Raw genomic sequence first — 46,858 nt, 5'->3', positions numbered from 1 at the left:
TGATGCCTATGGGGGGCAGGGGGATGAACCCCCTGCGTTTCCCTCTAGGGGAGGGACGGAAGGGTGGCGAATCGATAATCTACTCAGATCAGTAAGAATACATAAATCATAATTGCCTAACTAGGCAGGCTTGCCAGCTAATAATTTTAGCCCGATAATACCCGCAACGATCATCACCAAGCAGGCCAGCCGCAACGGTTGAGCCGATTCGCCAAATAGCCAAATACCCAAAATTGCCGTGCCAGCCGTGCCAATCCCTGTCCAGATTGCATAGGCTGTACCTAGGGGCAAATCACGCAAGGCCATCCCCAATAGCGCCATACTCGCCGCCAGCATCACACCCGTGGCAAGGCTTGGGCCAAGCTTGGTTAACCCTTCGCTATATTTTAACCCAACCGCCCAACCAACTTCTAAAACACCTGCCACAATTAAATAGAACCAAGCCATTGTACAACTCCCAAAATTGAAATTAATCAGCGCTTGCAGCGTCGCATAGCCTGAATTAATCATCAGTTCAGCGATATGCAATGATCCTAACAAATTTGGGAACAAAATGCTGACGAAAAACGTCATTGTGCCAAACCCCGAAGAGTGTGTTTCGTCAGTCCACATTGGAGGAATACGTTATGACAATGGACGAGCTTGATCAGGCCATTTTAGAAGTTCTGCAAACCGATGCCCGCCTGCCCAATCGGGCGATTGCCAGTAAAGTTGGCAGCAGCGAGCCAACCGTGCGCCGCCGGATCGAACGATTGGTTGACGAAGGGTTAATCAAAATTGTCGCAGTCGCCTCGCCCTATGCCCTGGGCTATCAGGTGGTCGCCATCATCGGCATGCAAATCGATCGAGCCTACCAGCGCCAAATTGAACAAGCCTTATGTAATTTGCCCCATGTGCATTTTGTTGGCCTCACCTTGGGCAGCTACGATGTTGTGTTGGAAGCATGGCTACGCTCCACCGATGAATTATTAGAGCTGTTGGCCGACCATATCGCGCCCTTGCCAGGAGTCCAGCGGGTCGAGCCATGGCAAGTATTGAAGCTCAGCAAATACAATTACGATTGGGGCAATCAACCTTCGATCAGCAATTCTCACCATTGACGCAGGCTTAACTGGCGCGTACAATGGCCTAATACTGAATCACTAGCAATCGGGAGAAAGGAATATGCCAGGTCAACGCTGGCGGCTCTTGCCGTCTCTGGTATTGGGATTGGCGCTCTTGGGGCTTGCGCCAAGTGTACCAACTGCCTCGGTTAGTGCTGCCGTGCAGGCACAACAAACGACTGCATGGGAGCCATATCGCTATTTTGCGGCAACTGGCCATAACATCTCGTTCGATGTCAAACGCTTCTATGAACGCCAAGGCGATCTTGAGGTGTTTGGGTTGCCATTAACTGAAGTGATTTGGGAGAATGGGTTTCAGGTGCAATATTTCGAGCGTGCTCGCTTGGAGATTCACCCTGAAAATAAGGGCACAGATTTCTATATTTTAGCGACACGTTTGGGGGCAGTTGCCGCCGAAGGTCGCCAAAACGAAGATCCATTTGTCTGGCGCACCGGCCCGAGCTACGAAGGCGCAACCTTCTATCCTGAGTCGGGCCACTCATTAGGCAATGGCTTCCGCGATTATTGGACGAAGTATGGCGGTTTGTATACTTTTGGCTATCCGATCAGCGAAGAATTTTCGGAAGTTAACGCTGAAGATGGCCAAACCTATACTGTCCAATATTTCGAACGCGCTCGCATGGAATGGCATCCCGAGCATGCTGGCACCAAGTGGGAAATTCAATTAGGTTTGTTAGGCAAGCAATATATCAATCGCATGGGCATTGATCAAAATTTGCTCAAGCCAGCCCTCGAAGTGCAAAAGCTGGGGAGTGCCACCACCTACTATCGCGGCTCCAACGCCGAACGCATCAACAACATCAAACGCGCCGCTGATCGCTTCAAAGGAGTCACGGTAAAAGCTGGTCAGGTCTATTCGTTCAACCAAAATGTTGGCGATGTTTCCGAAGAGGCTGGCTTTACCGATGGCTATGCAATCGTCGATGGTAAGCTTGAAAAAGTTGTTGGCGGTGGTTTATGTCAAGTTTCAACCACGATGTATCGGGCGGTTTTCAATAGTGGCATGCCAATTATCGAACGCTATGGCCATAGCTACATCGTCTACTATTATGAAAATATTTTAGGCTTTGATGCCACCGTGTTTGTGCCCGATGTTGATTTCCGTTGGAAAAACGACTTAGGCACCGATATTTTCATGTGGACAGATACCGACACCAGCGCTGGGCGGGTGACCTTCTCGCTGTGGGGCTATGGCGATGGCCGTCGCGCTACCATGGAAGGCCCAACCTATTCCAACGAGCAAAAACCTGGCAAACCGGTTTGGCAATACGACAAAACTATGCGACGTGGCGCAGTTGAACAACTCGTCCATGGCCGCGCAGGCATGGATGTGACGATGTATCGCGTCATCAATAAGGCCAATGGTACATCGAATCGCGAACGCTTCTTCACTCGCTACTATCCATGGGAAGATTTCTATCTGTATGGGCCTGGAGTTAAGCCACCAGCAGGCGTAACGATCGCCCCACCGCGCTATCCATAGACCACACCCGATCAAACAGTAAATTCAACAACGAGCGTCCTTTGGGCGCTCGTTAGCATATCAAAAGGTAAATTATGTCAAATCAACTTCCGCCAACCACCCCGATTCAGCCGAGCAACCAACCACCAGCAAATCAACCGCCAGGCCAATGGTATGGGCAACAACCCTATCAAGCAACGCCTCAAGCCTATGGCAACCCAACCTATAGCGTTCCACCTCAAAGTGTAAATGCTACCAATAGCTGGCTGCGCTGGCTTGGTTTTAATGTTTTAGCCATGATTTTGAGTAGTGTGGTTTTTGCTGTGCTCTTTTTTATCTTGGCAATCTGGTTGTTTATTGATGGAAGCCAAGCTGGCGGCATCGTCGATTCGATCAATACCCAAGCAGGCGAAGTGGGCTTTACAATTGGATTATTTGCTACGATAACTGGCATTAGCGGCTTAGTCGCAGGCTGGATTCAACGGATCGGGCTGCACAACCGGGTTTCTTATGGGCCATGGATATTCAAAACTGGCTTAATGACCGCCCTAACAACCGCTGTTAGCTTGGCAATCTTCTTTTTTCTGATCAATCCTAATACCTCTGCTGATAATTACCAATTGATCAATACCTTGTTTCTCACCGCAAGTACGGCAGCCATCGCCTTGGCAACTGGGTTGGGCCAGCTTTCCGAAGTAAAAAAAGTTAGCCAACAGCCCTTTACCTGGATCATTATTTCGGTCTTAACTTGGACGAGCCTAAGTGGCTTGGCATGGGGTAGTTTTATTTTCTCATTGTAAGCAGCAAGTCACAGCTTGGCGTTAGTGCTACAATCTTTAGCATCTATTTGCCAACTCAGCACTGAGCGTTCTTATAATGCCCAGTGGTCTTATCAGGAGCTAGGTTTATGCCAGAACCAATTCAACCAACCACACCATTGACCCCACCAGCAAATCCCGAGCAACCAGTCGCAACCAACGTACTTCAGCCGCAAGTAACTCAAGTGCTGGATTCCTCGACTCAAGCGTTGCCGCCTAATCCAAGCTATGGGCAATCGCCCCAAGCCTATGGCTATCAACAGCCAACACAATACGGGCAACAACAAGGCTATGGTCAGCCTCAACCGCCCTATGGCCAACAACCAGCCTATTATCAACAACCGCCCCAAGCCTATGGCTATCAGCAACAGCCAGTGGCCTATGGCAATCCAGCCTATATGGGGCCACCGCCAATCATTAGCGATATTAATGCGCCTGATCGTGGGCTGCGCTGGGTTGGCATGAACGTACTAGGCTTTTTTGTGGCTTCAATGAGCTTCTTGAGTTTATTTTTTGGTCTAGCCATGGTTGTCGCCGCATCCTATGTCGATTCAAATTCAAACTTTGAAAATATTGAGAATATTGCCAATGCCGATATTCTCGTATTATTCGGCTATGGGGTCTGTGCAGCACTTACCGCAGCAATCGTGGCCTTAATTCAGCGCGGAGCCTTACATAATAAAGTTTCGCTCTGGCCATGGATTGGCAAAACGGCCTTGGCTGTAGGCATTTTATTACCATTAAGCACCTTTCTCAGCGGCACAGTAATTAATATGCTAGAGCCTGCCGAATCAAATGCTTGGATGTTTATCGTTTTAGCCACGCTTATTTTTGGCATAACCTCGTTTGGCACGGCCTTCGTGCAATATCTTGAGGTTAAGGAAGTCGCCAATCGTCCGATGCAATGGGTGATTACGACTGGCCTAACCTGGACAATTCTCGGTGGGTTAGTTTTAGGTGGCTTGTTTGGCTTCTTTGCGATGGCGATTGAGGGTCAGATCTAAGCCTGTTATCGTTGGCTCGCTCTAACTAACTCATTTTGATACAATGTTGATCTCACACGATTTGATCTTGATAGCATCTTGATTGGTAGTTAAGGTTTACTGGTACTTAAACCAATCAAACGGCGTACGTATAAAAATTCACGCCATTTGTTAGTCTTGAGGCCAGATCATGAGACCATTATCCAAACTTTATTGGACCTTATATCTTCGTAGTGGGTTAGGCATTGCAGCACTCTTAAGTATTAGTCAGTTTTTATTCTCGCCCCAAGGTCGTAAATTAGCCTTAAATATCGTCATCTTAACAATATTTTGGCTGATTCATCGCTGGGTTAAAACGCATCAAGCCGAGCTTGATAATGCGGTAAAACCCACTAGAGCGCAAAGCTTTGAGCAAAAATCCGATGCTGCGACAGCAACCCAGTTGCATTTCCGCGAAGTAATGTATTCCCAACAGCAACATTTAAACTAACTTCTTCAAACTAGGGTTAATTGACAAGTTCATTGGTATACCACTAACAGGCCATTAACCCTAGTTATCCAATAACACCTTCTTGGTAGCCCTAAATACAATTAGCATCAATCATAGACTGTTTGGCATACCCTCCCTTATGGGTTAGTGTTACAATTTCTATGATGATAGTGAGTAATGAGCGTTCTTCGGGCGCTCATTGCTATATTCAGGAGCAAGGTTTATGGCCGATCCAACCAAGCCACCCTATCACGATCAGCAGTCACCAACCGCCTACGCCATTCCAGGCTATGTAGTTCCAACAGCATTTGATCCTTCAATTAATCAGCCTAATCGTTGGATTAACTGGATGATGATCAATATTCTCAGTTTTATCGTGGCAATCGTTACGTTTGCTGTTTTAGTATTTATCGCTATTACAACCATAGGCAAGCTGAGCGATCTCTTAATGTCCTTATTACTTAATCTCAACACCCTTCGCATTCAAATTCTTGGATTATTAATCTTGGGATTGATCGCGGCGATAACGGGCGCAGTATCGGCACTGACCCAACGATCAGCGCTCAACTATCAAGTTCCACGTTGGCCATGGGTGATCAAAACTGCGTTAGCAGTTGGAATGCTCTTTCCAGTTAGCACAGTCTTAAGTAACCTCGTCGGAGATACTTTTTTTCTCCGCGATACATCATGGCAACGATATATCACTACAATGCTTGTAAACTTCGGGCCAACCGCTTTTGGCACAGCCTTAATCCAAGCATTCGAAGTCAAAAAAGTTGCCAATAACCCAATCGAATGGGTGTGGGTAAGAGGCTTCACTTGGACAATCCTAGGAAGCTTGGTTGTGGGAAGTATTATTAGTTTTGTTATGGGGGTAATTGGCAGTATTAGTGTGTAAAAGTAAAGGTTGCCTCAACTGCAAACCAAGCTGAGGCAACCTTAAACGATTGAGAAGAGGAAAAATCTATGCCCGATTCACCCGATCCACTGATTAACCAACCAGCAACCTCCAATTCCGCGCAAGGCTATCGCATTCAAGCAACGATCATGGCCAACCATAACCAGCCAAGCCGTTGGGTCGATTGGGTGATTATGAATGGTGTAGCTTTTGTTATTAGTTGCATCGTTTTTCCAATTCTATTGGTTGGATGTTTATTGATCTTTGCAGGATTCACAGAGTCAGCCTCAGCAACCCAAGCTCAAATTTCAGATGGTTTTGGCCTGCTATTCGTCGTTGGAATTCCAGCATTTGTAACGATGTATCTTGCAAGTTTTCTACAATGGACTACGGTCAGCGAAGGAATTAATCGTTCGACATGGGTCACCAATAGCGCAACGGTTGGGGCAATTACATTGACTGTATGGATCTATCACCTAAGCCCAATCACTGCTCAATCGATTAAAAACTACAATCAAGTTATCATTCTGACCTTTGGAATCACCTCAAGTAGTATTAGCTGGGCACAATGGCTTGAACTACGCAAAACAATCGATCAGGCATGGCAGTGGGCATTGATTAGCATCATCACGTGGACAGGCCTTGGAACATTAATTTTTGGTTTTGGCCTTAGCTATTTGGTACGACGCTAGCCCAAGGAGTAGCCGATGAGTGAAGAACCAAACCAAGCAGATCAACCTCAGCCGCCGTCTGCCAATTATGGCTATCAGCCGTATGATCAGCAGCAAACTTACCCAAGTTACAACTCCCAACCAAGCTATAGCGTGCCAGCAACGACTGATAACAATACCAATGCTCCCAATCGTTGGCGGCGCTGGGTTGGCTACAACGCTTTAGCATTTGGCCTAAGTTGTGTCATTATGCCCTTGGGCTGTTGCGTCATGTCGGTCGTCGCCAATGTGCTGCGCAGCGGTTTGCAGGAATTGGTCGATAATCCCAACTTTAATCTTGCTGGGGCAATTGGGGTTTTCGTGCTACTCAGTTTTCCGCTCTTTCTGACCATCGGCGTTGCCAGCATGATTCAACGAGCAGCCTTGTACCACCAAATGCCCACCAAATTATGGGTTTTCGGCAGTGCCCTCAGTGGCATCGCTGCAATGTTTGTGGCAATAATGTTGATGGGAATGATCGCAGCGCTATTTAATCTCGACTTCACGCCAAATGCCTATATTTTGAGCATCGTTGGCATCTTTGCTGGTACATCAACTGGCATTGGCTTTTTTCAATGGTGGCAAATTCGGCGGGTTGTAATTAATGCTTGGCACTGGCCGCTGATCTCCGGCGCAACGTGGACTGGCCTTGGCACGCTGATTCTTGGCGTAGGGATGAGCTATCTCTACAACCGCTTAGGCATTTAGCGAATGCCCAACATCGCCAAGCCCATCGGCAAATCGCGGGCGGTGCGAATGTTGGTAAGATGAATGCCCGCCCGAATCAGGCCTTCAATCAAGCTTGGGCGTAGGCCAATCAGCATGCTTTTGGCCCCGATCAATTCAATCGCTTTAACAATCGTACTAATCGCTTGGATCGCATCGGGATCGAAGGTTAATAAGCCACTGCCATCGAGCAGCACATGTTCACAGCCACGCTCGCGCAAGGTTTCAAGAATCGTATGGGTCAGGTTTTCCCAGCGCAGCCGATCAAGCACCCCAATCAAGGGCACAATCAATACATCATCGGAAAGTGGGATGCGCGGAATATCGAGTTCGCTGACTTCTAGCTCTAGCTCAGCCAAAACTTGGGCATTATCGAGCGCCAAAGCCACCGAACTGGCGACCGTGCTCAACAAGGCTTCTTCAAACTCGCCATACAAGGCAGGCTGATAGCTCTGAATATTCAACACGCCCACAAAATCAGTGCCAATCAGCAAGGGCACGCTCATCCAGGCGCGTGAACGTTTCTCTTCTTGACCAAAGCTGCGAGTGTTTTCCACGGTAAAGCGTTTGGGCAAATCTTCATGCAAATCATCAAAGCGCACCAATTGCTGGTTGGCAATAATCCAAGTTACGACCTTTGAGCGCCGATAATCCCAAGCATAGGGCACAACGTTTTCAATGCCCTCATCAATCGAGTAGATCGTTTGCATGGTGTCGGTTTTGGGCTGATATTGCTCGATAAAGCCAGCATCAAAACGCAACACGTGATGCAATTGCTCAAAAATTGTTCGACAAACATCAGCCAAATCACGCGGCAGCAAAATCGCCCGAATCAATTCATGAATCGCCAGAATCGTTTGCTCAACTGGCTGATGATGGCGGCTACTTTCATAGGCTGTCATACTCACCTCGCTCAAATTTGGCGCTTGAGATAGCGCAAACTTTGCTGCACATCACGCACAATCAGCACATTATGCTGGCTCAAAATTGGGCTAAGCACCGCGCTATTTTCGGCCTGCACGCCGCTAACAATGCAAGTTGCACCCAATAAGCGTAATGCGCCGATTAATTTATTGAATAAGCCAGTTGCTTGTGGGTCAAATGAGCGCATGCCAGTTAAATCGAGCACCACATAGCGAATCCGTTGGCGCTCAACATGGCCCAAAAGAATCGTTTGCAAAATTGCGAGGCGCTGTTGATCAACCCGCCCAATCACTGGCACAATCCATAAATGTTGATCAACCGGAATTGTGGGAGCGCTCAAGGCCAAGCGCAGCACTTCCAATTCTTCAACTCGTTGAATCTGGTTGATCGTCGTGGCCAGCATTAAACTGAGAGTTTGCAACAATTGCAGTTCGCGGTCGCCATACGCCGCCGTTTCATGATGCTGAATCGTCACCAAGCCCAACAATTGGCTGCCCAACATAATTGGCAAGCCCAGCCAACTACAACTGGCGTGGTGCAAATCGGCTCCGAGCGCATGCTCAAGGTTAATCTCGCTATGGCTATCAGTGTAGATATTTTCAAACAACAGTGGTTTGCGCTGACGCAAAATCCAAGCGCTGGGCGTATGCGGTTTAATTGTGACTGGCTCATCGGCAAAATTACCACGCCGATGGGCAATCACATACACATGGCGCAAATTCTGCTGCGCATCAAAAAAGCTGATGGTACCGTGATCGATCGGCACAACCTGCTCAAGTAATTGATAAAACGACTCGTAGACCACAAACCGATCGCGGGTACTATGGATAATACGGCCAAACTCTTGAATACACTCCAACTCGGCTCGTGCCCGCACCAACGCCTCAGTCGTCGGCATAGCTCAATCCTTCAGCCTCACGGTTCAGCCAATCTGATGCCCAGCCGCCGTCAGAACTGCCACAGCTTCGTTAAATTCAGGCTCACGAAGCAAAAGATAATCGGTATCATAGGTTGATAGCACAAAAATACTGATCTGGGCTTGAGCTAGCGGCGCTGCTAAACTGGCCAAAATCCCAACTTGGCTAAAATCTAATGTGCCTACGACCCGCAGCCCACGCCAATTGCGCTCAGCTTGGACGTTTGCGGGCACACATTTAGTTTCACACACGATCGATAATTCATCAGTGGTACGGCTGATACTCACAAATGGGCTTTGCAAGGCCCATTCCGGCCATGGCTGATCAACATTCAAACGAGCAACCGCCAACATTTCGGGATAGATGGTTAATTTCAATTGATGCATGTTACTCACGAACCCGCTGGGCTGCAAATAGCGCTCCCAACACCACAAAAAAAGCATTTGGCAGGGTAAAGCCCAAATAACGTCGCGAAGGTACTTCGCCTAGGTACAGCAACCATTGGCTTGGCTCAAGATCGTTGCTGATGCCCAGTGTCCAGAGCGCCGCGACTAGCGCTGCAATCACCACGCCTGTCCCGGCAATCCACATTAATTGGGCATTGCGACGCTCGTTGGAGATTCGGCCAACGACTTCGCCGCTCAATAGGCTAATTGCAAACACAAACCAAAAACTCCAATCACCCCAATCGCCGAGCAAACGAAACTGGCCCCAAGCAATCCCGCCAATAATTGCCACACCCAACATTCCCGCAATCGCTTTGAGATATTGCTGGCTGGTGACTTGACTGAGCAGGGTTGGGACATAATAGCCAGTGCGTCCGGCCACTGCACCAGTGCAATCGGGGCAGCGCCAGCCAACCGGCGTGCGCATGGCACAACGCCCACAAATTGGATTCAAACATTTTGAGCAGCGCAAAAGCGTCGCTTCTTTGGGGTGATTAACACAAAAAAACTCTTCTTCTACGGTTGTTTGCATAGATTTAGCCTCGTTTGATGCGTTGAGCTTCGCGCCAAGCCGCCCAACCAAAAAGCACCACCGCTGTGAAAATTCTGCGCCACCGCTCTGGATGGCGAATTAAGCGCCATAACCATTCTAGCCCAAATTTGCGCATCCATTGCGGCGCTCGTGGGCGCAATCCAGCCAGATCATCAAACGTGCCGCCAACCCCAATTCCCAGTTTAATCCCCAACCCAGCGCCATAGCGCCGAATCCAGAGGTCTTGAGCGGGAGCACCATAGGCTACCAAGACAATATCGGGCTGGCTGCGCCGAATTTCGTTGGCAATCACTGGCTGATCAGGTTCGCGCGGCGAGCCAGCCCAAGTGCCAACAATCTGGCAATTGGGATAGCGCTGTTGTAGCACTGCCGCTGCTTTGGCTGCCACCCCATCAGCCGCCCCCAGCAAAAAGATTTTCCAGCCGCGCTGGGCACTTTCAGCTGCCAAACGTTCAGTTAAATCAATGCCTGTGACTTTGGAGCGCAGCTGTTTGCCTTGCCAACGAGCCGCATGCAACAAGCCTGTGCCATCGGGAACCGCAAGACTTGTGGCGGCCAAGGTTGCGCGAAATGCCACATTATCTTGAGCCGCCATCACAAATTCAGGGTTAACCGTGGCAATTTGATGTGCTCCACCAGCGGCGAGCATGGCCGCAATCAGCTCAATCGTTTCATCCATGGTCACATCATCGACGCGCACCCGCAGAATTTCGAGCGAAGCCAGATTGGCTGGACGTTGAAAAGTCATAGTTATTGTTTTTCCTCACGTTGGCGGCCATGGCGTTCGCGCAAGGTAAACCAAACATCCTCGGGCGAAACGCCCTGATTGAGCAACAATACAAACAAGTGATAAATTAAATCGCTGGCTTCGTTGCGCAATTCGTCGGCGTTGCCATTTTTGGCGGCAATAATTACTTCAGCTGATTCTTCGCCAATTTTCTTGCCAATTTTATCGACCCCTTTTTCCAGCAAGTAGGTGGTGTAGGAGCCAATCGGGCGGGTTTGTTCGCGTTCGCGCAAAAATTCAAACAATTGGCTAACAAAGGCCAATGGCACAGCGCTACCTTCGCGTTTGGTGCCATCAAGCGTCGTATGAAAACACGAGCGTGAACCAGTATGGCAGGTTGGGCCAGTTGGCTCAGCCAAAATCAACAACGCATCATTGTCGCAATCGGTGCGAGCAGCGATAAATTTCAGCACATTGCCGCTGGTTTCGCCTTTTGTCCATAACTGTTGGCGCGAACGGCTCCAAAAGGTCACTAAGCCGCTGGTTTGGGTTTTGGCCAGCGCTTCGGCGTTCATATATCCAACCATCAATACCTCACCACTGCGGGCATGTTGCACTACAGCGGGAATCAGGCCTTGGCTATCGTAGGTTAATTCGACCATAACATCACATTCTTTCGACTAAAAAGCGACCAGCGTGGCCGACCATCGACCAACGCTGGCCAGTAGATAGATTTAGTGTTTGAAGTGGCGAGTAGCAGTGAAGATCATCGCGATGCCTGCGGCGTTAGCAGCAGCAATCACTTCATCATCACCTTGCGAGCCACCAGGCTGAACAATTGCGCTCACGCCAGCTTCAATCGCGGCCTGAATTCCATCGGCTTTGGGGAAGAAGGCATCGGAAGCTAGCACGCTACCCTTGGCCCGTTCGCCCGCCTTGCGAATCGCCGTCAATACCGAATCAACCCGTGAAGGCTGACCAGCGCCCATCCCCACCAATTCCTCGCCTTGCACCAAGACAATCGCATTCGATTTCACGCTGGCACAAGCTTTCCAAGCAAATTGCAAGGCTGCCAGTTGCTCATCGCTGGGCACAGTTTCAGTAACAACCTGCCAAGCATCCCAGCGATCATTACCAACGCGATCAACATGTTGGGCCAAAATGCCGCCGCCAATACTGCGATATTCCCAATCGTTGCTGCTTGAGCGGCTGGTATCGACGCTCAACAAGCGTAAATTGGGCTTTTCGGCCAAAATTGTCAAGGCTTCAGGGCTAAAGGATGGGGCAATAATCACTTCGTAAAAATATTTTTTCAGCACATTGGCTAAAGCCCGATCGACGGGGCGATTGACCCCGACGATGCCACCAAACGCCGAAAGCGGATCACCCGCCCGCGCCGCTTTGTGGGCCGCCACCAAATCCTCAGCCGAAGCCAGGCCACAAGGATTAGTGTGCTTGATAATCGCCACGGTTGGCTGATCAAAATTTTGAATTACTTGCAAGGTAGCATCAGCATCAAGCAAGTTGTTGTAGGAAAGCTCTTTGCCTTGATGTTGCACTGCTTTTGCCAAGGTGTTGGCGGCAGCATTGGGAGCGCGATAAAACGCCGCTGCTTGATGCGGATTCTCGCCATAACGCAGCGATTGGGCTAATTCCCAGGCCAAGGGCAATTGCTGCGGGAACGTTTCGTCGGTTAAGTAGGCGGCAATCGCGCTATCGTAGGCTGCGGTATGGGCAAAGGCTTTGGCAGCAAGTTGGCGGCGCAATTCAGGCGTAATTTGCTCAGTCCGCAAGGCTTCCAAAACCCGTGGATAATCAGCAGGATCGATCACAATCAAGACATGGGCATGATTTTTGGCCGAAGCTCGCACCATCGTTGGGCCACCAATATCAATCTGTTCAACTGCTTCTTCTAAAGTAACATCAGGTTTGGCGATGGTTTGAGCAAACGGATACAAATTGACAACTACCAAATCGATCTGGCCGATGTGGTGCTCAGCCAATTGGGCCAGATGGGCTGGCTTATCACGGCGGGCCAAAATGCCAGCATGCACACCAGGATGCAAGGTTTTGACCCGACCTTCCAAAATTTCAGGAAAGCCCGTCAAATCGCTGACACTGCGGACTGGCACACCAGCCCCAACCAACGCGGCTTTGGTACCGCCAGTTGAAAATAATTCAATGCCCAAATCGCTCAAGCCCTGAGCAAAATCCGCCAACCCCGATTTGTCTGAAACACTGACAATAGCTCGCATGAACCAAAGCTCCATTCGCGGTGTACATAGGGCTAAACAGCCCTTTGCCCAGGCGAGCGGCATCTGCGCAAATCGGCTCCCCCGTGGTTGCCCACGTTTGTGTATCGCCAGTCACCGATTCATGCGCCATTATAGCTGCGCCCCGCTTGGAGTGCAAAGACCGAAGAACATAGAGCATAGAACAATAGATGTAATGGTTCATTGCATGAACAACAGCCAAGTATGCCCTGACACCCTAGCCCCTCGCCCGCAGGCACGGCGAGGGGGAATTGCTCTTATCAATACGTACAACTTCTTCTCAATGACAATTATGCTAGAAACGCTATACTCAATGGTGATTTGAGCCTAACCAAACCACATAAATATGCTTATTGCCGATTGATGATTGCTTTAGTATCATACAAACGAACATTTGAGCGATTATTCAAAGGATTCTCAATGGCTGAATCACGCAAGGGCGCAACCAAACTAGCCAATATTCCGCCCGACATTTTACAGCAACTCAATACTGGTCAACTTGCTACTGCTAATTTAATGGAAGGCTTGGCGATCGATTTTCAGCAATTAGTGCAACATTGTTTTGCTGAATTGCCTGCCACTGCTTTGGCAAGATATGATCCAACGACGGGAGTCGTCAAGCGCATGCAAACAATGGGCCAAATTCTCAATCAACAGCTAGGCTTTGGGGCGTTCAATCGCGTAGCAACCCATCAAGCCGATACGGTGCGCGGTTGGGCCGCCTTTATGCTGGCCGATCAGGCTGATTTGAGCATTGTCGAGCGATTAAAGTTGGTACAACCCTTGGCTGATGATGCTCATTTTGGCGTGCGCGAATGGGCTTGGCTGGCATTGCGACCACAGCTTGCTGCCGATTTAGCCACGAGCCTGAGTGAATTGCAAACTTGGGTTGGTCATAGTTCGGAGAATATTCGGCGCTTTGCAATTGAGTCGTTGCGCCCGCGCGGCGTTTGGTGCAGCCATATCAATCAATTAAAACAAAACCCTAGCTTGGCGCTCGAGCTTTTAACCCCAGTGCGCTCCGATGCCAGCCGCTATGTCCAGCTTTCAGTTGCCAATTGGCTCAACGATGCCAGCAAAGCCCAGCCAAGTTGGGTTGAGCAATTAACCACGCAATGGCTGGCTGAATCGCCAAGCGCTGAAACCCGCTGGATCGTGAACCATGCCACTCGGAGTTTGCGCAAAGCCAAGGGCTAAAATTGCCAAACAGCAAACGAATCGGTAGATAGACCGATCTCACATTGGGCTATTTCGGTTAAGCTATGCGGTAGCTCGGATGTTTGTATGACATGGGATCAATGGTGGCGAGATTGACTGCCAAGCGCCATCGTGTGCTAAATGTGGGAGTACCTAATGGCCAAACGTGAATTTTCGGTTGCACATGAATATAACTACCCGCGAAGTAGCTCAATTCGCTGGATTATAGCGCATGTTTGGCGCTATTGGTTTTTAGCTTGTGTAGTATTGCTGTGTTTTCTCGGGTCATGGGTGACCTACTCGCAGGCACGGGTCGTGATCGGCGCTGTGGCGGCCATGCTAGAAGTGCCCTTCGATGCCGCTGAATTGTTACGACTTTCGCTGATTATTTTGGCCTTGTTGGTTGGCGATGGTTTTTGCTTGTGGTTTGGCAGTTTGGCGGGCGAAACAATTGCCGCCCGTTTCGAGGCCGATGCCCGCGAAGAGCTGTATATCAGTTTGCTCGGCAAAAGCCAAGCCTACCACGACCGCCAACGGGTCGGCGATTTGATGGCGCGAGCCACCGATGATACCAGCCAACTTGCCAGCATGATTGTGCCTGGTAGCACCATGATTTTCGAAAGTATTTTGGGGATTGTGGTTCCGCTAACCTATATTGGCTTTATAAAACTTGAGTTATTGTTAGTACCATTGGGCTTTGTAGCCTGTTACATTATCGCGGTACGACGCTATGTGCGGCGCTTGAATCCAGTGGTGGCTGAGCAGCGCGAACAATTTGGCAAGCTCAATGCTGGCCTCGAAGAAACCATCTCAGGAATTGAAGTGGTCAAGGCTAGTGCCCGCGAAGGCTTTGAACGCCTCAAATATCGCCGCCATGCGCGGGGCTTTCGCGATTTGTTTGTGCAGCAAGGTCGAATCGAAGCCTGTTATATTCCACTTTTGCTGTTTGGCATCACCTTTGGCCTGACCTTTTTACACACGATGATCTTATTCGATCAAAATCGGATCAGCATTGCCGATATTATTGCCGTGATGAGCTTAATCGGCTTGTTGCGCTTCCCAACCTTTATCTCGCTGTTCGCCTTTACCTTGGTGCAAACAGGGATCGCTAGCGCGGGCCGGATTTTGGGTGTAATTAAAGAGGAAACTGAGCTAGACGAAAATACCCAAGGCCATCAAGCAGCGATTAAAGGCGAATTGCGCTTTGAGAATGTGCAATTTGGCTATGAAGCTCAGCCGATTTTGCATGATGTTTCGTTCAGTGTCAAGCCTGGCCAAACCGTGGCAATTGTTGGGCAAACTGGCTCAGGCAAAAGTGCCCTAACCCAGTTGGTCAACCGCACTTACGATGTGCAATCTGGTCGGGTATTAATTGATGGAATTGACGTGCGTGAGTGGAATTTGGATACATTACGCTCACAAATCTCGAAAATTGAGCAAGATGTCTTTTTATTCTCGCGCACAATTGGCGAGAATATTGCTTTTGGTGCGCCCAGTGCCAGCCGTGAACAAATTATCGAAGCAGCTAAAGCAGCTCAAGCCCACGATTTTATCAGCTCATTCGTCAATGGCTACGATACCGAGATTGGCGAACGTGGCGTGACGCTCTCTGGTGGGCAACGCCAGCGCATCGCCTTGGCACGGGCCTTTTTGAGCAACCCACGCATCCTCATTTTGGATGATTCGACGAGTGCGATTGATAGCGCGACCGAAGATCAAATTCAACGGGCAATTCGTGAGGCTCAGCGTGGCCGCACCACCTTGCTGATTACTCACCGGCTTTCGCAAATTCGCTGGGCCGATGTGATTTTGGTGCTTGATGGTGGGCGAATCGTGGCGGCAGGTAGCCATGAACAATTGCTGCGCAGCTCAAGCCACTACCGCCGAATCTTTGCCCGTTATGAAAGCTCGCTGCCACCGATTGAAGCTGCCGTTCTGGACTAAAATACAATGCGCCACTAGCGATTGCTGGTGGCGCATCCTGATTAATTAAGCTGCAACCATGGATGCTCAGCTTGATTGGTAAAGACGGTCACAATATCACGGATCAGTTGGTGCGATTGACGATTTTTTGAGATAAAGCCATCCAGGCCTGCACGATAGAAAACCTCTTGAGCTTGGTCGTCACGACTCCAGCCAATAATTTTGGCATCATCGGCCAAGGCACGATGTTTAAAATGCTCAGAACGAATTTGCGGCATTAATTCATCGATGCTTACCCCATCGGCCAAACGTTGATCAACCAAAATCAAACGGGCATACTGCTGTGGTTGATATTCAAGCCATTGCAAAAGCTGAAAACTCGTACTACAAATCGCGATTGTCGTCGATAAATTGAACTGCGTCAGTAATTGTTCAGCGCCGCGAAACTGAGTCTTTGCCATAATTTGCAAAACACGGGTACTCTCCACCAGACACACATTGGCCAGCATGCCAGACTCCTTGCTCCATGCCAAGAAATATTCTATACCTAGAATATTGATATAGCTCATTGGCTCAAATTAGGCCTTTGAGTGTAGTAATCGGCGATAAAACGCTTGTTTGATTAATTATGTGATTGATGTTTGAATTGTAGAAGTTGCTGGTTGGTAGCGACGATGCTCTCGTTGCATTTGATTATAGCATAGCCTGATTGGTATGAATGTGACTTTTGCTGCCTAATTTGGCGTAAAAATGCCGCAACAACCATGATTACTGAGTTGAGTAGCAAATTTTGGTTGTACAATCGTTATTTGCGCATGCTTCAATCTAATTTTGATATTTATTAATCTATTTAATGACTATTAAATGAATATATCTGCATATTACACTTATAGAATATTGATTAATAAGTTTGGCCTAACTGTGCTACATAGCTGCCCGTAGGTTTTTTGTTCCCTCACCCCCAGCCCCTCTCCCACTGCGGCAGGCGAGGGGAGTTCAAATCGGCATGGTGGGATGATTTCCCCATCGCTCGCTGGGCGGGTGAGGGCATGCTAATCGATGGTACATTCAACCCAACCATTAGCTCGGAGCCCAAGTCAAAAAGCCAATTTGCTTAAATTCTGTTAATTAAACCTCTTGACAAATGTTTAAAAATCGGTTAAAGTCTTTGTAATTCCAATGAAATTAGTTAGTGATTTCTAAGTTGGCTAGCAGTTTGGAACGTTCGCGTCGGATGATCTCTAGTAACCACGAAGGAGTGACGATTATGAATTTGATCCATCGTCGGTTTCGGTTTCTAGCCTTTATCTTAATTCCCGTTCTTGTTATGTTGATGGCATTGAGCCAACAAAAGGTTCAGGCAGCCGCACCTGCATGGGATGGTAACTATCATGCCTATGCGATTGGGGCACGAGTAAGCTATGCTGGTGGCGAATATGAATGTATTCAACCGCATACTTCATTGCCAAATTGGAATCCAGTTGATGTTCCAGCCTTGTGGCGAGCGGTTTCACCAAGCAATCCAACCGCGACTTCAATTCCAGCCACCGCAACTCCACGCCCTGCAACATCAACGCCTCTGCCACCAACGGCAACGCCACGACCTGGCACGGCCACGCCAACGCCAAATAATCCAACCGCAACCCCACGCCCAGCAACTGCAACCCCAGTCTTGCCAACTGCAACCACCACACCTGGCGGTGGCAAACGCATCATCGGCTACTTCGCTGAATGGGGCGTCTACGGTCGCAACTATCACGTTCGCAATATCAAAACCAGTGGCTCAGCTGCTAAGTTGACCCACATCAACTATGCCTTTGGCAATGTTGTCAATAGCCGCTGCCAATTGGGCGACACCTACGCCGATTATGATCGGGCTTATAGCGCTGCTGAAAGCGTCGATGGCGTAGCTGATACTTGGGATACTGGCGTATTGCGCGGTAGCTTTGGCCAATTGCGCAAACTCAAAGCCGAATTCCCCCACTTGAAAGTGTTGATTTCATTGGGTGGTTGGACGTGGTCGGCAGGTTTCTCGGATGCTGCCTTGCCAGCTAACCGCGCAGCCTTCGTCAAATCATGTGTTGACCTGTTCATCAAAGACCCACGCTGGGCTGGCGTATTCGATGGCATCGATATCGACTGGGAATACCCCGCAGCTTGTGGTAACACCTGTAACTATCGCCCTGAAGATACCCAAAACTTCACCGCCTTGTTGAGCGAATTCCGCAGCCAATTGAACGCAGTTCGCCCAGGCTTGTTGTTGACGATTGCTGCCCCAGCCGACCCAGCCAAGATCGCCAAGATTCAGGTTGGTCAAATTCACCAATATCTCGATTTCATCAACATCATGACCTACGACTTGCACGGCGCTTGGGAAGCTAACACCAACTTCCAATCAAACTTATATTCAATCGCTGGCGATCCCGGCCCAGTCTACTCGGTTGATATTGCTGTCAACGCTTGGTTGAATGGTGGAACTCCAGCCGATAAAGTTGTGGTTGGTGTACCATTCTATGGTCGCGGCTGGAAAGATGTACCAAGCACCAACAATGGCTTGTTCCAACCTGGCTCAGCTGCTCCAGCAACTTACGAAGCTGGCATCGAAGATTACAAAGTGTTGAAAACCAAAGGCTTGACCCGCTACTCAAATAGCGCTGCTGGCGCTGCTTGGCTCTACGGCAACGGCCAATTCTGGACCTATGATGACCCAGCCATTATGAAAGTCAAGACTGACTATGTAAAAGCCAAAGGTCTTGGCGGCACGATGTTCTGGGAATTGAGCGGCGACACCACGAATGGCGAATTGATCAACGCCCTTTACCAAGGTCGCTAGATTCAAACTCATATCGGTGAGGCTAAATGGCGCGAGCAGTGGTGCTCGCGTCATTTGGTTTTTAGCACAATACATTGAATCAAGAGAACTTACATATTCATATTAAAGCCCTGATTTTGAATATACCATCATATTATGGGTCTCCCAAATCGACCTTTAGGGGGTGCAGGGGGATGAAAACACCCTGCGTTTCCCTCCAGCGGAGGGACGGAAGGGAGGAGATCTATAAAATCAATAAACTCTCCATAAATTATCCACATTGATCAATGCCTTGAGCGAGAGTGCTATACTGAGCATATTCTATTTGGTGGAGGTTGTAGCATGAGTGGCGTGCGAATTCGACGTTTGGCTAGCGCTGCCCGCCCGCAAGGGATGGATTATGTGGTGTTGATGCCTGGGGCTAACTTACAATATTTTACGGGCTTGACCTTGCATTTAAGTGAGCGTTTGGCCTTGGCGTTGATCGCTGCTGATGGTCAGAGCATCAATATTGTGCTGCCAGCCTTGGAGCAACCGCGTGCTTTAGCCGAATATAGCGGCGAAGTGGCGGTACGTTGGTTTCCATGGAGCGATGATGAAGGCCCAATGAATGCTTTGCGCAATGCAGCGGCAGGCCTGATTGGTCGCACAGTTGGCGTGGAATATACGACGATGCGGGTGCTAGAATTACGCGCTTTAGAAGAAGTTGCGGGCGTACATAGCATCGATGCCAGCGCCGCGATCGCCAGTTTGCGCATGCAAAAGGGCGCTGATGAAATTGCCCTGATGCGCGAAGCTGTGCGCATTGTTGAGGCTGGGCTTAAAACCGCAATTGAGGCGCTTCATCCAGGCCGAACCGAGCGCGAAATTGCCCGCATTTGGGAAGAAGCGATGCAACTTGAGGGTGGCGAAGGCCCATCATTTGCGACGATTGTGGCGAGTGGCCCAAATAGTGCTAATCCACACCATACGACGGGCGAGCGCCAAATCCAAACTGGCGATTTGGTAATTTTGGATGGTGGGGCGTTGTATCGCGGCTATTGCTCGGATATTACCCGCACTGTTTGCGTTGGCGAGCCAAACGAGCAACAACGGATGCTCTATGAAACCGTTTTGGCGGCCAATCGCGCTGCCTGTGCCGGAGCCAAACCAGGCATGAGCGGCGCACAGGTTGATCGGCTCGCACGGCAAGTGGTTGAGGATGCCGAATTAGGCCGTTACTTCATCCATCGCACAGGCCATGGCTTGGGTATGGAAATTCACGAGCCGCCCTATATCGCTAGCACCAACACCGTTGCCCTGCCAATTGGCACGGTTTTTACGGTTGAGCCAGGCACCTATGTTGCTGGAATTGGTGGCGTGCGGATTGAAGATGATGTGCTGTTGACCCCCACTGGCGCTGAATGTTTGACCAACTTTCCACGGGAGTTGATTGTCAAATGATCGTGCTGGCCCAAACTATCGCCCAAGATCCACCGTTGTGGGCGATGATTCTCGCGCTTGGCGTGGGCAATATTGTTGGAATTATTGGCATTTGGTGGTGGCGGCGACGCTCTGCCACCAGAAAGTAGGCTTATGCAACAACGTCGTGCTTCATTTTGGACATTAAGTTTGTTGGTGATTGGGTCGTTGGCGCTGCATGGCTGGACGATCGGCACGCTGTTTCAGGTGCGTTCGACCGCCAACCAACAACTCAGTCAATTGCAAATAGCGCTTGATGAAGCACGACGTGAACCCTTGGTCTATCAAGTACCGATTAACCAAACCGTGCCGATCAAGCTCGATGTGCCAATCAATCAATCGCTGAATATTCCAATCAATACCTCGGTGCAAATCAAGGATACCTTGCAATTGCCCGTCGATACTGGTTTTGGCTCATTGACAATTCCAGTGCCAATCGATGTTACGATTCCGGTTTCGACCAATGTGCCAATCAATTTCAACCAAACTGTGGCAATTTCCACCAGCGTGGCAGTCGATTTGAATGTGCCAATTACGCTTGATTTGAACCAACCACCCTTCAATGGATACCTTGATCGCTTGCAAAAAGCGCTAGCCGATGTAGCCGAGCAACTGAATTAACCATATATAACAACCAAAATAGCCCCAGATAGCAACAAGCATAGCATAATCAAAACACTCTTTGTAAAGCCGCAGAAACCAAAAGGCCTAGCTCTAAAAATCGATATTGAACACTATAGTCTGTAGATCTATAGTCTATATAGCAACCATGTTTCCGATTTCACTTTGTTGGACGACGATCATGAAGTTGCAGCATGCGTTTGCAGTGGTTTTGAAGGATCTTCGGGTTAGCCTTGGTATCTCGCAAGAAGAACTTGGCTTTAAAGCAAACTATCATCGAACGTACATTAGTCAGCTTGAACGGGGCTTAAAAATTCCGACTTTAACAACGGTTTTTGAATTAGCCCATGTACTCAAGATTACACCTGCAGAATTTATTGAACGTGTCCAACAAGCATTTGAAAAAGCTCTATCAGAGGAATGGACACGATGAAAATAATTCATGAAGAACGACTCATAGATGCAGGCAATTTCTCCTTAACAACCGATTGGAACACCATTTATGCTGATATTATCGAAGCCATTGCCACCATCCGTTGGCCGACTAATGGTGCTGTTTTCTCATTGAATCCTATTGATAAAGGAAATGGAGTCAAACCAATTAAAACCGCCTGTATGGATCATTTGGCAAAAAAGGGTTGGCTACTGGAACATTCAATTGATATTGCCACAGCTAAGAAACCTGGTCCAATGGATGCATCATATAAAACTCCCAATTCATAACTTTTCTGTTTGGAATGGGAAACAGGAAATATCTCCTCAACCCATCGGACATTAAATAAGCTAGCACTTGGGATGCTAAAAGAAACAATTATCGGTGGGGTACTAATCCTTCCTACTCGTAGCATGTATAAATACTTAACTGATCGAATTGGGAACTATACAGAAATTGAACCCTATTTTGATCTTTGGCGATCACTTCAGATTAGAAATGGTATATTAATGGTTATCGCGATTGAGCACGATAGTTTAGATCATACTGTTCCACTCATTCCAAAAGGAACAGATGGTCGGGCTTTGCGGTAGAATAAAAAAGAATGTTCTGATTTGACTAGGATAGGATTTGTATATGCCCGATCATCCATCAAAACTATTCGATATTCAGCAGAGTTTGGAATATCATCATAGATATAGTACAGATTTAGGAAGTCTCTATCAAGGAGATTGCCTTAATTTTCTTCAAGCCATACCCTCGGAATCGATCGATATGGTGTTTGCTGATCCGCCATTTAATCTTGGTAAAAACTATGGTAAGGGAATTAATGATCAACTTTTAGACGCTGAATATCTTGAATGGTCTTATAGCTGGATTAGCGAACTTATTCGAATTATCAAACCAGGAGGAGCAATTCTTCTGTTTAATCTACCTAAATGGTTAATTAGCTATGGTTCATATCTTAATCAAGCAGGAATGATGTTCAGGCACTGGATCGCATGCAGAATGCCAAAGGCCTTTCCGCGTGGCAAGAAGCTTTCGCCTGCTCACTATGGTTTGCTTTACTACACAAAAGGCGAACCCTCAACCTTCAATAAAGTCTATATTCCTATTCCAGTATGTAGACATTGTGGTAAGGAAATTCGCGATTATGGGGGGCATCGTAAGAAATTGAATCCTCAAGGCTTAAATCTGATGGATATATTTGACATGCCAGAAGAGGTTTGGTGTGATGAAAGCCTTGAAGCACATTCAACCAACCAGTTATGGACTCCTGCCGAAGATTTATGGGATGATATTCCAACAGTCCGACATAGTAAGCATAAAACACGAGGAGCCAATGAATTAGCTCCAATTATGCTAGAGCGTTTAATTGCATTAACCACTAACCCTCATGACCTGATTCTCGATCCGTTTGGTGGATCTGGAACGACTTATTATGCTGCTGAGAAATTACAGCGTCGTTGGATAGGTATCGAGATTGGCGAAATAGATCCTGCGATTCAGCGACTCCAAAATTTGCACCAAGGCCAAGTTGCTCTATGGGAATCGGCCCGAGGGATCGTTTAATAATGCATTATCTGGCGTGTGTGGTCTATTGCGCAACCTTGGCGCTGGGCGCAAGTGTCCAATATTTGCACCTGCGCTTGGGGCAGTGGCGTTGGCTGCATCATGCGCTGTTTTTCGCAACATGGCTTAGCACAGCCACAGCCCTAACTTGGCGTTGGTGGAATGGCGTTGAGCAGTGGTGGTTGGTCAGCTTAATCATCCCAATTTTGGCGCTGTTTCCCTTGCAGCGAGCTAGCACCCGTCGGCATCGTTGGCTGGGTGTTAGCGGCTTGGTAGTTTGGGCGTTCATTTTAGCCTTGAGCGCTTAATGCAAAATCCGCGATAAGAATAACTTGGTGCGTTCATGTTGGGGTGCACCAAACACTTGGTCGGGCGTGCCTTGCTCGACAATCGTGCCGCCATCCATAAAGACCACTTGATGCGCCGCTTTGCGAGCAAAGCCCATTTCGTGCGAAACTACAACCATGGTCATACCTTCGCTGGCCAGCGTCAACATTACGTCAAGCACCTCGTTGATCATCTCAGGATCAAGCGCCGAGGTCGGTTCATCGAACAAAATCACTTTGGGTTGCATTGCCAACGAGCGGGCAATTGCGACGCGCTGTTGTTGGCCACCTGAAAGTTTAGGTGGATATTTATTGGCCTGCTCAGGGATGCCAACTTTTTCGAGCAAACTACGGGCGATTTTTTCGCTTTCACTGCGTGAACTTTTGCGCACTTTTTGCTGAGCCAAACAGATATTTTCGAGCACCGTCAGATGCGGAAATAGCTCGAAACGCTGAAAAACCATGCCAACTTCAGCACGAATTGCATTTAATTCGCGTTCTTTGGGCGTAACATGCTTGCCATCGATCATAATTTCGCCTGCATCGGGCACTTCGAGATGATTGATACAGCGTAACAAGGTTGATTTGCCAGAGCCAGAAGGCCCAACAATCATCAACACTTCACCGCGATCAACCGTCAGACTGACCTCATCCAAGGCGCGAAAATCGCCAAAAAACTTGCTGACCTTGTTAATGCTAATCATTGGTTGATTGGAATTGGCAAGTTTAGTGGACATTGCTGCTCATCTTTCGTTGCAACCATTGCAGCAGCAATGACAGCACTAAAGTCATGGTCAAATAGAAGGCGGTCAGAATAAAATAGGTTTCTTCATATTTAAACGACGAGCTAACCGAAAGCCGTGAAACTTGGGTAATTTCGCGCACACCCAATACCGATACCAACGATGAATCTTTGAGAATCGCGATCAGATCGTTGCCTAAGGCTGGCAGCACATTGCGAAATGCTTGCGGCAAAATCACATAGCGCATCGCTTGCCCATGGGTCATGCCTAATGATCGTGCGGCTTCCATCTGGCCACGACTGATCGATTCGATCCCAGCGCGGAAGATTTCGGCAATATAGGCCGCGTAAATTAACACCAGTGCAATAATCGCACGGGCAGTTAACGAAACAGTCAGTTTCTGGCCGTTTATCGTGATCCAATCGGATAACGCTGGCACAATTGCAAATGAGATGGTAAAAATCAGCACCAAAATTGGCACGCCACGAATAAACTCAATATAGCCAATTGAGAGATTGCGCAAGATTAAGTTGCGTGAAACGCGCCCCAACCCCAGCACCAAACCTAAAATTAATGCACAAATAAATGAAATACCTGTGACCATCAAGGTTGTGCCAAGTCCGGTCAGAATCGTCTCGAAAATGCGGGTATATTCCGGGTCGCTGATAATCCGAAAGCCCATAAAGGCGATGATCAGGCCAATTGCGACCAGCCACCATGGGATTGTGCGCCAATCAAGACGTTTATTGGTTGGGGGTTGCAGCGAGGTTGAAGGCGGAAGGTCGGCAGCCATGGGAACTCCTTGTGATGCCTAAGGAGAGGATGGAATAAACCCAGTGGTGTAGCGCCTCAATGCACCACACCACTGAATTGATGAGCTTATTCGGGCAATTTGAAATCAGGGCCGAAATATTTCTTTTCAAGCTCAGCTAGCTTGCCATTTTCGCGCAGCGCCTTGAGGGCGGCATTCACTGGCTCAACCAAATCGCTGTTCTTTGGAAAAATAAAGCCCAATTGATCGCTCTTGATTGGGTCGCCAACCAGCTTCAATTGGTCGCTGTTGTTGCCAACATAGCCTTGGCCAGCGGTTTCGTCCATAATCACCGCGTCAACGTCGCCGTTGATCAAGGCGGCTACCGCAAATGGGAAGGTTTCAAAACCTTGGATGCGGGCTTCATCGAGCAAACCTTTGGCGGTTTCGTAGTTGCTGGTGCCAGTTTGCGTGCCTAAGCGGAATTCAGTTTTGGCGAATTCGTCCATGCTGGTGAAACGAGTTTCATCGTTGCGCACCAACAGGCGTTGGCTAATTTGAATATAGCCATCGGAGAAAGCCACTTGCTCAGCTCGTTCAGGCGTGATCGTGATCCCATCGGCAGCAGCGTCGAATTGACCATTGCCAACCGCTTGGATCATGCCTTCCCATGAGGTTTCTTTGAAAACTGGTTTACAGTTCAACTCAGCACAAATCGCTGTCCAAGCATCGTAATCCCAGCCTTCGCCTTTGCCCGTTTGCGGGTTGATGTAGTTGAATGGTGGGTACAAGTTTTCGACGGCGATGCTGACTTCACGGCCAGCAAGATCGATCTTGCCAGCGACGGGAGCGGTGGTCGAAGCGGTTGTTGGAGCAGTTGTTGGAGTTGCTGACTCTGCGCCACATGCGCCCAGCACAACCAACAGTAAGCTCAACAGAGCCACAACATTGAGGCGTTTCATCTGCAGTTCCTCCTGATATAGAGTTGGTATTATACCGTCAATCGCACGGTTGTTTTGCAAAATCTTGGCCTAAAATCAAAAATTGCTAGGGCTTATTGCGATCAATGCAATTAACGCAGCGGCGCAGAGTAAATCAACATACTCTGCGCCGCTACGTTAATCGTTATAGTGTTTATTTCCCTCACCCCCAGCCCCTCTCCCACTGCGGCGGGAGAAGGGAGAATCGCTGATGGTTCCCCGGCGGACTAGGAGGCTAGGGGGTGAGGGTACGCATTTACATTACATCCTAATGGCTAGCAGTTGCCGCCGCTCCGGCAGTTCCACCGCGACCGGCCCACTTGAGCGGCCAACCAGGCAGGAATAAGCCAAGGAAGAGTGCTACCATTGCTACATAGAAGGTGAAGTGATAGGTTTTTTCAAAGCCAGCAACTTGTTCAGCACAAGCCAATTGAATGCTGCTCCGAACTTGATCTTGCATCACAGCTGGTGCTTGCTCCATGCCTGCTGGCAAATTCTTGGATGGGTCAACGCCTGGGGTTTCGCACAGGCCAAATGCGGCAGTTGCAACTCCAGCTTGGGCATTCTCGGCGGCACGAGCCTGCGATTGCTCTTGAAATTCTTTGGTTGCGACTGAGGTTGTGCTGGCGAGAATCGTCGCCAACACGGCCACGCCAATCGATTGAATCACTTGGCGCGTAGCATTGATCAAAGCCGAACCACGTGGCACTTTGGGCAAATCAACATCCGATAGTGCTGTGACGAAGGTGGTTTGCACGGTCATGCCCAGCGCCAAGCCACGTAAGGCCAGCAAGAACATAATCCAGCCAATTGAGGTATCGGCTTGCAATTTCGAGAGTTGCCAGGTGTTGAGAATCAAAATCGCATAGCCAGTCACAATCAACGGGCGCGGGCCGATTTTGTCGTATAAACGCCCAGCCGTTGGAGTAGCAAAGCCAGCAGCAATCGCCAAGGGCAGCAAGATAAAGCCAGTTTCTAAAGCGGTGCGCCCACGTAGCACCTGCAAATACAAGGGCAACAAAAATTCGGCCCCGAACAATGCCAAGACGCTAACCCAGCCCACCAAATTGGCCATAGTAAAGGTTGGTTTTTTGAATAAGCGCAAATCGAGTAGGGGTTCTTTGGCCACGAATAATTCAATCAAACCAAAGAGGAGCAAGCTAATGCCACCGATGATAAACCACATCGTGACGCTGCCCGATTCCCAGCCCTGTTCGGCGGCAATCGTGGCGGCATACAGCACCGAGCCAAATCCAACCGTGGAGGTGATCAAGCCTAGCACATCAAGTTTGGGTTTGCCCGTTGGTGGGGTTGGCTTGAGCCAGCGAATCGCCAAACTTACACCCAGCACGCCAATTGGCACATTGATAAAGAAAATCCAGCGCCAAAGATCGTTATCGACCAACAAGCCACCGAGAATTGGCCCTAAAGCAGGCCCAAGCACCATGGCAATCCCAAACACCCCAAGGGCTTTGCCACGCTCATTGGGAGGGAAAGCTCCATAGATGAAGGCCGTGCCAAGTGGAGTTGATAAACCACCACCAAGCCCCTGAATTGCCCGCGCCACGACCAACGTTTCAATTGTTGGTGCGACCCCACACAAAAACGAGCCAAGTACAAAGATTGAAAGACCGATCACATAAGTGCGCTTGAGGCCAAAGCGATCAGCCATATAGCCCGAAATTGGCGTGCTAATCCCCAACATCAAGACATAAATGCTCAAAATCCATTGGGCTTCGTTGATCGTCGCCCCCAGATCTTGTTGCACCGTGCGAAATGCCACGTTTACGACAGTCGTATCCAGAATCACCATGAAGATCCCGAATATAACCGAAATTAATACCTTCCATTTGTAGGCTAAACCGCCTTTTGGTGATTGCTCTGAATCTTGCGCTGTCGCCGCCATGAAATACCCTCGCAACTAGCATGTCCAATTTATTCCACATCAAAAAGCAGCAGTTTCTGGTTGCTTCCAGCCCATGCAAACTACTGCTGATAGATTGCAACTATTTGCTTAGTTAATCTAACTAATTAAATGGTACGCCGAAAAATTTGTTTGTCAAGCAGGCAATTGGGGCTCGGTTGTTGGGGATCGGAGATCGGGAGCTACTATGCGCCGATCAGACTGGATTTTCCTCATTTTGCAATTTAGCTTTATAATCAAGGCGTGGCCAATGCAGAAGTAGGGCTGAATTGGTCTTGTCGTTTTCATTTTTGCGGGAGGTCAAAGATGCCCTTCTATCACAAACTTGGCAACATTCCACACAAGCGCCATACCCAATTTCGCAAGCCCGACGGGTCGCTGTATTCGGAACAGTTGATGGGAACCAAGGGATTTAGCGGGGTCGAAGCCTTGCTCTATCACCATTATCCGCCAACTGCAATTCTCAAAGTGGAAGATCTTGGTTCAACCGCGATTGAACTTGAACCTGATGGAGCACTTCGCCATCGCCATCTCAAAACCTTTGCCCATCAGCCAGGCGGCGATCCCATCGGTGGGCGACGTATGTTGTTGGTCAACAATGACGTGCGCATGGGAATTGTCCACCCCACCGAACCCCAAACCTATTTCTATCGCAACGGCGAAGGCGATGAAATGTTGTTCATTCACGAAGGTGAGGGAGTGCTCGAAACCATTTTTGGCAATATTCCCTATCGTCGTGGCGATTACTTGGTGATTCCGATTGGCACAACCTATCGGGTCAATACCAATGGCACGCCCACCAAAATGTTGGTGCTCGAAACCATGGGCGAAATCACCACGCCCAATCGTTATCGCAATGAACATGGCCAATTGCTTGAGCACGCCCCCTTCTGCGAACGCGATATTCGGGTGCCGCTGGAGCTTACCCCTCACGACGAAAAAGGTGAATTTGCCGTCCATGTGCGGGCGCATGGCCGCATGACCAAACATGTGCTCAATCATCATCCCTTTGATGTAGTGGGCTGGGATGGCTATCTCTATCCATTTGCCTTCAACATCGAAGATTTCGAGCCAATTACGGGGCGGGTACACCAACCGCCACCAGTTCATCAAACCTTCAGCGGGCCAAATTTTGTGGTCTGCTCGTTCGTGCCACGGCTGTTCGATTATCATCCTGAGGCAATTCCCGCACCCTATAATCACTCAAATGTCGAAAGTGATGAGGTGTTGTATTATGTCGAGGGCAACTTTATGTCACGGCGTGGGGTTGATCTTGGTTCGATCACCTTGCATCCATCGGGCATGCCGCACGGGCCGCACCCTGGCACGGTCGAGGGTTCAATTGGCAAAGCGGCCACTGAAGAATTAGCGGTAATGGTCGATACCTTCAAGCCGCTCTACCTCACCAAAGCTGCCTTGAACCTTGAAGAACCCAACTACACCTATTCATGGGTCAACCACTAAAACCCACGACGGCCAAGCAGTGCATTGCTTGGCCGTTTTGTTACCCCCTACCTCAGGTTAGCACCCCAACTCCATCCAGTAACCCTATTTTGGCAAGGCCTCGCTCGTAGTACAATTTGGCTTCGCAACGCCAAACCAACCATAGCGTTGGTAGCGCTCCCATTTTTGTTCGCACAATGTGCGGAATATATTCGATTTCGGTGCTGCACGTGGCCTTTGCTCGCATGATTGACAAGCATTCGACAACTCGCTACAATAGCACCACTAGGCAGTGGTGACACCAATGCACGATGAATCTTTGATTGATCAACTGAGCGATTTAGGCTTAAGTCGCTACGAGGCAACCGCCTATTTGGGGCTACTCGGTCGGCAATCGTTTTCGGCAGCCCAATTAGCAACCCATACCAGCATTCCGCGCCAGCGAATCTACGATGTGTTGCAGTCGTTGGCAAGCAAAGGCTTGGCTCATGAACGGATGGGGCCACGACGTACCTTTGTAGCAGTCGCGCCTGAGCAAGCCTTGCCAGCACTCTTAGCCGAACGGCGCAGTGTGATGGAACGCGAATTAGCCGAGGCCCAAAGCATTGCCCAAGGCTTGGTTGCCACGATGCAGCCGATCTATACCGAAGGCAGCAACGAAGATAATCCCTTGGATTACATCGATGTTTTGCTCGACCCACGCCAGATTAGCGCTCGGGCTTGGACATTGGCCCAACAAGCTGAACATGAAATTTTAGCCTGTTTCAAACGCCCATTAGTTTCGAGCCTTGAGGAAAATGTGGCTGAAGTTCGCGAACCACGCTCGCGCGGCGTGCAGTATCGAGCTTTATATGAACTCAGCGCCTTGGAAGATGCTCAATTGCGGCCAGTGTTGGCGCAGTTTCGCAGTTTAGGCCAAGAGTTGCGTTTTGTGCCACAATTGCCAATCAAAATGAATTTATTTGATGGTCGGGTGGCCTTGCTTTCATTGCAAGATCCCATCACGGGGCGGCCTTCAATTACCGCGTTATGTATGAATCATCCATCGCTAGCGCAAACCTTACGGGTCGCGTTCGAGGCATTCTGGGCGCAAGCTCAGCCCTATAGCGATTAATCGTTGCGGCGTTTCATCAAAAGGAGGCTATCAATGACGATGGCAGAACAAGAAACCACGAATGCCCATGATCCTTTAGCATTACGTGGCATCGATTATGTCGAAATGTATGTTGGTAATGCCCGCCAAGCAGCTCATTACTATCGGACGGCCTTTGGTTTTACGCCAGTCGCTTATGCTGGCTTGGAAACAGGCACGCGCGACCGCGTTTCGTTTGTGATGCAACAGCGCAACATCCGCTTGGTTCTGACTGGGGCACTCAATCCTGATTCGCCAATTGCTGAGCATGTTAAATTGCATGGTGATGGGGTTAAGGATATTGCGCTCGAAGTTGAAAACGCCACTGCTGCGTTCGAAGCAGCACTTGCCCGCGGCGCAACCGCAGTGCTTGAGCCAACCGTGCTGGAAAGCAAATGGGGCAAAGTGGTTAAAGCGACCATTCGTACCTATGGTCATACGGTGCATACGTTTGTTGAGCGCGATGGCTATACTGGTACGTTTATGCCAGGCTACAACAAGGTTAAAAATCCGGCCAAAGCTGAGCCAACTGGTTTAGCCGCGGTTGATCATATTGTGGGTAACGTTGAGCTAGGCAAAATGGATGAATGGGTCAATTTCTATGCCCGCATCCTTGGGTTTAGCCAACTCCAACAATTTACCGACGACGATATTTCAACCGAATATAGCGCCTTGATGTCGAAAGTCGTGCAAAATGGCACAGGCCGGATCAAATTCCCAATTAATGAGCCAGCCGAAGGTCGCAAAAAATCACAAATCGATGAATATCTCGATTATTACCGTGGCCCCGGTGCTCAACACATCGCCTTGATCACGCCTGACATTATCAAAACTGTGCAGCAGCTGCGTGATAATGGCGTGGAATTTTTGCGCACGCCGGATACATATTACTCGGCCTTGGCCGGTCGGGTTGGCCATATCGACGAGGACTACAATACCCTGCAACAATTGGGTATTTTAGTCGATCGTGACGATGAAGGCTATCTCTTGCAAATCTTCACCAAACCAGTTGGCGATCGACCAACCGTGTTCTACGAGATTATTCAACGCAAGGGCAGCCGTGGCTTTGGTGCTGGAAATTTCAAAGCCCTATTTGAAGCGATTGAGCGCGAACAAGCCAAACGTGGCAATTTGTAATTAATCGCCAATACTAAGCCCGCAGTGCTGCCCCTACTCGGCACTACGGGCTTAGTATTGTTATTTAATCAGCTTAATTGTAAGAATTCCTAGCTGTTTTTTGATTCCATCGATGCTACGCTACATTTGTTGCGATTGTGTGAATGTTCGATCCAGTTTGATAGCTATCGAGCAAATACATTTAACCAAACTAGCAAGGTGGAATCATATGCCTCGACATGGTGATCAACCAACCACTCGCGAGTTAGAAATTGCTGAGTTGAGCATTAATGGCTATAGTTGCGACGAAATTGCCCTGCAATTAAGCCTTAGTCCAGCAACAATCCGCACATATTTACGCAATATTTACGCAAAAATGGATGTTTCAAATATTCGCGCATTGACAGTAAAGCTGTATAAACTTGAACGACGTTCAGAGTTTACCTGGAAAGTTCCCGATTAATCTTGGCATCAAACCCTGATCAGCGAGCAGCTTAAGCTTCAACCCTGCACCCATCCAGTAGCCGCAAGCTTGAAGCTCAAGCAAATTAAGCCCACTACATTAACCCAAACTCACGCGCCAAGCTTTGATCAAGTTGGGCATCGCCATAAGCAGGAATATACAAAGTGGCATAGGCCGAAACCTGTTGTTCGGCCAAATCTTTGAGTAAAACGCGCTGGATGGTTGGTTCTTCGATTGGCAAAATCGCTGCTTGGTAGATCGTCACCTCATGCCGAGCAGGATAAAATGCTTGTAAATGCGCGACCAAACGGGCTAAGCCAGCCCGCGAATCAAGCTGATCATGCACCACCTTGAAATAGCCAATCACCCCAATTTGCCATAAAACCAAGGGCGTGCTGGGGTCAAAGCGCCGTGGGCGCACCAAAAAATCGCTGGCCTCGTAGCTTTGATAGCCATGCAAGCCCGGGTCAATGGCCAAATCGGCAAACAAACAGGCCTCAGCTGAAATGCCAGGTAATATGTTGACCCGCAAGCCTTCGCGCTGCCCACGCTGTACCAAATCGCTGGTGGGCGTGACAAATACACTAGGATGACCATAAAATGCCACACAAACCCGCAATCCCTGACGCACTGCGGCCCAAATATGCTCGACCATGGCTGCATAAACCTGCTCACGCGGCTGATCGGCTTGGTAAAAATGGGCTAACGATTCGGCCTGTGGATTCAGTTTGTGAATCCATTCATCGGCCAGCGGGTGCATCACCAAGTAAAAGGTTTGGTCGGCTTTGCTGATCCACGCATGGGCTTCATTAGTTAAATGCGCGATCATGGTGATGCCTGTGCCAACAATTGTCAGCGAGCCTTGTTTCACTGCTGACACCATACTACGTTGGTTGCTCATCAAAGGCTATTTCAAATAATGGTGGCTGATCATCTTTTTGGCGATGATAGACAAAATTCGTTAATTTTGTATGAACTGGGCGAGTTCTACCAACCAAAATATAATTATTGGCCGGAATATGTAATTCAATTGGAATATTGGCACAATTGTAGGTTGGTTGTTCGATTTGGTTTTTGCTGCGAATATAAAAGACCTGAGGAACGTCATCAGGGTCGTTTGGGTCAACATAGCAAACATGTAAATCGAAGTAGGGATTACCGCTATCATCTTCGATCATATAGCTATGATTGAGCAACCAGCAGGTCACGTTATAATCTTTGGATTTATCGGCGGCTTCGATAAATACATTCATATACGATGAAACTGTGACCGGAACATCTTGATAAGCTTGGGTTTCTGTTTGGGCAACAGTGCCAACGCTCCGCAAGGTCATCACGGTGGTAACTTCTTGAATTGGGTCTGCTTTGGCGAGTTTCTGACCAAGCCCTAGTTGTTGCAAAAAGCCTTGAGGATTTTGCTTGAACGAGGCTAAACGGCTTGGGTCATCGACGAGGGTTTGGACGAAATCGACCATATCCATGAATATTCCTCCTACTAAACCGCAATACTCTGGCTTTGCTCAATTTGGCTTAAGCAAAGGGCTACATAGCGTTCAATTCCTGACAGTTCAACCTCAATCGTCGGCCTGCTTTGGCCTGCGGAATGCTGGTGCAACTGTAAACGATTGAGCAAACTTTTGGTTTCGGCACTACAGGCTGGATGTTGGCTCAAGCTATGCCATAGTTTGAACCAATGGCTTGGCTCGCCATCGCAAACCGCCGCCCAAAATTGCAAAACTGTCGCATAACATTCGAGCAATAGCGGGATTTCTTGGCGTTGCTGAGCAACCATAATCGCCCGCGCCAACCATGGCTGCACATATTGAAAATGACGTTGCGCCAATTCGAGTTGGGCTAGATGAATCGCCGCCCGTCCAATCATGGCCTCAACCCCTAGTTCTTGAAAAATGGCAAAGGCTTTGTGCAAATAGCCCGCACTTTGGGCAAAATCTTCGCGGCGCAGCGCCAACATGCCCATTTGATCGCGAATTAATGCCTCGCCAAGCGGGGTTTTGAGCTGATAGGCCAAATCAAGGCTGGCCTCAAAATGATGCTGAGCCAGATTATAATTGGCTTGTGCCAGCGCCACCACCCCCAAAAAGCGTTGACTATGGCATAACCCCCACAGATGTTTTTGGGCTTGATAGTGATCGCTACAGGTCTGGAAGGCTTGTTCGGCGGCTTGCCAATTGCCTTGTGCCAACAACACCGCGCCGATCGATAACCATGTATCACTGACTTTAATTGGATCGTTGACGCTTTCAGCCTGAGCCAAACAGCGTTGTAATAGATCAAGGGCGCGGGTATATTCGCCTCGGCGTTGGGTAATCACCCCAAGTTGCTTATAAATAAACAACAATTCAGCCACATTCTGCAATTGCCTTCGATACAAGACATCGATACACTGTTGCAATAATGCCTCAGAACGTGCTAATTCGCCCAAAATATAATGAAACTCAGCGTAACACGAAACAATTCGCACTACAATTAAAACGATCTCAGCCTCAACATCCTGATGGTCAAGCGTGCTTAATAACGCTGCGGCTGGAGCAAAAAGCTGTTGGCCTTCGATCTCGCGGTTGCGAATCGCAAAGAAATCGTGTAAAGCAATACAATAATCGCCTAAAATATGAATTTGTTGGGCTTGAACCGCCCAGAGCCAACCACCCCGAATATTATCAAGCTCTTGTTCTAAGAGCATTAACCCTTGTTGGCTGGCGTTGCCATGAATTAATTGCTCTTGCTGACGGCTAAATTGGCCAAAGTAGCGGGCATGGCGTTGATACAGCGTTTGCTGATCGGCGGCCAAGCCTTGGAGTTTGGTTTGGGCAAATTGATGCAGCAATGGGTGTAAGGCATAGCGGGTTTGTTGTTGCAAAATTTCAAGCGTGAGCAACGATTTGGCCCGTAAATTGGCCAGCACGTTCAAATCGACCTCGGCAATGATTGTGGCGGTTTCAGCATTAAAGCTACTAGGAAATACCGCCAAGCGTGCTAGACAAGCCTGTTCATGCGGATCAAGCAATTGCCACGAATAATCAAAGGCGGCCTGGATGCTGCGATGGCGGGTTGGAATATCGACCACATCGCTATGAAAAAGCTGCATGTCATTGCTGAGTGCCTCGACAATTTCATGGCCACTACGAATGGTCATCCATGGCGCGATCAATTCAATTGCCAACGGCAGGCCATGGACCATCTGGCAAATTTGGCCAATCGCTTGACGATCAGCGTGGCTATAATCGGCCAAATCGCCCGATTTGCCTTGCCGCTGCAAACAATGCACAAATAAATCGACCGCTGCAAAATGCTGAAGTTGCTCGGCCAACAGCGGCGAATAGCCTGAATCATCATTAATCTGGGGATAGGCCAAGCCTGCTAATTCCAATACATATTCGTTTTGCAGGCGCATGCGCTCGCGCGAGCCAATAATTAAGCGCAATTGCGGAATATGTTGAATCAGACTGCTGAGGGCTAAGCGAGCGCTAGTCGCCAACAATTCGCCATTATCAATGATGATGATCAATTCATGCTGTTGCAACTGGAGAATCAGGTGTTCAACCAGATCGTTGGTGCGTGGTGGTGGTAGGTTTAAGGTCTGCACAATTGCCAACAACACAGGTTCTGCATCCAACAGGCGCGGCTGTTGATCGGCACTGACCAAGGAAATATAAAAAACTCCGTTGCTCGAAGCCCCTAAATATTCGTTGACCACCTTCCAGCCAAAGGTCAGGGCTAATTGGGTTTTGCCGCTCCCGCCAGCGCCCATAATCGTCAACAGTTGGTTACGTTCAGCCGCCAGCCAATGGGTCATGCGTTCTAGCTCAGTTTGGCGACCATAGAGCATTGGAGTTGGCCGAATCAACCGATGCGGACGTTGGGCGGGTGTTGCCATAATTTGGCGCTGCAAGGCCTCACTCGCTGGCTCGGGTTTTAATCCATACTCACGCTCTAAAACTTGTTCGAGCAGCCGATATTGGCGCAGGGCAGTGTGGCGTTGGCCGGTGCGCATCAACAGCAACATCAACTGGCGATGGGCGACCTCATCACATTCATCAAGCGTCACCAAGCGCTGAAGCCAACGAATTGCCTCGTTGTAGTTGCTTACCACGGTATAGCGTTCGATCAGGCGGCGAATCGCGACCAGCGCTTGTTGTCGCCAATATTCTACCTGTTGGAGTTGCCAGCTGCTGAAGCCATCGGCATCGCGGAGATAAAACCCATTGAGAAAATCGCCTTGATAATGTTCGATCGCGCTGGCTAATTCGTTGGTTGGGCTAGCTGGGTTCTCAAAAATTTGGGTGCAATGCTGAAGGTCGAGCCAATAACGGGCTTGGGGATGCAACCCGATCGTATGGCGCGTGACCTCAATAAACGGGTCCATCACTTTGCGTAATTGATTGAGTGTGAGGCGTAAGTTGCCCGCCGTGCGTTCTGCCGATAAATCATTCCATAACAGTTGTGCCAAAACCTCACGTTCGTGGGGGTAAGGATTGACGACAAGGTAGATCAGCAGTGCTTCCACTTTGCGAGTTGCTAGATCACTAATGCGTTGATTGTCGATAAAGATCCGCAAGCCGCCAAAAACGTGAATCCGTAAACTTGGCACCGATTGAGCCGAATCATCAGGCTGATGCGTGACATTCACGGAGCTACATCTCCAATAAAACGATTTTGAAACGCTGGGCCGCTATGCTGTGAATTGTAGCAGACCTTGTAGCGGATATTCAATAGATAGTGAATGAAGGATGAGCTATGAACAGCGAAGTTCGGAATCAAAACCATCACAGCGAAACAGTGGCATTACAACTCGTCGAACAAATTTGCCGAGGCGAACATGCAGCCATTTGGGAGTTGTATAGTTTGTACCACACTGAACTGTCACAGCAATGTTTAGTTTGGATGCATGGCAATCCCCACGATGCCGATGAAGCATTAAGCCGTTTGGTGCTCAAAGCGTGGGAATCGTTGCCCCGCCATGCCTATAAAATTACCAACGCCAAGGCTTGGCTCATGCGCATGGCCTACAACATTTGCATCGATATTCATCGTCAACAACAACGCGAACTCAAGCGGCTTCAACCGCTCGATAGCCTGCTGGGCAATGACGACAGCATGCCACATAGCGCAACGCCCTCGCCCGAAACGGCGTTGTTGAAGCGCGAAGTTTATGAAACGATCAATCAAGCCTTGCAAGCGTTATCGCCACGCTTGAATAGCACTTTTTCGTTGTGGCTCTACAACGATATGTCATGCGATGCGATTGCGCAGCATCAAGGAATTTCGTTGGCCAATGTCTATAAACGCTTGCAACAAGCCCGCGATATGTTGCAACCACAATTACGCCCAAGCACTGTTGAGGGGTAAACGAACATAGAACATAGATGTAATGGTTTATAGCGTTAACAACGGTCAGCATGCCCTCACCCCCAACCCCTCGCCCACTGCGGCGGGCGAGGGGAGCACCGTTGGAGCAGTCCCCCCTCGCCTCGCGTGCGGGAGAGGGGGTTAGGGGGTGAGGGCACGAGAATTGGTTGTTAATCCAATGAACCATTACACATAGAGCATAGTTGAGATTAGGGGCCAAGGATCAGGGACGAGGGATCAGAGTTTGGCGCAGAGGATCAAAGGCTATGGGCTATTGGCTATTGGATTTACTCTTTGGAATACCAAGGAATATTCGATAGTCCATAGCCCATAGCCTCATTTCGTGTCCTTCGTGTCCTTCGTGGATCAAAACCTAGCCCTTGCCCCCTCTTTCCTTCGTGTCCTTCGTGGATCAAAACCCAGCCCCTGCCCCCTGATACCGACCCCTGAGCTTTGCGTGTGTAACTCAAGTGTAACTGCTTGCTGCTATGCTTAAAATCCTTCCTGCCCCATTGCCCACGTCGCCCAACTAGGTTCAATCAAAGGAGATTGCTCATGAAACGAGGATGGCTGATCGTACTGCTGTTACTTGGCATTTTGGCAAGTTTTTGGAGTCCACAGGCGGCGAGTGCAGGTCAATGGATTACCGGTTCAGTTACAACGAGCGCCGGTTCGCGCAATTACAAACTATGGGTTCCAACTAATTATTCGACCTCAACGCCTACCGCCTTAGTGGTGCTGTTACATGGCTGTACTCAAACGCCCGATGATTTTGCCCGTGGCACCGAAATGAACAATTTGGCCGATAACCAAACGTTTTTGGTACTCTACCCTGAACAACCAACCAGCAGTAATGCCAATCGTTGCTGGCAATGGTGGGATAGCCAACATCAAACACGGGGGGCAGGCGAACCCAGCATTATCGCCGCAATGGTGACCAGCATTCAAGCGAGCTATAACGTTGATCCAAGTCGGCGTTATGTTGCAGGGATTTCGGCTGGTGCAGCGATGAGCGTCATTATGGGCGCGACCTATCCCGATATCTTTTCAGCAATTGGGGTTGTTGGTGGCTTGGAATACAAGGCCGCAACCAGCGTGTTGAATGTTTCGACGGCCATGCAATCGGGTGGCCCCAACCCCGAAGCTCAAGGCTTGGCCGCCTATCAATCGATCGGTACGCGAGCCAATTTGGTGCGGGTGATGGTGATTCATGGAACGGCGGACAGCGTGGTTACGCCGATCAACGGCCAACAAGTTGTCCAGCAGTGGCTCACCACCAACGATTATCTTGATGATACTCAGCGCAATTATTCAGTCGATGCAACCGTTGATCAAACAATTTCGGGTACTGTGCCTAACGGTCGGAGCTACACCCGCACTATCTACAACAATGCAACCAACCAACCAATTATTGAACATTGGGCAATTAATGGGATGGGGCATGCATGGTCAGGTGGCAGCAGTTCAGGTTCCTACACCGATCCTCAAGGCCCAAAAGCCAGCAATGAATTTTGGCGGTTCTTTAGCCAAACCTCGGCCAGCCCCACCCCAACAACTACGCCAGCAGCCAGTGCCACCAGCACTCCACCCAGCATAACGCCAACAAATCCAACCTCGACCCCGATTGCTCCTAGCCCTACACCCAGTGCAGGCCAAAGCATGCAATTCCCTTCGTGGGGCTTGGAAGATGGCTTGGTTGCCCAAACAACGTTTGGTGGATATGTATTGATTCCAAGTATGTATGTTGGTGATAGTGGCAGCACCAGTCTGCGCGGAATCCTCTCATTTGACACCTCGGCCATTCCCGATGGGGCGACGATTACCAGCGTCAACCTAAGCTTAGCGTATGAACAAAGCGCGATTGGCACTCCGTGGACAGGTCTTGGAAGCTTAGTTGCAGATCTAAATCAAGGTTGTTTAAGTCTGACCTGTTATCTTGAATTGAGTGATTTTGGCACAACGACCACAGCCAGCAGTGCCATGAGCTTTCAGCAAACCCCCAATGGTTTGAATGGTAGCGCCAATTCAACCGGATTAAGTGCTATCAATAAACAAGGCCGTACCCAAATTCGGCTGCGCTTTGAGAACTTAACCAATGCTAACAGCCAAGCTGATTATGTGCGGATTGCTGGTGGCGAAGCAATGTTGACAAGCAATCGCCCAGTCTTGACTGTAACCTATCAACCATAATCCAAAGTTTATTGGATAAGAGCCATCCATCGCAGTTCAGATGGATGGCTCTTATCGTTCATAGCAATTCAATACAGCAATTATGGTAATAAACTGCGTTATAATGAAGCTAGTACCTAGAATTTTAGCGTATGGCTAGATTTGCCTATGACAGCACCATCTTTCCCAGCTTTTTGCAATCGTTGTGGCAACCGGCGGAGTCCTCAAGCGCGGTTTTGCAGATACTGTGGTAATGCCTTTCAGCATTGGCAGGCCACAGCAACCAAGTCGATCCCTTCAACTGAGGTAGGCGTAAAGGCTGTGCAGCGTAGCATAAAATGGCGTTATTGGTTTGCGTTAACGCTTGTTTTATTCATTGGTGCACGACTTAGCCTAAAACCATTGATGGGATTGGTACTAGGTGGTTTAAATTTTAGCAACGCACCAATTGCTGGTACTCCTAACCAGAGTCCGCCTAATCAACGCCTTGCCACAGGCCAAACGCTCCGAATTCACGTGATCGATGTTGATCAGGGGGACAGTATCTTAATTCAAACTCCACAGGGGATGAACGCCTTAATTGACGGCGGCTATGACAATGGTTTGGCATTAGAATACTTACACCAACAAGGCATTCAACGAATCGATCATATGATCGTATCACACCCTCATGCTGATCATATTGGCGGGCTGGTTGAGGTGCTGAATTCTCTCGAAGTTGGCAGTATTTGGACATCGGGTGCAGTTCACTCCACCAGTTATTTTGAGAATTTGCTTGATGCGATTGATCGTCAACAAGTGCCATATCGCGAAGTTAAAACCCAAGAGTCTATTCCTCTGGGCGATTTGAGTTTATTAGTTGTCCGCAGCGAACCACAGGCTGGTGATTTAAATGATACCTCCCTGATTTTGCGTTTAGAGTATGGTCAATTTAGTATGCTTTTTACTGGTGATGCTGAAGCGAGTAGCGAGGTCGATGTTTTACAAACAACGCCCAATTTGTTACCAGCTACGGTGCTTAAGGTTGGCCATCATGGGTCATATACCTCAACGACTCCTGCATTTGCCCTAGCGGTTGATCCAACTCTAGCGATCTATTCAGCAGGTCGTAATAATTCTTATGGCCATCCACATCAACAAACATTAACAACATTGTGCAATCTCGGGGCAACGGTTTATGGCACTGATCGTCATGGGACAGTCGTTATAACCTCCGATGGACTTGAGTATCAGGTGCAAACGGCCCAGCGAACAACAGCACTGTGTCATTAAGGAGCCAATAATGCTTGTAGTTTTTGATCGCTATGAAGGTGAGCATGCGGTATTAATTGATCAGCATAATCACCAAATCTATAATATTGTCATCGGTTGCTTACCAGCATCAGCCCAAGTTGGCGATTATCTTGATCTCAGTTTCGATACTGCCAACCAGCCCCAATTAATCCTAGCCCCTGAACAACGTCAAGCTGCTGAGCAACGAATTACAGCAAAATTGGAGCGTTTGCGCCGTGGCGATCATTTAGCAAATAATTCTTAATTGAGTGTCAGTTGGGTTTTGTGCCAAGCGCATCGACATAGGCATGAATTCGCGGGTAGGCGTAAGTATCCGATTCGCTAATATAAATCGTGCGCAAGCCATAGACTAAGTTATCGGTTTGGCCTTGGCTCAGCATATCGTGGGCTTTGATGCTTGGGTCAATGCTTTGCCAAATCCGCTCAAAATCGGGCAGTTGCATTAAGCTCGCAACTTTGGCCTGATACCATGTTTCAAATTGGCATGCACGATTAGCTTGCTGAAAATTATAGACATAGTTGCGAGCAACCCGCTCCCATTGCAAGCCACCTTTGCTCAAGATTTTGCGAGCCGAATAATTAACTGGATCAAACATGAAATTCAAAATATTACGATGTTCAACCGGAATACGTTCAAAGTTCAGCCCCAAAAAGTGCTGAAAGACATGCACCATTGGCTGATTAATCGCTAAAATATCCCAGACTTGATTAACTAAAAATGCTGGGTACTGCAAGATATCTAACAAACTTTGCAATTGGGCAAGTTGAGCTTCTAAGGCATCCCCGCTTAAAATATCTGGATCTTCGGCGTAGCCTGCACTGCGCAAGAGGTAATTTCGCTCGTGAATTGGACACTCCAATAAACTGGCAATCCCCCGCACCACATGTTCAGCCACTTGGTTTTTAGCCCGTTGCTCCAATAGCCGTTTATAGGTTGGGTATTCAGCCCAAATTGCTTGTTGGCTAAATGGATTGGCTTGCTTCGGTTGCTTCTTATGCCAAAGCTGATCCTCAAAGGCTCGTTTGCGTTGAATCCGAATACTTTCGGCGGCCTCAATAAATGTCGCATTAATCTGGGCTGCACGGTCTTTGGCCACAGTCATATCTATTAGTTTCCTTTTCCAAGGAGATAGCACCTTTTTTGATGGTAACAAGCCTATGAATCAATGTCAACTATGCTTTAATTCATAGGCGGCTAAACCGAGATAATTCTCTATGCAATCACTGATTAACTCTGTATGCTCAATCGCAGAAGGTCGCCATATGCTCTAGTTTGTGGGAGAGTCGTGAGAACATACAGCAGGGTTGGTATATGGGGTATACCAATCCTGTTGGTATTTCCAAGCATCCTCGGCTAACCCAAAGCCTTTAGCCATCTCTCGCCCTCTGCGCCTCTGCGTTAAAAACGAACCTTATGGAGCGTTCAACTGATCCTTCATCCTTCATCCTTTCATAACTCCTGACATCACTTAGTAATCTCGCTGGGTAGTATTTTGCAGCTTGGCAGGCTAGGCTAACAGCAGTTTTTGTATGCAGGAGTTTGGTCTATGGCCCGCCATTCACTCAGCCCTAATCGATCATTGCAACGTGCTTGGCGTTTTGATCGTGGATTACCTAAGCCATTGTTATTGCTGTTATTGCTTGATTTATGTCTGCTTTTGCCAGTGCCATGGCTCTTGCCAAGCGTGTTTGATCCACAGCCACATAGCCAACCTAGCACAAACCTAGCAATCGAAGTTCCAAGCGCAACTGCAATACCCCAAGGTGCAGGCATTGGCAGCGCAGCCGAACAACGCCAATTGCCATTGTTAATTGATCCAGTGCGGTTGCAAGATGCTCGCTATGGTGATGCCCAAACTATTGCTAGGTTGCTGGCTAAATATTGGCCCAGCTTGGCTAAGCAAACCTTTGATGTGGGCAATGGCATCCAACAAGATGCTGCCAATATCATCACTGGCCAAGCCTTGCGCTGGAATATTAATCCACTCATTTTAGTGAGTTTGTTGGCAATTAATTACGATGTTGCCAATTCGCCACGGTTTGAACAGGCGTTTGGCGGCCCTGAAATGGGCTTTCCCCAACAAGTACTCTGGGCAACAATCGAGCTGCGCGAAGGCTTAGACCAACCAATCACCAACACATTTCAACTCCAGCATGGCGGTTGGTGGTCAACTGAACAACCATTAGATCGAGCGAATGCCAGTTTGTTGCGAGTATTGGCGCAAACCCGTAATCAAACTGAGCTTGAGCAATTGTTGGGTGCTGGTAACCAGTCATGGGTCGCGCAGGTAACCCCAATTATGGGTGATCCGCGTCAGCCAATCTACAATCCAGTCATCGATCAGCCGTTTATGGTCACGCCGTTTAATGCTGCCAATCATCCAATTGCCCAATTCGATCATCAGTATCCTTTAATTAACGCCGATGGCACGATGCTTGGCAATGGCTTGAGTTTCGAGTTAGGCTACGATGGGCATAATGGCTGGGATTACGCTCTACCTGCCGATAGTCCGATTTTGGCTGTGGCAGCAGGCACAGTGCTATTTGCAGGCTGGGTTGATAGTGGTTGCGCTACACCAGCAGGCGTGGTAGTGGTTCAACATCTCAATGGTTATCGCAGCGCATATTGGCATTTGGGGCGGGTTGATGTTCAAGCAGGTCAGCAGGTGGCTCAATCGGAGTTACTGGGGCTGATTGGCCAAACTGGTTGTAGCGTTAATGATCATCTTCATTTGAGCATTCAGCGCTTAGGTCGCGATGTTAACCCTGCTGGCTGGTGTAGCACCTTGCCCGATCCATGGGCTGCCCATCCAGCCGGAGCCAGCAGCCGTTGGCTATGGCTCGATCAGGTCGATAGTTGCAACCAGCCAGCCATGAGCAGTTTGGCCGATGATAGCGATCCAGCCACGACCACGCGCTATGGCAGTGGCTGGCAAATAGATTCAGCAGGCAATTTCAATGGCTCACACTGGACAAGCACTGGTGGTCAAACCCTCTGGCGGCCATGGATCGCCCAAGCGGGTCGTTATCGTGTAATGGTCTTTATTCCCAATGTGGCGACCAAGGCTGGCACGGCCCATTATCGGATTGCCCATAGCGATGGCATGAGCGAAATAGTGATCGAGCAGGCCAAGCATGCTGGCAGTTGGCTCAGTTTGGGCGATTTTTGGTTTGATCCAGGCCAAATTGGCCGCATTGGGCTTAGCGCCATACCAGGCACGTTAACATGGGCCGATGCAATTGCCGTTCAATCGTTAAATTAAGCCAGTGCTTTGGCGAGATCCGCTAAAAATGCCTCGGCAGCAGCATCACTGATCAAACGAGTATCATAACTGAGGGTGGCGATCGCTTGTTGGCTAATTTGCAATGCCTCGCCAACCAACACTTTGCGGGTAGCCCCAATATGCAACGTCGCCGATTGACCATAGTTGATCGGCGCAGCACTCCACAAATTCACCGCACTTTGAATGAAGCTAAACACCCCAGCTTGCTCAGTGGCTGGGCTGGTTAATGCCCGTTGCAAGCCACGCAAATTCAAATCGGCGGCGAATGGAATGCTACAGCGACCCAAAGGATGTTCAACCTGAATATGCAAACTAGCCCGTTCCAAACGATCACCAGCAGACCAAACACTGCGTAATAGTGGATGGCGTTGCAAGACCTGAATTGTGGCGAGCAATAAATGCGCGGTTAATTCGGTTGAAGCAAACCGATCGAGGCTGATGGCGTGCGAACAATAGGCTTGGGGAATGCTGGCTGCGGCAAGTTGGCGCAGCTGAATCTGCTGGAGTTGGGCCTCAGTCCACGGCTGAAGCGTGCTTGCTTGTGGCGGCGTTGTTTGGCTGATTGGCGGGTTTTTGGGAGCAGCAACAACAATTACTTGCTCAGATTGGGCAAAAGCATTGCCCATCTGTTCGGCGACACAAAACCCATCGGCAGGAGCGGCAAGTTGCTCGGTTGGCTCAGCTAACGTTGGGGAGACATCGGGCAAATGCGCCAGAATATCGCGTTTGCCCACCCGCCCATCGGCGAGCGTACCACTGATTGTGCTTAAATCGAGTTGATGGCGCTCGGCAATGCAACGAGCCAGTGGGGTGACAGTAAGTTGGCGTTTTGACACCATTTCAACAAATTGTAATAATGGAGTAGTCACATCGAGGGTGGCTCCCTCATCAACTAATAATGCCGCAACCGTTCCAGTTTGCTGTGCTGGAAGCGCCCATTCAGCGTGTGCATCAACAACCAACGCTACAAGCTGGCCTGCTGCTACCTCAGCACCAGGTTGAATCAACCAACGGTATAATCGGGCGGTTGATTGAAACGTTGGCAGAGCCACTGACGATGCCATGAACACTCCTTTGTGATCTACATGAATGACAGTTGAGCAGCACATTAGCAGGAGCAAGCACCATCGACAAGGGGTGACTCCACGCTGAGACGTAAGCTATTGTACCATGGGGATGAATGGTCAAAAAACGGTGCCAATTCAACCGTAACAAATTGACCCTTCAGACGGTATACATTGAAAGGGGACGCTCGTTTTGTTCGAGTCTCTCAGCGATCAAGAAATTATCGAACGCGCCAAAGCGTATGATCATGCAGTGCTGCAATTTCTTTACGAATCATATTCGCCTGCGTTGTTTCGTTATATTTACTATCGCATCGGCGACCGCGAGACAGCCGAAGATATTCGCGCCGATGTGTTCATAAAAATGCTCGAGGGCTTGGCTTCATTCAATTATCAAGGGTGGAGCATCGCCTCATGGCTGTATCGGATTGCCCATGATCGGGTAGTTGATCATTTACGTCGTCAAGGGCGGCGCAAACAAGAAACCCTTGTGGAAAGTGTTGTTGATCCTGCCGACGGGCCAGATCAACAATCGTTAGAATCGTTGGATCATGCTGAACTCTATGCGGCATTGCAGCAACTCACCGATGAGCAAGCTGAAGTGATCATACTGCGATTTCTGCAAGATCGGAGTATACGTGATGTTGCGCAAATCACTGGTCGTAGCGAAGGTGCTATCAAAGCATTACAGCATCGGGCACTTAACGCGCTGGGTCGATTACTTCGACCAGTGGGGGACTAATGAACGATAATTTGAGCCACATGATTATTGATGCATGGCAAAACGGGGCCAGCCTCGAAACACTCTGCCAGCAGTATCCTCACCACGCTGAGGCTATCCAACAATTAATTAATCCATTAATTCAGTTACAACGGGTCAATCCACCAACTATGCCAGCACGAGCAAGCCATGCACAAGCTGATTTTATGCGTTTAGCGCAACACTATCGCGCTCAAACTGCCCCAAAGCCTAAACCACGACGGCGCTTATTAACTCAACGCTGGGTTTGGGCCACAGCGACAATCCTGCTCTTGGTTTGTTTGAGTGGCAATTTGGTCTTATCGGCCTCGGCTAGCGCCTTGCCAGGCGATAGTTTGTATGGGATCAAACGTTGGAGCGAATCGATCAGCTTGGTGTTTACGCCCAGCGCTGAACAATTAACTGCACGGATCGATCTGGTCAACGAACGCCAGCATGAGATCGCTAGCTTGGTAGCATTAAATAAACCAGTGCCAAGCGAATTGCTTGATGAAGTCGTCAACGAAACTCAGTCAATTGAGTTGGCGCTTGCGCCGACCCATACGAATGACCCACGACGGAGCAAATTGAGCCAAGTCAATCAGCAACTGCAAACGACAATTGCAATTATTCCAGTGGAAAATGCGACTGACAATCTCAAACATCATGATCTGATTGAGACGCTTGATCAAAGCCGTCAGCGCATCGATATTGCCAATCTGACGACTATTCCGACCCAACCAGCGAAGGTTTTGGTTGGTCCAACAGCAACCAAGCAGCCAAGTATCGCGCCAGCGGCAACTGATCTGCCACATATTGCAAACCCAAAGCTCCCGCCAAAGCCACATACACCAACGCAGGAGCCAACCGAAGTCGTTTTACCAACCTCAACGAGCACACCATGGCCAACCGCGAAACCAACGCGGGTGCCGCCGCCTGTGATCAAACCAACTGCCACTGCGACTTCGCTACCCACATCAGCCCCAACCGATGT

General features: G+C 49.0%; 46 protein-coding genes, 1 pseudogene and 1 riboswitch. Of the genes and pseudogenes, 29 read left to right on the top strand and 18 right to left on the bottom strand.

Annotated elements, in window-relative coordinates:
- Positions 1-120: 120 nt before the first annotated feature.
- Positions 121-447, bottom strand: a complete 327-nt coding sequence (gene sugE / locus DEF47_RS03710) for a quaternary ammonium compound efflux SMR transporter SugE (RefSeq protein WP_012190270.1) — start codon at positions 445-447, stop codon at positions 121-123.
- Between the two features lie 179 nt (positions 448-626).
- On the opposite strand from sugE, the gene DEF47_RS03705 reads away from it, so the two are divergent.
- From DEF47_RS03705 to DEF47_RS03670, 8 genes are all read left to right on the top strand, one after another.
- Positions 627-1,100, top strand: coding sequence for an Lrp/AsnC family transcriptional regulator (locus tag DEF47_RS03705; protein WP_012190271.1), 474 nt, complete (start codon positions 627-629; stop codon positions 1,098-1,100).
- Positions 1,101-1,164: 64 nt separating this feature from the next.
- A complete protein-coding gene (locus tag DEF47_RS03700; RefSeq protein ID WP_012190272.1) occupies positions 1,165-2,607 on the top strand; it encodes a VanW family protein in 1,443 nt (480 codons plus the stop codon).
- Between the two features lie 74 nt (positions 2,608-2,681).
- On the top strand, positions 2,682-3,386 hold the full coding sequence (locus DEF47_RS03695) for a hypothetical protein (RefSeq protein WP_012190273.1): 705 nt from the start codon (positions 2,682-2,684) through the stop codon (positions 3,384-3,386).
- A gap of 107 nt (positions 3,387-3,493) precedes the next feature.
- Positions 3,494-4,408: a hypothetical protein gene (locus DEF47_RS03690; RefSeq protein ID WP_012190274.1), complete on the top strand. Its 915-nt coding sequence runs from the start codon at positions 3,494-3,496 to the stop codon at positions 4,406-4,408.
- A gap of 169 nt (positions 4,409-4,577) precedes the next feature.
- On the top strand, positions 4,578-4,877 hold the full coding sequence (locus DEF47_RS03685) for a hypothetical protein (protein WP_012190275.1): 300 nt from the start codon (positions 4,578-4,580) through the stop codon (positions 4,875-4,877).
- A gap of 223 nt (positions 4,878-5,100) precedes the next feature.
- Positions 5,101-5,775, top strand: coding sequence for a hypothetical protein (locus tag DEF47_RS03680; protein ID WP_012190276.1), 675 nt, complete (start codon positions 5,101-5,103; stop codon positions 5,773-5,775).
- A 68-nt stretch (positions 5,776-5,843) separates the two neighbouring features.
- Positions 5,844-6,467 carry a hypothetical protein gene (locus DEF47_RS03675; RefSeq protein WP_012190277.1) on the top strand — a complete coding sequence of 208 codons (624 nt, stop codon included), beginning with the start codon at positions 5,844-5,846 and terminating at the stop codon, positions 6,465-6,467.
- A 15-nt stretch (positions 6,468-6,482) separates the two neighbouring features.
- Positions 6,483-7,193, top strand: coding sequence for a hypothetical protein (locus tag DEF47_RS03670; protein WP_012190278.1), 711 nt, complete (start codon positions 6,483-6,485; stop codon positions 7,191-7,193).
- On the opposite strand, the gene DEF47_RS03665 is transcribed toward DEF47_RS03670, so the two are convergent.
- The 7 genes from DEF47_RS03665 to purH all read right to left on the bottom strand — a co-directional run bounded on the left by DEF47_RS03665 (position 7,190) and on the right by purH (position 13,033).
- Positions 7,190-8,113 carry a GAF domain-containing protein gene (locus DEF47_RS03665; RefSeq protein ID WP_012190279.1) on the bottom strand — a complete coding sequence of 308 codons (924 nt, stop codon included), beginning with the start codon at positions 8,111-8,113 and terminating at the stop codon, positions 7,190-7,192. The genes DEF47_RS03670 and DEF47_RS03665 overlap by 4 nt on opposite strands.
- Positions 8,114-8,124: 11 nt before the next feature.
- Complete coding sequence (locus DEF47_RS03660) at positions 8,125-9,033, bottom strand: GAF domain-containing protein (RefSeq protein ID WP_012190280.1); 909 nt, start codon at positions 9,031-9,033, stop codon at positions 8,125-8,127.
- A 24-nt stretch (positions 9,034-9,057) separates the two neighbouring features.
- Positions 9,058-9,438, bottom strand: coding sequence for an ACT domain-containing protein (locus DEF47_RS03655; protein WP_012190281.1), 381 nt, complete (start codon positions 9,436-9,438; stop codon positions 9,058-9,060).
- A gap of 1 nt (position 9,439) precedes the next feature.
- A complete protein-coding gene (locus DEF47_RS03650) occupies positions 9,440-10,030 on the bottom strand; it encodes a B-box zinc finger protein (RefSeq protein WP_012190282.1) in 591 nt (196 codons plus the stop codon).
- 4 nt (positions 10,031-10,034) lie between these two features.
- Positions 10,035-10,799, bottom strand: coding sequence for a WecB/TagA/CpsF family glycosyltransferase (locus DEF47_RS03645; protein WP_012190283.1), 765 nt, complete (start codon positions 10,797-10,799; stop codon positions 10,035-10,037).
- A gap of 2 nt (positions 10,800-10,801) precedes the next feature.
- Positions 10,802-11,440: a bifunctional phosphoribosyl-AMP cyclohydrolase/phosphoribosyl-ATP diphosphatase HisIE gene (gene hisIE / locus DEF47_RS03640; RefSeq protein ID WP_012190284.1), complete on the bottom strand. Its 639-nt coding sequence runs from the start codon at positions 11,438-11,440 to the stop codon at positions 10,802-10,804.
- A gap of 72 nt (positions 11,441-11,512) precedes the next feature.
- Complete coding sequence (gene purH / locus DEF47_RS03635) at positions 11,513-13,033, bottom strand: bifunctional phosphoribosylaminoimidazolecarboxamide formyltransferase/IMP cyclohydrolase (protein WP_012190285.1); 1,521 nt, start codon at positions 13,031-13,033, stop codon at positions 11,513-11,515.
- Between the two features lie 39 nt (positions 13,034-13,072).
- Positions 13,073-13,158, bottom strand: a riboswitch (ZMP/ZTP riboswitch).
- A gap of 313 nt (positions 13,159-13,471) precedes the next feature.
- Here purH and DEF47_RS03630 point away from each other — a divergent pair.
- Together DEF47_RS03630 and DEF47_RS03625 are read left to right on the top strand one after the other, a co-directional pair.
- Positions 13,472-14,248 carry a DNA alkylation repair protein gene (locus tag DEF47_RS03630; protein ID WP_012190286.1) on the top strand — a complete coding sequence of 259 codons (777 nt, stop codon included), beginning with the start codon at positions 13,472-13,474 and terminating at the stop codon, positions 14,246-14,248.
- Between the two features lie 156 nt (positions 14,249-14,404).
- Entirely contained in the window at positions 14,405-16,192 is a 1,788-nt protein-coding gene (locus DEF47_RS03625) for an ABC transporter ATP-binding protein (RefSeq protein WP_012190287.1), read from the top strand.
- A gap of 41 nt (positions 16,193-16,233) precedes the next feature.
- Here the strand turns inward: DEF47_RS03625 and DEF47_RS03620 are convergent, their stop codons facing one another.
- Positions 16,234-16,680, bottom strand: a complete 447-nt coding sequence (locus tag DEF47_RS03620) for a response regulator (RefSeq protein ID WP_012190288.1) — start codon at positions 16,678-16,680, stop codon at positions 16,234-16,236.
- 758 nt (positions 16,681-17,438) lie between these two features.
- Here DEF47_RS03620 and DEF47_RS03615 point away from each other — a divergent pair.
- From DEF47_RS03615 to DEF47_RS03580, 8 genes and pseudogenes are all read left to right on the top strand, one after another.
- Positions 17,439-19,004: a glycosyl hydrolase family 18 protein gene (locus tag DEF47_RS03615; protein ID WP_012190289.1), complete on the top strand. Its 1,566-nt coding sequence runs from the start codon at positions 17,439-17,441 to the stop codon at positions 19,002-19,004.
- Positions 19,005-19,325: 321 nt separating this feature from the next.
- A complete protein-coding gene (locus DEF47_RS03610; RefSeq protein WP_012190290.1) occupies positions 19,326-20,426 on the top strand; it encodes a M24 family metallopeptidase in 1,101 nt (366 codons plus the stop codon).
- The gene (locus DEF47_RS03605; RefSeq protein WP_287044971.1) at positions 20,423-20,554 is read left to right on the top strand and encodes a hypothetical protein; all 132 of its coding nucleotides are present in this window, start codon (positions 20,423-20,425) and stop codon (positions 20,552-20,554) included. Before DEF47_RS03610 ends, DEF47_RS03605 begins: the two co-directional genes overlap by 4 nt.
- Positions 20,555-20,558: 4 nt before the next feature.
- A complete protein-coding gene (locus DEF47_RS03600) occupies positions 20,559-21,065 on the top strand; it encodes a hypothetical protein (RefSeq protein WP_012190291.1) in 507 nt (168 codons plus the stop codon).
- 181 nt (positions 21,066-21,246) lie between these two features.
- Positions 21,247-21,498 carry a helix-turn-helix domain-containing protein gene (locus tag DEF47_RS03595; RefSeq protein ID WP_287044970.1) on the top strand — a complete coding sequence of 84 codons (252 nt, stop codon included), beginning with the start codon at positions 21,247-21,249 and terminating at the stop codon, positions 21,496-21,498.
- Positions 21,486-22,091: pseudogene (locus tag DEF47_RS03590) on the top strand (BglII/BstYI family type II restriction endonuclease). The gene DEF47_RS03595 and the pseudogene DEF47_RS03590 overlap by 13 nt, the downstream one beginning before the upstream one ends.
- Before the next feature lie 43 nt (positions 22,092-22,134).
- Complete coding sequence (locus DEF47_RS03585; protein ID WP_012190295.1) at positions 22,135-23,070, top strand: DNA-methyltransferase; 936 nt, start codon at positions 22,135-22,137, stop codon at positions 23,068-23,070.
- Between the two features lie 2 nt (positions 23,071-23,072).
- Positions 23,073-23,378 carry a hypothetical protein gene (locus tag DEF47_RS03580; protein ID WP_012190296.1) on the top strand — a complete coding sequence of 102 codons (306 nt, stop codon included), beginning with the start codon at positions 23,073-23,075 and terminating at the stop codon, positions 23,376-23,378.
- On the opposite strand, the gene DEF47_RS03575 is transcribed toward DEF47_RS03580, so the two are convergent.
- The 4 genes from DEF47_RS03575 to DEF47_RS03560 all read right to left on the bottom strand — a co-directional run bounded on the left by DEF47_RS03575 (position 23,375) and on the right by DEF47_RS03560 (position 27,776).
- The gene (locus tag DEF47_RS03575) at positions 23,375-24,133 is read right to left on the bottom strand and encodes an amino acid ABC transporter ATP-binding protein (protein ID WP_012190297.1); all 759 of its coding nucleotides are present in this window, start codon (positions 24,131-24,133) and stop codon (positions 23,375-23,377) included. The genes DEF47_RS03580 and DEF47_RS03575 overlap by 4 nt on opposite strands.
- Positions 24,123-24,932 carry an amino acid ABC transporter permease gene (locus tag DEF47_RS03570; protein WP_012190298.1) on the bottom strand — a complete coding sequence of 270 codons (810 nt, stop codon included), beginning with the start codon at positions 24,930-24,932 and terminating at the stop codon, positions 24,123-24,125. The genes DEF47_RS03575 and DEF47_RS03570 overlap by 11 nt, the downstream gene beginning before the upstream one ends.
- 86 nt (positions 24,933-25,018) lie before the next feature.
- Complete coding sequence (locus DEF47_RS03565; protein WP_012190299.1) at positions 25,019-25,852, bottom strand: substrate-binding periplasmic protein; 834 nt, start codon at positions 25,850-25,852, stop codon at positions 25,019-25,021.
- Positions 25,853-26,138: 286 nt separating this feature from the next.
- A complete protein-coding gene (locus tag DEF47_RS03560; protein ID WP_012190300.1) occupies positions 26,139-27,776 on the bottom strand; it encodes a DHA2 family efflux MFS transporter permease subunit in 1,638 nt (545 codons plus the stop codon).
- A 324-nt stretch (positions 27,777-28,100) separates the two neighbouring features.
- On the opposite strand from DEF47_RS03560, the gene DEF47_RS03555 reads away from it, so the two are divergent.
- The 4 genes from DEF47_RS03555 to DEF47_RS03540 all read left to right on the top strand — a co-directional run bounded on the left by DEF47_RS03555 (position 28,101) and on the right by DEF47_RS03540 (position 31,948).
- Positions 28,101-29,258, top strand: coding sequence for a homogentisate 1,2-dioxygenase (locus DEF47_RS03555; RefSeq protein ID WP_012190301.1), 1,158 nt, complete (start codon positions 28,101-28,103; stop codon positions 29,256-29,258).
- A gap of 283 nt (positions 29,259-29,541) precedes the next feature.
- Positions 29,542-30,351 (top strand): TrmB family transcriptional regulator, encoded by an 810-nt coding sequence (locus DEF47_RS03550; RefSeq protein ID WP_012190302.1) that lies wholly within the window; start codon positions 29,542-29,544, stop codon positions 30,349-30,351.
- Between the two features lie 33 nt (positions 30,352-30,384).
- The gene (gene hppD, locus DEF47_RS03545; RefSeq protein ID WP_012190303.1) at positions 30,385-31,506 is read left to right on the top strand and encodes a 4-hydroxyphenylpyruvate dioxygenase; all 1,122 of its coding nucleotides are present in this window, start codon (positions 30,385-30,387) and stop codon (positions 31,504-31,506) included.
- Positions 31,507-31,714: 208 nt separating this feature from the next.
- Positions 31,715-31,948: a response regulator transcription factor gene (locus DEF47_RS03540; protein WP_012190304.1), complete on the top strand. Its 234-nt coding sequence runs from the start codon at positions 31,715-31,717 to the stop codon at positions 31,946-31,948.
- Between the two features lie 94 nt (positions 31,949-32,042).
- Here the strand turns inward: DEF47_RS03540 and DEF47_RS03535 are convergent, their stop codons facing one another.
- The 3 genes from DEF47_RS03535 to DEF47_RS03525 are packed head-to-tail and all read right to left on the bottom strand — an operon-like array spanning position 32,043 to position 36,596.
- Positions 32,043-32,831: an SAM-dependent methyltransferase gene (locus DEF47_RS03535; protein ID WP_041304525.1), complete on the bottom strand. Its 789-nt coding sequence runs from the start codon at positions 32,829-32,831 to the stop codon at positions 32,043-32,045.
- Position 32,832: 1 nt separating this feature from the next.
- Positions 32,833-33,429 carry a hypothetical protein gene (locus DEF47_RS03530; protein ID WP_012190306.1) on the bottom strand — a complete coding sequence of 199 codons (597 nt, stop codon included), beginning with the start codon at positions 33,427-33,429 and terminating at the stop codon, positions 32,833-32,835.
- 14 nt (positions 33,430-33,443) lie between these two features.
- A complete protein-coding gene (locus tag DEF47_RS03525) occupies positions 33,444-36,596 on the bottom strand; it encodes an ATP-binding protein (RefSeq protein WP_012190307.1) in 3,153 nt (1,050 codons plus the stop codon).
- A 107-nt stretch (positions 36,597-36,703) separates the two neighbouring features.
- Here DEF47_RS03525 and DEF47_RS03520 point away from each other — a divergent pair, with 107 nt between their 5' ends.
- From DEF47_RS03520 to DEF47_RS03505, 4 genes are all read left to right on the top strand, one after another.
- Entirely contained in the window at positions 36,704-37,315 is a 612-nt protein-coding gene (locus DEF47_RS03520) for an RNA polymerase sigma factor (protein WP_012190308.1), read from the top strand.
- Between the two features lie 555 nt (positions 37,316-37,870).
- On the top strand, positions 37,871-39,505 hold the full coding sequence (locus DEF47_RS03515) for an extracellular catalytic domain type 1 short-chain-length polyhydroxyalkanoate depolymerase (RefSeq protein WP_012190309.1): 1,635 nt from the start codon (positions 37,871-37,873) through the stop codon (positions 39,503-39,505).
- A 300-nt stretch (positions 39,506-39,805) separates the two neighbouring features.
- On the top strand, positions 39,806-40,756 hold the full coding sequence (locus DEF47_RS03510; RefSeq protein ID WP_287044969.1) for a ComEC/Rec2 family competence protein: 951 nt from the start codon (positions 39,806-39,808) through the stop codon (positions 40,754-40,756).
- 10 nt (positions 40,757-40,766) lie between these two features.
- Positions 40,767-41,021 carry a DUF3006 domain-containing protein gene (locus tag DEF47_RS03505; protein WP_012190311.1) on the top strand — a complete coding sequence of 85 codons (255 nt, stop codon included), beginning with the start codon at positions 40,767-40,769 and terminating at the stop codon, positions 41,019-41,021.
- 7 nt (positions 41,022-41,028) lie between these two features.
- On the opposite strand, the gene DEF47_RS03500 is transcribed toward DEF47_RS03505, so the two are convergent.
- Positions 41,029-41,880, bottom strand: a complete 852-nt coding sequence (locus DEF47_RS03500) for an MmyB family transcriptional regulator (protein WP_012190312.1) — start codon at positions 41,878-41,880, stop codon at positions 41,029-41,031.
- Between the two features lie 444 nt (positions 41,881-42,324).
- Between DEF47_RS03500 and DEF47_RS03495 the strand changes: the two genes are divergently transcribed.
- Positions 42,325-44,040, top strand: coding sequence for a peptidoglycan DD-metalloendopeptidase family protein (locus DEF47_RS03495; protein WP_012190313.1), 1,716 nt, complete (start codon positions 42,325-42,327; stop codon positions 44,038-44,040).
- Here the strand turns inward: DEF47_RS03495 and DEF47_RS03490 are convergent.
- Positions 44,037-45,125, bottom strand: coding sequence for a biotin/lipoyl-containing protein (locus tag DEF47_RS03490; RefSeq protein WP_012190314.1), 1,089 nt, complete (start codon positions 45,123-45,125; stop codon positions 44,037-44,039). The two genes, DEF47_RS03495 and DEF47_RS03490, sit on opposite strands and share 4 nt — an antisense overlap.
- Positions 45,126-45,318: 193 nt before the next feature.
- Here DEF47_RS03490 and DEF47_RS03485 point away from each other — a divergent pair, with 193 nt between their 5' ends.
- Both DEF47_RS03485 and DEF47_RS03480 read left to right on the top strand, forming a co-directional pair.
- Positions 45,319-45,867 carry a sigma-70 family RNA polymerase sigma factor gene (locus DEF47_RS03485; protein WP_012190315.1) on the top strand — a complete coding sequence of 183 codons (549 nt, stop codon included), beginning with the start codon at positions 45,319-45,321 and terminating at the stop codon, positions 45,865-45,867.
- A partial coding sequence (locus DEF47_RS03480) for a DUF5667 domain-containing protein (protein WP_287044968.1) occupies positions 45,867-46,858 on the top strand: 992 nt, incomplete at its 3' end. The genes DEF47_RS03485 and DEF47_RS03480, both read left to right, overlap by 1 nt.

The organism is Herpetosiphon sp., assembly GCF_003512625.1.
Classification (GTDB): Bacteria; Chloroflexota; Chloroflexia; order Chloroflexales; family Herpetosiphonaceae; genus Herpetosiphon; species Herpetosiphon aurantiacus.
This window is presented reverse-complemented; position numbering and strand designations above follow the sequence as displayed.

Excerpts from the sequence above, each read along its gene's own strand:
- sugE (WP_012190270.1), bottom strand. The coding sequence starts at position 447 with ATGGCTTGGTTCTATTTAATTGTGGCAGGTGTTTTAGAAGTTGGTTGG.
- DEF47_RS03705 (WP_012190271.1), top strand. The coding sequence starts at position 627 with ATGACAATGGACGAGCTTGATCAGGCCATTTTAGAAGTTCTGCAAACC.
- DEF47_RS03700 (WP_012190272.1), top strand. The coding sequence starts at position 1,165 with ATGCCAGGTCAACGCTGGCGGCTCTTGCCGTCTCTGGTATTGGGATTG.
- DEF47_RS03695 (WP_012190273.1), top strand. The coding sequence starts at position 2,682 with ATGTCAAATCAACTTCCGCCAACCACCCCGATTCAGCCGAGCAACCAA.
- DEF47_RS03690 (WP_012190274.1), top strand. The coding sequence starts at position 3,494 with ATGCCAGAACCAATTCAACCAACCACACCATTGACCCCACCAGCAAAT.
- DEF47_RS03685 (WP_012190275.1), top strand. The coding sequence starts at position 4,578 with ATGAGACCATTATCCAAACTTTATTGGACCTTATATCTTCGTAGTGGG.
- DEF47_RS03680 (WP_012190276.1), top strand. The coding sequence starts at position 5,101 with ATGGCCGATCCAACCAAGCCACCCTATCACGATCAGCAGTCACCAACC.
- DEF47_RS03675 (WP_012190277.1), top strand. The coding sequence starts at position 5,844 with ATGCCCGATTCACCCGATCCACTGATTAACCAACCAGCAACCTCCAAT.
- DEF47_RS03670 (WP_012190278.1), top strand. The coding sequence starts at position 6,483 with ATGAGTGAAGAACCAAACCAAGCAGATCAACCTCAGCCGCCGTCTGCC.
- DEF47_RS03665 (WP_012190279.1), bottom strand. The coding sequence starts at position 8,113 with ATGACAGCCTATGAAAGTAGCCGCCATCATCAGCCAGTTGAGCAAACG.
- DEF47_RS03660 (WP_012190280.1), bottom strand. The coding sequence starts at position 9,033 with ATGCCGACGACTGAGGCGTTGGTGCGGGCACGAGCCGAGTTGGAGTGT.
- DEF47_RS03655 (WP_012190281.1), bottom strand. The coding sequence starts at position 9,438 with ATGCATCAATTGAAATTAACCATCTATCCCGAAATGTTGGCGGTTGCT.
- DEF47_RS03650 (WP_012190282.1), bottom strand. The coding sequence starts at position 10,030 with ATGCAAACAACCGTAGAAGAAGAGTTTTTTTGTGTTAATCACCCCAAA.
- DEF47_RS03645 (WP_012190283.1), bottom strand. The coding sequence starts at position 10,799 with ATGACTTTTCAACGTCCAGCCAATCTGGCTTCGCTCGAAATTCTGCGG.
- hisIE (WP_012190284.1), bottom strand. The coding sequence starts at position 11,440 with ATGGTCGAATTAACCTACGATAGCCAAGGCCTGATTCCCGCTGTAGTG.
- purH (WP_012190285.1), bottom strand. The coding sequence starts at position 13,033 with ATGCGAGCTATTGTCAGTGTTTCAGACAAATCGGGGTTGGCGGATTTT.
- DEF47_RS03630 (WP_012190286.1), top strand. The coding sequence starts at position 13,472 with ATGGCTGAATCACGCAAGGGCGCAACCAAACTAGCCAATATTCCGCCC.
- DEF47_RS03625 (WP_012190287.1), top strand. The coding sequence starts at position 14,405 with ATGGCCAAACGTGAATTTTCGGTTGCACATGAATATAACTACCCGCGA.
- DEF47_RS03620 (WP_012190288.1), bottom strand. The coding sequence starts at position 16,680 with ATGCTGGCCAATGTGTGTCTGGTGGAGAGTACCCGTGTTTTGCAAATT.
- DEF47_RS03615 (WP_012190289.1), top strand. The coding sequence starts at position 17,439 with ATGAATTTGATCCATCGTCGGTTTCGGTTTCTAGCCTTTATCTTAATT.
- DEF47_RS03610 (WP_012190290.1), top strand. The coding sequence starts at position 19,326 with ATGAGTGGCGTGCGAATTCGACGTTTGGCTAGCGCTGCCCGCCCGCAA.
- DEF47_RS03605 (WP_287044971.1), top strand. The coding sequence starts at position 20,423 with ATGATCGTGCTGGCCCAAACTATCGCCCAAGATCCACCGTTGTGGGCG.
- DEF47_RS03600 (WP_012190291.1), top strand. The coding sequence starts at position 20,559 with ATGCAACAACGTCGTGCTTCATTTTGGACATTAAGTTTGTTGGTGATT.
- DEF47_RS03595 (WP_287044970.1), top strand. The coding sequence starts at position 21,247 with ATGAAGTTGCAGCATGCGTTTGCAGTGGTTTTGAAGGATCTTCGGGTT.
- DEF47_RS03585 (WP_012190295.1), top strand. The coding sequence starts at position 22,135 with ATGCCCGATCATCCATCAAAACTATTCGATATTCAGCAGAGTTTGGAA.
- DEF47_RS03580 (WP_012190296.1), top strand. The coding sequence starts at position 23,073 with ATGCATTATCTGGCGTGTGTGGTCTATTGCGCAACCTTGGCGCTGGGC.
- DEF47_RS03575 (WP_012190297.1), bottom strand. The coding sequence starts at position 24,133 with ATGTCCACTAAACTTGCCAATTCCAATCAACCAATGATTAGCATTAAC.
- DEF47_RS03570 (WP_012190298.1), bottom strand. The coding sequence starts at position 24,932 with ATGGCTGCCGACCTTCCGCCTTCAACCTCGCTGCAACCCCCAACCAAT.
- DEF47_RS03565 (WP_012190299.1), bottom strand. The coding sequence starts at position 25,852 with ATGAAACGCCTCAATGTTGTGGCTCTGTTGAGCTTACTGTTGGTTGTG.
- DEF47_RS03560 (WP_012190300.1), bottom strand. The coding sequence starts at position 27,776 with ATGGCGGCGACAGCGCAAGATTCAGAGCAATCACCAAAAGGCGGTTTA.
- DEF47_RS03555 (WP_012190301.1), top strand. The coding sequence starts at position 28,101 with ATGCCCTTCTATCACAAACTTGGCAACATTCCACACAAGCGCCATACC.
- DEF47_RS03550 (WP_012190302.1), top strand. The coding sequence starts at position 29,542 with ATGCACGATGAATCTTTGATTGATCAACTGAGCGATTTAGGCTTAAGT.
- hppD (WP_012190303.1), top strand. The coding sequence starts at position 30,385 with ATGACGATGGCAGAACAAGAAACCACGAATGCCCATGATCCTTTAGCA.
- DEF47_RS03540 (WP_012190304.1), top strand. The coding sequence starts at position 31,715 with ATGCCTCGACATGGTGATCAACCAACCACTCGCGAGTTAGAAATTGCT.
- DEF47_RS03535 (WP_041304525.1), bottom strand. The coding sequence starts at position 32,831 with ATGGTGTCAGCAGTGAAACAAGGCTCGCTGACAATTGTTGGCACAGGC.
- DEF47_RS03530 (WP_012190306.1), bottom strand. The coding sequence starts at position 33,429 with ATGGATATGGTCGATTTCGTCCAAACCCTCGTCGATGACCCAAGCCGT.
- DEF47_RS03520 (WP_012190308.1), top strand. The coding sequence starts at position 36,704 with ATGAACAGCGAAGTTCGGAATCAAAACCATCACAGCGAAACAGTGGCA.
- DEF47_RS03515 (WP_012190309.1), top strand. The coding sequence starts at position 37,871 with ATGAAACGAGGATGGCTGATCGTACTGCTGTTACTTGGCATTTTGGCA.
- DEF47_RS03505 (WP_012190311.1), top strand. The coding sequence starts at position 40,767 with ATGCTTGTAGTTTTTGATCGCTATGAAGGTGAGCATGCGGTATTAATT.
- DEF47_RS03500 (WP_012190312.1), bottom strand. The coding sequence starts at position 41,880 with ATGACTGTGGCCAAAGACCGTGCAGCCCAGATTAATGCGACATTTATT.
- DEF47_RS03495 (WP_012190313.1), top strand. The coding sequence starts at position 42,325 with ATGGCCCGCCATTCACTCAGCCCTAATCGATCATTGCAACGTGCTTGG.
- DEF47_RS03490 (WP_012190314.1), bottom strand. The coding sequence starts at position 45,125 with ATGGCATCGTCAGTGGCTCTGCCAACGTTTCAATCAACCGCCCGATTA.